Genomic DNA, 57,441 nt, shown 5'->3' on the forward strand with positions numbered 1-57,441 from the left:
CATAGGTCGGCAGGACCCCGACCAGACAGGTGGGGATGGCCATTAACAGGACCGACCAGGCCAAGGCGTCGCGCCGACCGAGGGTGTCGCCCCAGTATCCGAACAAGATGGCTCCAACAGGGCGTGCCAGGAACCCGATCGCAAAGACTCCAAAGGCGGTGATGAGGGAAAGGGAAGGATGTTCCGACGGAAAGAACAAGACGGCAAAGATAGGGGCGAAATATCCGTACAGGGCAAAGTCGTACCATTCGAGGACATTGCCGATTGCGCCGGCGAGGAGAGTCCTGTTGATGATTGGGACGGTGCTTCTGTTCATGCGATGATGGAACTAGGGTGCGGCAGAACCGTACAGTTATACAAGCCTTATCTTGAACCCACCTCGTCCGATTCGACATGACTTCCGTAGAAATAGATTCAGTGAGGTGCGGTCACCGCTTTTGTTTGACGAAGTTGACACCGATTCCCTGCCCAAGTAGCCTGACTCCGCTTTTGTGCTCAGACGACTCTTCAGGGCGGACGGAAGTGAAGAATGGAAAGTCTTCATCAGCTTGAACTTGTCATACTTTTGCTTGCAGTGGTCTTGGCCCTGACGACGATCGCTCAGAAGGTCATGATTCCCTATCCGATCCTTCTCGTCATTGGCGGACTGATCTTGGGAATCATACCGGGGCTTCCCACCCTGGCGTTGAGCCCGGATCTCGTCTTTTTGGTCTTCCTCCCGCCGATCCTCTGGGCTGCTGCTTATTTCACGTCTTGGCGCGAGTTTCGCGACAACCTCAGACCAATCTCATTGTTGGCAGTGGGGCTCGTGCTGGTCACGACAGCGGCAGTCGCAGCGGTTGCGCACGCGATGTTGCCCGGTATCGGATGGGCAGAAGCCGTTGCGTTGGGTGCCATTATCTCTCCACCGGATGCCGTGTCGGCGACAACGATCGGACGACGTTTGCGTGTGCCACGTCGTGTCGTTACGATTTTAGAAGGGGAAAGTATGGTGAACGACGCCACGGCTCTCGTATTGTACCGTGCAGCTGTCAGTGTAGCGGTCGGAGGAAGCTTTACGCTCGGGCAGGCGTTTCTTCAGTTTATCGTAGCCGCCGTGGTCGGTGTCGCCATCGGTATTGCTGTCGGAATGGCAACACGCTGGGCGCTTTGTGCGACAGACGACAGTTTTACACAGATCGCCATCACGTTACTGGCGCCGTATTTCGCCTGGGTGCTGGGCGAATCGACCCATGCCTCTGCGGTGCTCGCATGCGTCGCAGGCAGCTTGCATGTCCGTCACCATTTTAGTGCAGCCGTCGCACCGACCACGCGTCTGCAGGCGCGTGTCGTGTGGAATCTCCTGGTTTTCCTGTTGAACGGGGTTATTTTCATCCTGATCGGTCTGCAGCTTGGTGCATTAAGCAAAGCCGTTGCCCCAGGCCAATTTGGGTCGGTGCTGATCGCCGGTACCTTCATAAGTCTTACCGCGGTTATGGTCCGTCTAGGATGGGTTCCCTTGGCGGCCGTGATTCCTCGGCTGATGAGTCCCTCACTGCGGAAGCGCGACCCTATGCCGCCTTGGTCGAACCTTCTCCTGATCGGCTGGACCGGCATGAGAGGAATTGTCACGCTGGCAGCTGCTCTAGCCTTGCCGGTCGCAACATCGGTCGGAACGCCGTTTCCATTCCGGGCCGAGATCATCTTGATCAGTTTTACGGTCATTTTGGTCACGCTGGTGCTGCAGGGACTCTCCCTCGCCCCACTAATCCGGATGCTGCACCTCGACGAAGACCGTGGCCTCGAGCGAGAGGAAATGCTGGCACGAGAGCAGGCGGCTACGGCGGCCCTAGGCCGATTGGAGACGTTGGCAGCGGAGGAGGGGCTCACGGGAGATCATCTCAGTCGGCTTCGCATGTATTACGGCCGACAGAAGGAACGATTTGCGCAATCCAGTCCTGTCGACTCGGACTGTTCTCTTGAGACCGGTGAAGCCTTCCGCCAGCTACGACATGAGACATTAACGGCGGAACGGTTGGCCTTGATTGCCCTTCGCAATGACGGCACGATCAGTGACGAGGTTCTCCATCGCCTGGAACATGAACTCGATATTGAGGCGCTTCGACACGGGATCGGTGAACGACGCCCGACCAGGTGATGTCGGCTCCGGCGGGCGGGGTATGAAAGAAATGGAAGGACACGTGAACCCTGTAATCCAGGAGGAACGGACAGGCTGTGGAATTGCCAGTGTGGCGACGGGAGTCGGCGTATGTTACCGGCTGGTGCAACGGGTAGCGCATCGATTAGGCATGTTCTCAGAAGATCCGCGACTGTGGTCTCAAACCGGTTACGTGCGTCGATTACTTCGGCACTTCAGTATTCGGGTAGCAGGGGTTGAGGTGCGGTTTGTGTCATGGCAGACCCTGCCGCATCTCGCGCTGCTGGCGATCAAATGGCATACAGTGCACGGGTGCGAGTCCTGGCATTGGGTGGTTTTCTGGCGGGGGGCGAAGGGGGCCGTCGAGCTCGACCCTAACCCCTCGCTTCAAAGCCATCGACGTAGAGACTTCGGTCGCATGCACCCGCGATGGTTCATCCCCCTTACAAAGACCGCGCGCTCACCGGAGACGACTTGCGTGGGGGCCCGGAGGGTGGGGAAGAGGACGCAGTGATAAATAGTGTTCACGGACGGGGCAGAGCGCTCGATCAGACGGTCGCATCGGAATGGATTCCCTCATGATCTAATTGGATTCACGTTCATTGCTTCATTCCTCCTATCTCCTTTAGAAATCTCGGGAAATTCTTATCAACTGCTCGGCGCGTGTTTTGCTTGCTCCTTAGGAACAACGGACGAGCACAGCCGTTCAACCAATCAAGATTCGATGGAGGATTATGATGGGGATACGAATCCTGGTGGCCGACGACGACCCCGATATCGTCATGGGTCTGTCGGAACGACTGCGCTGGTTGGGCCATGAGGTAGTCGTGGCCGGTGATGGGCAGGCCGCAGTGACGGCAGTGGAGTCACACGCGATCGATCTAGTCTTCCTCGATATCGGGATGCCCCGGTTGGGCGGAATCGAGGCCCTCAAGCGAATCAGGAAACGGTGGCCCAACCTGCCGGTGGTTATCCTGACGGCGTACGGCACGATTCGGTTGGCCGTCGAAGCGATGAAGGAAGGCGCCATCGACTTCATCACGAAACCGTTCGAATCGACGCAACTGGATGCGGTCGTGGCTACGGCCCTGGAACGAAGCGAACTCAAGGGAGAGGTCATGCAGCTCTTGGGAGAGATTAGCCACGACGTGAAGAATATGCTGATGCCGCTCGTCACGGGAACGGATCTCCTCGCGGAGGAAATCACCGACCTGTTCAAGGCGCTGCCCGAGATGGAATCCTCCCGCACCCAACAGAGCCACCATGTGTGTGAGGAAGTCATCCGGATGTTGCGCAACTCGTCCCAACGAATTCAGGACCGAATGAAGAGCATCGCCGATTATGTGGCGGTCACCAGCGCACCTCAAAAATTCGAGTCATGTCAAATCGACAAGATCGCCGCGAGCGTCGTCAAATCATTGCATGTGCTGGTGAAACAGAAACAGCTGGCGCTCAGACTCGTAGGGTTGGACACGCTGCCAGCGATCATGGCTGACGAAAATCGGCTCTATTCGGCCCTCTACAATCTCGTGCACAACGCCATTCCCGAAGTACCGGCGGGTGGCTCGATCACGATCCGCGGGTCTCACGATCGGGGCGAACAGTTCATCGCGCTCACCGTCCAAGATACCGGGAAAGGGATGCCGCCGGAGGTGAGAGACAATTTGTTTACGAAGCGGCTCATCAGCCGAAAATCAGGCGGCACGGGATTGGGCACAAAGATCGTAAAAGATGCGGTCGATTCGCACGGCGGACAGATCACGGTCGACAGCCAAGTAGGGAAGGGCACGACCTTTCACATCCGATTGCCGATCCATCAGTCAGTACCCGCTCAGAAACCCGAGTGCTCTGTCCGAGCTGAGAATAGGGCAGGATGGTAACAAGGTTGCCGGAATGTGTGCATGGATGGAGCCCTCTTTTGAGATGCGGAAGCGGAACGGTATCTTAGTGGGACCAGACCCGCTCTGGCTCTTGTTGGAACGGATAGACGTGGAGCATCCAGCCGAAGACTTGTGAGTAGAATTTCCCGTTTGCTGCTTCGCATTCTTCCTTTGTTGCAATCGATCCCTTAAATCCAAATCGTGTCCAATCGGCCGAGGCTGTGATTCCATTTCGGGGAAAACAGAGGTTCACGTGAGCATGCCACTGCCCTATGCTCAGAGGAACACGCTTGTCCAATCGCTCTTCGCTCATTCCCTTTGGCGCCGTATACATCGCGCCTTCGAGCTCATAGCCGTCTGCCGTCTTCTTGTACAGCAGCGACGTTGTTCAGCCGGATTGAAACGGAAGGCAGCTTTGAATCCTCTCCACTTACTGGTGAAATGGTAGTGGGGTTGTTTGACTTCCGGGTGAAATGGCTCGAACCCGTCCTCGATCGCAACGCGATAGTCCTGATATTTGACGAGTGCCTCTCGGAGCGTCCGTACGATGCTCGCCGCACGGGCTTCGTCTCCGCCAGCCAGAGGGCGGCGAGTCGTCCACTTCATAGGAGGCCCCATCCGCTGGTGTGTCTCGGTCATCGCCTCTGTCGCGCCCTGCTCGTGATGATGTTCTTCCGTCATTTCATGCTGATGAGGTCCCTGCATGTCCTCCTCTGCTCCTGATATCTGTATCATGCTGGTGCCGTGCCACAACCAGACGACCGATGCTATGAGGAACCAATATGCCATCCTAGAGCTCAATTCGTTGATACGCAGGCGTGGCCAGATCCTGACTGTCGAGATTCCAATCGATCACCAAGACGGTCGACCGAGTGGACGGCACCGAAAGAAGTCGCCGTCCGTCTTTCACCACCACACTGACGGCTTGGGTAAAATTGAGCGTCGTGTCTCGTCCGGTTCCATTGCCGACAAAAAGAGGCAGGCCTGTCTTGCGAGTGCACCGTTCCCATTCGCCGTTCGGACCATGGAGCCCCGGCGCCCAGGCGGAAGATGAGACGAGGATTCGTGCTCCCTGAGTTCGGAGACTCTCGGCGATCCCGATTAAGAAGGCATACGCGCAGATAAAGAGGCCGACACGATCGAATGGAACGATGGGAACCGGCGTCGCCTGTTTTCCCGGCGTTGACCATGACTCCGATCCGACTTGCAGCCTGTTGATCTTCCGGCGCGTTCCGACGATCGCGCCGGCCGGTCCAATAACAAACAACGAGTTGTACAGGATGTTCATCCGTCGATCCCGCTCGGGACACGACACGAACAGTGCAATCCGACATCGGGCGGCGAGGCGGCACACGCTCATCATCCATGCGTCCGGCTGGGGCACGATCCAGTCCGTACCGATCCGGTGGGCAAAAGTATAACCGCAAACAGCGTGTTCAGGCCTGATGATCCACGTAGCTCCTGCTCCCGCAGCTGTCGTGATGGCCGTTTCAATCAGCCGCCGGTTGTGCGTCAGATCACCCGGAAGGAGTGCGAGATGAAGCAAGGCCACTCGCAACATATGCGTCGACATCGCTCAGCATTCTCCCGTCTGGGTAGCTATCCTGGAAGGATTATAGGAGGAATCGTCCCTGGGGACCGTACCGGTTGGCCCTTCATTTCTTATCCTTGGAGGGGCTTTCAATAGGCTGTTTGGACGGTGCTTTGCCTGTGACTTTCTTAAAGGTGTCCGCGATGGCAGGGCCGATTTTCGGAATTTCCTTCTCTACGTTCTGCTCCGCGCTCTTCAACCCGCGGCCGAGATCGTCAACAGTAATTCCTTTGCTTCCTTCGGTCTTCTGACTCTCGGCTGATGCGGTCCCAGATCCTACCAGGAAACACCAACACAACACTGCAAGACTGCCGACCATGTTTCTTCGACGCATAAGCCTCTCCGCAACTGTTTCCACTATATCATGGGAGTGACTCAGGACGAGGGCATGGTGTCGGAAACGGGTTGATGAAACGGATTCTTCGGATCGGCAACATTGGGGAGAAGCTCACACGAAACGCGGCAATCTATCTTGGACGATCCAAAGGAGTGTGCTATCGTGGCGTCTCACAACGTGGTCGAAGCTGTTTGGTGGAAGGTCGTGGTCCATGTCCTATGATATGCGGGTAATTCCGATCAGCGAGTTTTTGCGCACGGATGTGTCCGGAGAGATTGATCTCCCGGCAACCCGCGCCGTCTTGAAAGAACTGCTGGACATCTGTGCTCGCAGTAACATCTACCACATCCTGATCGACGGCCGAGAAGCACGTTCGCGCTCCAGCACGGTCGATGTGTGGACGCTCGCCAACGATCTGGGCTCTCTCGGTATGAGCCCACAACATCGGATCGCGATACTCAATCGTCCCAAAGACGACTTTGACCGCGGGGCTTTCCTCGAGATATGCGCCACCAACCGCGGGTATCAACTCCGTGCCTTCCGCGACTTCGAGAATGCATTCACCTGGTTGACTTCCGGAGAACCGTCCTGACGTGGTTCGCCACGAAGTCGATTTACCTGATGGTGCGCGTCGGTCCGATGCTCGACCATTTGCTTTCCCGGTACCGACATCTCCCACGCTCATCTTCTAGAACATCTCCAACACAGCACCCACACCTCCGGTTCGCATCGCTATTGCCGTGCGAACGACGTGGCGCAGATCGCTTCAGCGGACATCCTCTGAGACGGAGGCTTCATCACCCGCACAGTCGATGATGTATTGCGGTCGGGCAGGTGGAACCTGATCCATCTGTCGCACGTGGCAAGGCGGGATGTCTTCGCTCAGTCGCTTCAGGAGCCTGAGGACCTTCATGGCCGGAGGAACGTCGCAGATCCACACGTGCATACCGGATTCTAGGTCGTCTCCATGTCGCTGTACGCGAAAACCGGGGTGTTCTATAAAATAAGCGGAAAGAAACCCTGTTATCGCCTGGACGACCCAGGGATGCGCCTGGACATAGCGATAGGTGGTCCGCAATTCAACTACCTGCATACCCTGTTCAACATCCATGGCAATCCAGCTGCACTGCACGGTATGGCGGTCGCACTGTAACAAGTCTCGGATCTATTTGAAACAGGCTCCTGGGCAGATGGCAGTCTCTAGACAAGCAGGCACCGCCTGAGTCAGGATGCGTAACAGAGACTCACATGGCGTTGACCACCTACAACAAGATTTCTCTTCCCTCTTTCATGTACGGCACGGCCTGGAAGAAGGAAGCCACGGCAAAGCTGGTCGTCCTCGCGGTCGAGACAGGCTTCACGGCCATTGACACGGCCAATCAGTTGATCCATTACCAAGAAGCCCTGGTCGGCGAGGCGCTCCAAACCCTTGCCGAACAGGGTATCTCGCGCGAGAAGCTGTTTCTGCAAACGAAATTCACACCGGCCAATGGGCAAGATCATCGTACCCCCTATGACGCCTCGGCTGATCTCACCACGCAAGTCCAGCAGTCTTTTCGGAGTTCATTGGACCATCTGCACACTGAGTATGTGGATTCGTATGTCTTGCACGGTCCGTATTCTCGTCGTGGGTTGGGCACAGAGGATTGGGAGGTCTGGAAAGCCATCGAAGCACTCTACGAATCAGGAAAGACCAGGATCATCGGCATCAGCAATGTATCGGCCGAGCAACTCGGACAACTTTGCGTTCAAGCACGACATAAGCCCATGGTGGTGCAAAACCGGTGTTATGCCGCGTTCGGATGGGATAAAGACGTGCGTGAGATCTGTCGCGCCCATCACATCATCTATCAAGGATTTTCTCTGTTGACCGCCAACCGTGAGGTGTTTGTCGATCCAACTGTGCGAACGATTGCCGGACGGCACGGGACCGGTGTCGCTCAAGTCATTTTTCGATTTGCCATGCAGATCGGGATGCTGCCATTGACCGGGACGACGAACGTGCATCATATGACAGAAGACCTTCAAGCTGCACAGCTCATGCTCACAGACGCCGAGGTTCAGCACATCGAAACGATCGGTCTGTAGTCACGCTTCCTCTACGTTCCAGCATCCGAAGACCGCCACCACGGGCAGACACCAGCCAGTCTATGGAGTAAAGAAAACGCTCGGCTCGTTGACAGGATTCTCCAAACTCAGTAGCCTGGCCCAGATTCCACACCTCGTTGTGCAGGTTCTACCACCGTTCGCAGGAGGAGGAAACTATGCCATCGTTCATGCAGGCCCATGCGACAAAGACGTATGCGCTGATGCGCATTGTCACCGGGTTCTTGTTTCTTTGGCATGGCACACAAAAATTGTTGAGCGTGCCGATGCCCCCACCGCCCCAGATTCCGACGTTTGTCATTGCGATCGCCGGTCCGATTGAGTTGGTAGGTGGGACCCTCGTGATGATCGGGCTCTTTGCCGGCTGGGCAGCCTTTGTTTGCAGCGGGCTGATGGCCTCCGCCTACTGGATGGCTCATGGCACCCACGCTCTCCTGCCCATTCAAAATATGGGCGAACTGGCCGCTCTGTATTGCTTTGTCTTCTTGTATATTTCAGCGCACGGATCGGGGATTTGGAGTGTGGACGCGGTGAGAAAAGCCAATTAGACCCGAGGCAACGAGTGGCACGCGGGGAGCCCGACCAGCGATTCCATCGGTGATGTTCCCATGAACGGACATGTGATTCCAAAGAGCGGCTTCGACTAGTCGGCACGTTTGACGTACACGTCGACAAGCCCTCCCTTTACCGCCAGACCAAGGGACACTCCGCCCTCGAAGGCTTGATGGGTCCAGTTGATGCCGTTGAGGCTTGACCATTCCTGATAAATGTATAGGCTCTGGGTGAGCTGAACCTGGCCGGTCGCTTCTCCCGGTTTGAGAAACAGCGGCCCTTTGACCGTGAAATGAATCGGAATGGGTTTCCCTGCCGGGATATAGAGGACGTAGTTCTTATCCGCCGGCTCTGGTTTTCCAATCTCCACTAGCGGGATACGCTCGAGTAGACCGTCAGGCGGTCCTCCCCATGATGCACAGCCAGTGATGGCAAGTATGCACAATCCAAGTACGAAACGGGATGTGGCGGTCATTCGTCCTCTCCTTTTCATTGATTCGTTATCCCACCTGCCGTTCACCGTCTGCGGGGATCGGGTGCCGATACTACAAATTCAGGGACACGGATGCAATCAAGGCTTCTGACAAGTAGATGAAATTACGAAGGTGATGTAGCGGGGGCGAATACGTAGCGGTCTGACTGTGGCTCCGGGTACATGAGCCCGTGAACGGATCCCCTTACTTTGAGAGGAAGCCCATGTCCAAAAGATCTCTTGTCGGTACCGGACAGGTTGGATCCGAAGTCCGCGCGCTAGAGACTGGGCGACGCAGTGTGGTGGGGAACAGGGCCGAGATGCTCGACGAAATGCTGCAGTATTTGGAGCGCGCTCGGGTTGACACGGATGAACTCCACTCCGAAGCTGTGGTCTTTGATCCATCGGACCGGGGCCAGTTCGACTTCAATGGCACGGGCACGAGGTTCAGTGGCCAGCAACATGGTGAGTTGCAGGTAGTCCCCCTTGGCGACCGACACGTCGCTCGTAATCGCAGCACCACCCAGCGACAGATTGTCGATACGGCCTTCTCCGCGCACCGAGTCGCCGGAGAACGTAACGTTTCCGCTGATAGAAAATCTCTCAAATTTCCGTTGCTCCATATCTGATCGTCAGCATACCAAGATCCTCAGAATCAGCAAGCATATTGCACCTGCCGGTCCCATAAGGCGCCCTTCGTAGGGAGTCACCAACACTGCTTGCACGAAGAGATTCGGAGAGATCGAGAGTGAGAATGCTACGAGGCAGAGGTTTCGATGCCGTTGATGGCACCGATGCGACGGTACTTGTTTTCGCGCTGAGCCAGAAGCTGATCCGTTGACAGTTCTGAGAGAGTGAAGAGGTGATTCGTCAGGGCTTTAGCCACACGTTCAGTCACAGCTTTAGGATCCCGATGGGCTCCGCCGAGGGGTTCGGGAATGAGGTCATCGGCGATACGAAGATCCTTCAGATCTTGAGCAGTCATCTTCAGGGCAGAGGCGGCATCGGGTACCTTCGCCGGATCATCCCACAGAATGGCTGCACATCCCTCCGGTGAAATCACGGAATATACGGAATTTTCCAGCATCAACACCCGGTCCGACACACCTAAGGCCAGCGCCCCGCCGCTACCGCCTTCTCCGATCACCACCGAAATGATCGGGACCGTCAACCGCGACATGACCAACAGATTACGCGCGATCGCTTCGGCTTGGCCTCGTTCTTCGGCGCCGATCCCGGGATAGGCACCGGGCGTATCAATAAACGTGATAATTGGGCGCCCAAACTTCTCGGCCATACGCATCAGCCGAAGCGCTTTTCTATAGCCTTCCGGATTCGGCATTCCGAAGTTTCGCTGCATCCGTTCCTTCAATGTCCGGCCTTTCTGGTGGCCGATGACCATCACGGATCGATCATTGAACCGTGCAAAGCCGCCGACAATGGCCCGGTCATCGCCGAATGAACGATCGCCATGGAACTCGAGAAAATCCCGACACAGATCGCTAATATAGTCCAAGGTGCTGGGCCGCTGGGGATGGCGCGCAAGCTGCGTGCGCTGCCAGGCGGTGAGACGGCCGTACAGTTCATGTTCGATCTGTGCGAGTTTGGTGCGTAGCTTACGGATTTCATCCTGGGGGGCCGGCTTGCCAGATGGAGCCGCTGCGAGCTTTTCGATCTTTTCTTCGATCTCGCGGATCGGCTTCTCGAATTCGAGATAATCGCGCATAGACATCAGTGGGAAATCTTCGGTTAGCTAGGGGACGGGGTGGTCGACATCACACCCCGGCCATAATCATTTAGGATAGCAAAGAGAGGGCCCCTTTGCCTAGCACTTCTTCAACATCAGCCACGAAGTGTTCATTGGCGGTCACACTGACATTGGGAAGCGGGGCGGTGTCGGCCTCCATCGTCTGGTCCATGAGGACCGTCAATGCAACCGAGGTGGCGCCCGGGTGCCGGAGCAATACGTCCCGCAACCGCGGCAATTGATCCTTTGCCTCCGGTCGATCACTCAGACGGATCAGGACGCGTTTGATGGTCTGACTCTGCACATCGGTCAGCGGTTCAATTTTGCTGCCACGGAGTTTGGTGCCCTTGTCACCACGGTCGATCGTACCGGTCAGTCGGACAATCCGCTCCGGCGCAATCAATGCCCCCGCCGCCTTATAGAGGTCGGGAAATGCGATCACTTCAACCGTCCCCTGCAAGTCTTCGAGGGTTAAATAGGCCATCCGGTCGCCCTTCTTGGTGAGCATCGCCCTGACGGTCGTAATGATGCCACAGAGTTTCACCTCCTTGCCATCGGACATCTCAGCCAACCCAACGGTTGATGAAGTCGAAAGCGCTCTAATCGTCGCTTCATACCGGGTAAGCGGATGGGCCGTGATGTAGAAGCCGGTCAATTCACGTTCGTATTTGAGCCGTTGACCTTGGTCCCACTCTGGAATCTCCGGAAGAGTGGGGAGGCCTGCATGAGATTCCCTCTCATGGCCCGGCAGGGCTGCTGCGAAGATGCTGGTTTGCCCGAGATCACGCTCGCGCTGCGCCGCTGCCCCGTCCTCGACCGCGTGGTCGAGGACCGCCATGAATTGAGAACGTTTGGCGCCAGTCGAATCGAAAGCACCGGCTTTGATCAAGCCTTCCAGCATCCGCTTGTTCACCTTTCGGAGATCCACTCGGCGGCAGAAATCGAAGAAGGAGGTGAAGGGCCCTCCCTCGTTTCGAATGGCGATGACGGACTCAACGGCGCCTTCACCGACGTTCTTAATGGCTGCCAGTCCGAACCGGATTGTCCCATCGACGACGGCGAAATTCTTCTGGCTGTCGTTTACGTCGGGCCCCAGAACCTTGATGCCGAGTTCCCGACATTCCGTGAAGTACCCCATAATCTTGTCAGTGTTGCCCATGTCAGTGGTCATGAGCGACGCCATGAACTCGGTCGGATAGTGAGCCTTCAGGTAGGCAGTGTGATAACAGACGACTGCATAGGCGGCAGCATGTGATTTGTTGAAACCATATCCTGCGAACTTCTGGATGAGTTCGTAGAGTTTCTCGGCCTTTTTGTCGGGAATTTTGTTTTTCTTCGCACCCTCCAGAAATTTGACGCGCAGCTTTTCCATCTCCTCCGGCTTCTTTTTTCCCATCGCGCGACGAAGAATATCGGCTTGCCCCAACGAGAAGCCGGCAACCTTGTTCGCGATTGCCATGACCTGCTCCTGATAGACGATGACCCCATAGGTGTCCTTCAGGATCGGTGCAAGCTCCGGCGTTTCGTACACAATGGGAATCTTTCCCTGCTTCCGTTTGATGAAATCGGGGATCAAGTCCATCGGGCCCGGTCGATACAGGGCGATGATTGCGATGATGTCTTCAAAGCGATCCGGCTTCAGGCCGGTGAGGAGATCCCGCATGCCCGAACTCTCGAGCTGGAACAATCCGGTCGTTTTGCCTGAGGCGAGGAGGGCGAACGTTTTGGGATCGTCGAAAGGAAGTCGGTCAACCACCAGCGGTGGTTCGCTCGGTCGGCTATCGTTGACCAGCATTTCGGCACGTCGGATCATCGTGAGCGTCTTGAGTCCCAGGAAATCGAACTTCACCAGGCCGATTTTTTCGACATCACCCATGGAGTACTGCGTCACGATTTCATCATTCGTCCCTTTGTAGAGCGGGACGTGATTGGTCAACGGCTCATCGGAGATGACGATGCCGGCTGCGTGAGTGGACGCATGACGAGCCAAGCCTTCCAGCGATTGTGCGACCGACATCAGCTCTTTGACTTTCGGGTCGGTTTCGACCAGATCGCGAAGTCGAGGCTCCGTGTCGAGGGCCTGCTGTAAGGTGACGTTCAACTGGCTCGGCACCAACTTAGCGACTTTGTCGGCTTCGGCATACGGCATTTCCAAGACGCGGCCCACATCACGGATCGCGGCCTTCGCGCCCAAGGTGCCGAAGGTAATGATCTGTGCGACATGGTCCGACCCGTATTTTTCGACGACATAGTTGATCACTTCCCCGCGCCGGTCCATGCAGAAGTCCATGTCGATATCTGGGAGCGACACGCGTTCCGGGTTCAGGAACCGCTCGAAGAGCAGACTATACACGAGGGGGTCCAGGTCCGTGATGTGCAGCGCGTAGGCGACCAAACTGCCTGCGGCAGAGCCCCGGCCAGGTCCAACGGGAATACCACGTGAGCGAGCGAACCGGATGATGTCCCATACGATGAGGAAATAACCAGCGAACCCCATTGAACAGATGACCATCAGCTCCTCGCGCAAGCGAAGCTCGTAGGTCGTTGGGGGAATCGTGCTGGGACATTCCTTCAATCGCGCATTCAATCCGTCGACGGCGAGATGCTCAAGATAGGACTCGCGGTCTTTAAACCCTTCGGGAATCCTGTACTGAGGAAGGTAGGTTTTGTTCAGTGCCAGCGTGAGATCGCAATGGTTGGCGATTTTGCAGGTATTGGACACCGCGCCGGGAAATTCCTGAAATGCTGAGACGATCTCCTCGGTCGATTTCACATACAACTGATCAGTATCAAATTTCAGCCGATTCGGGTCGCTGATGGTCTTACCGGTTTGAAGGCACAACATCAGGTCGTGCGGGCGGGAGTCCTCCTTTTTAAGATAATGGCAGTCATTTGTGCCGGCCAAGGGGATGCCGAGTTTCTTGTGGAGTTCGATCAATCCGGCGTTGGCGACACGCTGATGTTCGAGGCCGTTGGCTTGGACCTCCAGATAAAAGTGGTCCTTTCCGAAAATCTCCCGAAACTCGCCCGCGACCGCTGTGGCCCCCTCCAGATCCTTCTGGCCGATCAGGTAGGGGATTTCACCGCTCAAACAGCCGGAGAGGGCGATCAGTCCTTCACAGTGCTCCTTGAGAATTTCTTTATCCATCCGTGGTTTATAATAGAATCCCTCAAGGTATGCTTTGCTGACAAGCTTGATGAGATTTTGATAGCCGGTGAGGTTCCGCGCCAACAAAATCAAATGGTAGTAATCATTATGCGCGAGTTGAGTGCTGTCCTTCGTGAACCGGCTGCCGGGGGCCATATAGGCTTCGCAGCCGATGATCGGTTTCACCCCGGCGTCTTTGGCTTTGCGATAGAACTCGATCGCCCCGAACATATTACCGTGATCGGTAATGGCGACAGCTGGTTGGCCAAATGCCTTCACCTGTCGGATCAACGGATCGATCTGATTCGCGCCGTCGAGGAGGCTGAACTGGGTATGCAGGTGAAGATGGACGAATTGCGATACCACCGGGAGATGAACCTCGTGCCGGATTCTAGTCAGTGACGAGCAATCAAGTCAATGTAACCGGAGGAAAACCTATAACCGTTCGCCGTACTTGCGGTAGTGTTCTTTTTTGGCTTCCGTAATCCACTTATCCCGCTTAATCCGATCGGGAGCAGTCTCGAGTTTATCGGCGATCCGTTTCATGTCGGACGCGTCCCATGTTGCAATTTTCCGGAACGTGAAGATTCCCATTTTATTGAGCACACGTTCAAACGTCGGCCCGATTCCTCGGATCCTCTTCAAATCATCCTTTGTGGAGTCCTTTGCCGATTTCGTCTGCCCGATCTGCAACGTGAGTTGATGGCCGACCTGGCGGCTGGGACGGGGTGCCACGCCACCCTCGGTTCGAATCCGTAGTGCGGCGCGCACCTCAACCAGCCGTTTCCGGAGGCGGTTGATCTCTTCTTCTCTTTCCTCCACGGCCTTGGTGCGGCTCGTCAGTTCGGCTCGCAAGGTTTCCAGCTCGCGCAGTTGCTGTTTCAGGGCTCGAATCTGGCGATCTTTTCCGTCAAGAACCTCTTGTTGCTGTGCCAGATTTACCTCAAGGTTTCGGAACCTGGCGAGCTGCTCCTCATACCCCGCACACTCCTTCGCGTGTCGTTCAGCGGTCGTCGCATATCGTTGCCTCCATTCCTCCACTTCATCGGCTTGTGCCTGCAATCGCTGTTGCAGCGGCTCAAGACCGCGAATCGTCTCGTCGCGACGCGCAAGTTCCTGTTCGAGGGTTTGTAGTGCGGCCCGGTGGTGAGTGTCCTTTTCACTGAGTTGGACTTCAAGCCAATGTACTCGTCCCTGTGCCGGCTCGAGTTCTTGGATCCGCACGCGCAGAGGGTCTAACGCGGCAACCTCGGCTTCCAGCTCCGCGATCCGGTGCTGCTGTTGACCCAACTCCTGTGCCATGCGGGCCACCTCTTGCTGAGCTTCCTGATGCGCGACGGTGAGGTGTGTGACCTGATTTGACTGTTCTGTCGCTTCGGCTTCACTGCGGTTTGCCTGTTGGTGCCAGGCGGTCAACTCAGATTCCACGGCTGAGAGGCGTTGGGCTTTCGTGGCCAGTTCCTCTTGCAACGCACTGAGACGCTCATTTCGAATGGACAGGTCTTTTTGTGCAGTCCGGGCGACGGCTTCCGCGGCAGCCACCCTATTTTCTAATGTCTGGATTGCCGACGTTTTCACTTTCACTTCATACTGCAGGGCGTCGAAGGCCTGCTCCTTTTTGCGAAGCATGGTGCTGAGTTCGCCAAACTCCCGCTCGAGAGACAGAGTCGACAGATTGCGGACGAGCCATCCAATGATCCCTCCAATCGCCGCAGCAATGATCAGGCACCCCACCATCTGGCTGATAAGCGCGGTCATAGGTCAGCCCCCCCTTTCACACGCAACTCGATCCGACGGTTATTATGGAGTCCCGCCTTGGTCTTCTCGGAGGACACGGGTTGGGTTGCGCCGTATCCTACGGCGGTAAATCGGTTAGTCAACCCTCGGGTGATGAAATACTGTCGCACCGCTTCGGCTCGGCGACGGCTGAGCTGGATGTTATAGTCGACCGCCCCGTAGCCGTCGGTGTGCCCGGCGATTTCGATGACCGCTTTGGGTTCGCGACGGAGAAGCGGAATCAGCTTCTCTAACGTGGCACGGCCCCGTGGGTTAATTTTGGTGCTATTCGACTCGAAGGCAATGCCAGATTGTTTCAAGACGCGGTCCAACCTGGCCTGAAGCGACGGTGACGAGGACGCGATCGGTGCGACCAAGACATGATTCTCAAGTTCCAAGCCCGACGCGGTGAGCGGGGCAGCCTCGCTCAACAGTGCCGATTTTGCGCGCTCAGTTTCGACCCTACCGCTCAAAACCAGCGAGTGGCCGTCGATAATGACGGAACCATGTTCGTTCATGTGGCCTAAGACAGGGAGAACGGCTGGCACCGCAGTCAACCAGGGTGCGGCACCGACATTAGGATCGATGACCAGCTCGTCGACGATGCGAACATGCCGTTGACCATACAGCTCTTGCGCTCGCGTCAGGATCTGAGCTTTTGCTGCCTCAGTCGGTAGCGACCCACGAAATGTCAACGTTCCTGCCTCCAAGCGGACATAGAGGGTCGCCGCTGCCAACGAACGGCTTGCTGCAGGGGGAGGCAAGTGACGAGGCAGACACACGAAGGCAAGGATCGTGAGCGCCAAGGCGCCTGCGGCAAGGATCGCTCCACGTGCCATTGTGCGACTCTCAGGCAGAACAAACCGGCGAGGACGTGAGGACCCTATCATATTCAGCAAAACCATGCCAGCCGGGATTTTCTGACCCGCCGGTTCTCTCTGACCTCGGTCCAGGAGTTGACGGCATCGAGAATTTTGCGTGGAGAGTTTTTTCTCCATCACCGCTCGGCGGGACCGTCGTAGCCGATTCGCTCTGCCCTATATCCTTACTTGAAGTCCATCGTCTCCTTTGCTATTCTGCGCTCGCTTCGCGCAGCGCTCGTTTTTTTCATTCACGCACCGATGAAGGAGTGCACATGGCCGCCATCCAGCGGGCCCTGATCAGCGTGTCAGATAAGACGGGAGTGGTGGACATGGCCAAAGGGCTGGAGGCCCTTGGAGCCGAGATTTTGTCTACGGGCGGAACGGCGAAAACGCTCCGTGAGGCGAGGATCAAGGTGACAGACGTCGCTGCTTACACGGGATTCCCTGAGATGCTGGATGGCCGGGTGAAGACACTCCATCCCAAAATTCATGGAGGCCTCCTTGGCCGTCGGAGTCTACCTGCACATGTCGATCAGATGAAGCAACATGCCATCGGCCCGATCGACGTCGTGGTCGTCAATCTCTATCCTTTCGAAGCCACGATCGCAAAACCCCACTGTACCTTCGATGAGGCGATTGAGAATATTGATATCGGTGGACCGTCGATGCTCCGATCCGCCGCCAAAAATCACGACGATGTGCTGGTTGTAGTCGATCCAGCGGATTATGCACGAGTGCTTCACGCCATCAAAACCGGGATCGCGACACGTGCGCTTCGTCGAGAACTCGCCATGAAAGTATTTCAACATACTGCTCGGTATGACGGATTGATCGCGGGATATCTGGAAAAACAAGTACAGGGAGAAACGGTGAAATTTCCGAAGATCCTGTCCCTCCAGTACGAATTGGTCGAGCCGCTTCGGTACGGAGAGAATCCGCATCAGCAAGGAGCCTTCTATCGAGAGCTGTATTCAAATGAACCGTCTGTCTCGCGAGGAAAGATTCTACATGGCAAGGCGATGTCTTATAATAATTTTCTCGACGCGAACTCCGCGCTCGAGCTGGCAAAGGAGTTCGACGAGACGGCGGTGGCCATCATCAAACACAACAATCCCTGCGGGGCGGCGCTGGGCGACACGTCCGTCGAGGCCTATGTCAAAGCGCGTGAAACCGATCCGGTGTCCGCCTTCGGCGGAGTCATTGCGTTCAATCGACCGGTCGATTTAGCTGCTGCCAAAGAAATCACCTCGACGTTTGTAGAAGTCGTGATCGCGCCCGGATTCACAGAAGAGGCTCTGGCGGAGCTCAAACGAAAAAAGGATCTGCGATTGCTCGATATCGGCCCACTGACGAAAGGGAGGCAGGAAGGGTACGACCTCATGAAACTCGTGGGTGGCTTGATCGTGCAGGATCGCGACCTGGGAGGTCTGACGGATCTCCGTGCGCTTCATGTCCCGACTGTTCGCAAACCGACCGACGAAGAGTACGCTGCTTGTGCCTTCGCCTGGAAGGTCTGCAAGCATGTGAAGTCGAATGCCATCATCTATGCGAAGCCCGGACAGACCGTAGGGATCGGTGCCGGCCAAATGAGCCGGGTTGATTCCGTCAAGCTCGCGGCAATGAAAGCGCACCTGCCGGTGAAGGGATGCGTGATGGCGTCGGATGCCTTCTTTCCGTTCCGCGACGGACTGGATGCCGCTGCGCAAGCCGGGATTACCGCGGTGATTCAGCCAGGGGGATCAATCCGCGACGCCGAAATCATCAAGGCGGCTGATGAACATGGCCTGGCCATGATCATGACAGGCATGAGACATTTTAGGCATTGATATTCGCTCCAGCTTTATAGTCGACCGTTCGGTATTCCCGCCTCATCGATAAGGTTCACATGTGAAGATTCTTGTTATTGGTAGCGGCGGACGCGAGCATGCCATCGTGTGGAAACTTGCCCAAAGCCCACGAGCGCCCCAACTGTATTGCGCACCGGGCAACGCCGGGATCGAGACGCTGGCCACCTGCGTCCCTCTCAAAGCCGACGACATCGCCGGCCTCAAACGGTTCGTTCAAGAAGAGGGGATCGATCTGACCGTGGTCGGGCCGGAAATGCCGCTCGCACTCGGGATTGCCGACGAATTCCGAAAGGCGAAGTTGAAGATCTTCGCGCCGACGCGCCATGCGGCCCGGATCGAAGCGAGCAAGAGCTTTTCCAAGGATGTCATGGTGACCGCCAAGATTCCGACGGCACGCGCCAAGAGTTTCGACAAGATGGCGGATGCGCTGGCGTACCTGGATCTGCACGAGCTCCCGGTCGTGATCAAGGCTGACGGGCTTGCGCAGGGCAAAGGGGTCATCATCGCGACGACGCGTGAAGAGGCCAAGCAGGCCGTCGCGGATTCGATGGAACGAGCGGTGTTCGGCCAGGCTGGACAACGTGTGTTGATTGAGCAGTTTCTTGATGGGGAAGAACTGACGATCATGGCTTTCACCGATGGCGAGACCGTCGTACCCATGTTGCCTGCACAGGATCACAAACGGGTCGGTGACAGGGACACTGGTTTGAACACTGGCGGCATGGGGTCTTACTGTCCAGCTCCGCTCGGCACTCGTGCCCTCTGCGAGATGGTTACGTGCGAGGTGTTGCGGCCCATCGTGGATGCACTCGCGCGACTGGGCTGTCCGTTTCAAGGTGTCCTGTATGCCGGGCTGATGATCGTGAAGGGCGTTCCCTACGTGTTGGAATTCAACGCGCGGATGGGCGACCCCGAAACGCAGGTCGTGCTGCCTTTATTGAAGACGGACTTGGTTGATGTGATCGAAGCCGTAGTCGATCATCGACTCGATCAACTCACGGTGGACTGGCAGGACGAGTCGGCTGTGTGTGTGGTCATGACATCGAAGGGCTACCCCGGACCCTATCAGCAGGGATTCGTGATTCATGGCTTGCCGAGTGCGGAAGGGGCGACAGGGATGGTGTTTCACGCCGGAACCGCGCGCCGGGGAACTGACATTGTTACAGCCGGCGGGCGGGTGTTGGGCGTAACCGGACGTGGCAAGACCATCGTTGCTGCACAGCAAGAAGCGTATCGCCTTGTGAAAAGCATCACGTTCGATGGCTGCCATTACCGAACCGACATCGCGCATCGAGCCCTTCGCCCAAGAGACGATCGGTATTGACTGGCTTGCATCTCTCCATGGCTGCAATCGTCCGTTATGATCCACCTGAATTCACGGCTCTGTGCGCCCGCGTCCGAACTATCCTTCGACGAGGTGGGATCGTCGCAATCCCCACGGAAACTTCTTACGGGTTAGGTGTCGATCCCTTCGATTCCGCCGCACTCAGCCGCCTTACGAAAGTCAAAGGCCGTGCGGAGCACAAGCCGATCCTTCTCCTCATCGGTGCAGACGACCAACTGTATCCTCTTGTCGAATCAATTCCTCCGGCAGCGACCGCCCTGATGGAGGCATTCTGGCCAGGCCCTCTGACAATTGTATTCCCCGCACGGGCCGACCTGCATACACTTATCACGGCGGGAACAGGGACGGTTGGAGTGCGCTGGACATCGTTGACTGCTCTCGCAGACATTCTTCGAGTGGTGGGGCCGGTTACAGGAACGAGTGCCAACCGATCGGGGGAGAGCGCGGCTCGAACTGCTCAAGAGGTAGAGCAAACCTTTGGTGACGAGATCGATTTAATTATCGACGCCGGATTGACGCCGGGTGGCTTGCCATCGACCGTCATTCAGGTCGAGGGGCGGCCACAGATTGTGCGCGAAGGAACGATCTCGCGCGCCCGTATCCGAGAGGCGTTGTGCGAGAGAGGATTTTTCCTCAACGAAGGGCAGATGTGATATACAACATCGGTGGCGTGGTTTCCCGTATGGGGCGGAAAGGAGGAGAACTATGGGAGATGGTCGGGGGTGGAATAACTGGTTAAGGCTCTGTGCCGTGGCAGGACTAGGCTTGATCGTCGCAGGATGTGATTACTGGCCGCCGGCGTTGCAAGCGCAGATCGAGCAGCTACGGTCGGAGGTGCAAGCGGCGACGGCCGAACGCGCGCAGTTGCAAAATCAAGTGACAGCTTTGACGAAGGTGAAGGATGACCTGCAGGCGCAGGTCGATGATTTGAGTCGGGCAAATCGCGAGAAGACGTCCATGATCAACAGCCTGCAAAGTAGTCTCGCGGCGGCGCAGGAGCGCTTGGCCAAGCAGGCCAAGCCGGCACCGGCAAAAAGTTCGACCGCCAAGGCACAAACCAAATCATCGTCAAAGGTTGCCGCCAAGGCTCCGGCGAAGAAGAAGACAACAACGACACACTAGCGACGAAGCCGGTCACCTCCTACTTCGCGGTAGTTGAGGTCGGGGTCGTGGGTTCTGAAGACGGGGAGGGAGAACTCGACGGACTGGTTGAGGATGATGAGGAGGGTGAAGAGGCCGGCGTTGTTGATGCCGATGAACCTGCTGGAGTCTCTTTCTTCTCAGCAGCTCCCTTTTCAGCTGTCGCCGCTGCCGCAGGCTCACTGCCGGCGGGAGGCTTGAGCTTGTCCGAGTAATCGGTCACATACCACCCGCTGCCTTTGAACATAATCGCCGGCGAAGAAATCAGTCGTGTGGCGGACTTCCCGCACCGTTCACAGGTCGCAATTGGGTCGTCTTTGATACTCTGTTTCCGTTCGAACCGATAGCCACAGCCATCGCACACATATTCATAGATCGGCACGAAATATTCCTCCTCGTGAGTCTGGTACGGAGACGCCCCCCCCGGCATTGACTGACCCTTACGTCAATTTGGCAAAGGCTGCCTCCAAACGATCCATCCCTCGACGGATAATGTCCATTCCCGTGGCATACGACATCCGAAGATGATGGGAGCTTCCAAAGGGCTCGCCTGGGACTACGGCAACCCTGGCGTCGTGAAGCAGGTAGTTGGCCAAATCCGTCGGGGTCTTGACTGTGCCGCCCGGTCCCTGTCGACCGAGTACTCCCTGCACGTTGGGAAATGCATAGAAGGCACCGGTCGGCATCGAGCACCGCACGCCGGGCATCGCATTGAGTCGTTCCACCATCACGCGCCGACGTTGATCGAATTCCGCCACCATCTTTTCCGTGAAAGATCCGCCGAGCCGCAGTGCCGCCACGGCAGCTTTCTGTGAAATCGAACAAGGGTTCGACGTACTCTGACTTTGGATGTTGGCCATAGCGGTGAGCAGGTGTTTAGGACCAGCGGCAAACCCGATGCGCCAGCCCGTCATCGCATAGGCCTTTGACACACCATTGATCACGACGGTGCGAGCGGCCACATCCGGCCCCAATGATGCGATACTCACATGGCGTACCCCGTCGTACAACACCTTCTCATAGATCTCATCGGAAACGATCACAATGTCTCGTCTGATGGCGATGGCGGCAATCCGTTCCAACGTCGCCCGATCGTATGTGGCCCCTGTGGGGTTGCACGGACTATTTACAATGATCGCTTTGGTCCGCGGCGTGATGCAGCGCTCCAGTTCATCGGCATGGATCGTATAGCCTTCTTCCTCTCGCGTCGATAATAGGACAGGGGTCGCGTCGTTCAGGAGCACCTGATCAGAATAGGATACCCAGTAGGGAACGGGGATAATCACTTCGTCGCCGGCTTCGAGCAATGCCTCGGCGAGATTGTAAAGAGAATGTTTCGCTCCGCACGAGACCAAAATCTGCGCTTTCTCGTAGCGTAGCCCTTGTTCAACGAGCAGTTTCTCGGCAATCGCCGCGCGCAACTCGTCGGTTCCGGACGACGGTGTGTATTTGGTGAATCCGGACCGAATGGCTGCCTCTGCAGCCGCTTTGACCGGTTCCGGCGTGTCGAAATCCGGCTCGCCCGAAGAAAAATCGATCACGTCGATGCCCTGGGCGGCCATAGCCTTGGCAGTCGCCGCCATCGCAAGGGTAGGGGAGGGGGCGATACGTCCGGCCCGAGCTGCCAGCTTCATGGTTTGAGACTCCTGATCCGTTTTTGGAGTCGCCGTGCGACTTCTGGATGAAGAAATTCGGTCAGAGAGCCGCCGTGGTTAGCGACATCCTTAATGATAGTCGATGAGAGATAGGAATATTCCTCGCTCGGCATTAAGAAAACTGTTTCGACCTTCTTGGCCAACTTACGGTTAATGAGCGCCATTTGAAACTCGTGCTCGAAATCAGAGATTGCGCGAAGACCTCGAATGATGGCATGCGCGCCCGACCGTTCGACATAATCGACCAGGAGTCCTTCGAACGCCGTTACTTCGACTTGACCCAAGTCCTTCATCACCAGCTTCACCATCTCCAATCGCTCATCCAAGTCGAAGAGGGGATACTTGGACGGATTCGGCGCAACGGCGACCACCACTTTATCAAACACGCGCAGGCTGCGCGTAATGATATCGGTATGGCCGTGGGTGATCGGATCAAAAGTGCCCGGGTAAATGCCGATTTTCATGATGACTCACTGCTGGGTCTCATTCTGGTAGAGAGAGAGCACGGTATCGCCATAGTCATAGCGACGTGTCAGCCTCGCGGGCCCTATTCGTTCAGGAGATTCGTCTAGCGAAGCGTGCTCGACGACGATTACCGCGTCAGGGCTTAGCAGCCCTGCTCGTCCGAGGCCAGCAAGCACGTCGAGCTCCTTTCGCGCGGCATAAGGAGGATCCGCGAACACCACATTATACGGGCCGTCCCATCGATCACGTCGTTGGAGAAAGGCGTCGGCCAGCCCGACCCACACCCGCGCACGTTCCGCGAGATGGCACGCATGAAGATTTTTGCGAAGCAACGCCGCGGTGCTGGGGCTCGCCTCAACAAAGGTCACCGACACCGCGCCCCGACTCAACGCTTCGATCCCGACCGCTCCAGTACCGGCATACAGGTCCAAGAAGCGCCCCCCCGTTACACGCGTCCCAAGTATCGAAAAAAGGGCTTCGCGAACCTTGTCTGAGGTGGGACGGAGAGAAGTCCCTCGCGGTCCACTCAAGCGCCGACCTCGATGGGACCCAGCAATGACTCGCATCGTTTCAGATGAGGGCTGACTCTAGAGCGATTGACTGTAACACAGCGTTTTTGCAGGGGTCAAGCGAAGACACGCGGTTGCCGATCGAGTAAGGCTACACTACGACCCGGTGATCTCTCCGCATGATTAGGGAAATACCAGGAAAGTCGCTTCGGTGCTTTGACGATATCGACGAAGGATGGCTATAATGCCGCGCCGGTGGGCTGTGTGGCTTCTGTCGCAGTTTTGGGATCAGAGCGATGCTCCGATGAGAACCACAGACTATCCCGAGGAGCGTCGCGGTGCGTGTTAGCGCGTTGCGACCGGTTGAGGATCCCGTGCGGCGAGACTCTTCCGCCGGTTGTTGGAAATCGTACGGTCTATGATAGCGCCGCAGTTAATGCACTTCCACGCGTAGAAGATGAGGAAGAAGTCGGAGAAGCGTTCCAGCATCATGAGGCCTTTGCACTTCGGGCATTCCATCGAATCCTCCCTGGTAGTTACGTGCACAGCTGTCGGCGGAACCAAGCAAGACCTGCACCAAATTGTCGCAATACGTAATTTCAACATGTTAGGTGCTACGTATTTGTCAGAAGGCGGTTCCTAGGACTCTGGCCTCTAGTACAAAAACGTTCGAACTGTCGAAATTTGTGCGCGAAAGGCCGTCATGGGTAGCAGCAAACAACGAGTCGGGATTGCCCACTGGCCAGAAGCCGAACGTCCCCGAGAACGATTGCTCGCCCACGGGGCAAGTTCCCTCAGCGATGCTCAACTTCTAGCCATTCTCCTTCGTGTCGGCCGTCAGCGATCCTCGGCGTTGCAGATCGGCCTCGAAGTGCTAGACCGTCTCAATGGGCTTTCAGGACTCGCACATTGCGGGATTGAGGAGCTCTGTGCCATTCCGGGAGTCGGCACAGCCAAAGCAGCGCAGCTGAAAGCGGCGATCGAACTCGGCAAGCGTGTGCTCGCTGCTCCGTTGGCCACGGGGACGAAGATTACGTCGAGTCGCGACCTGTTTCATCACTACCATCCCAGCCTTCGAGATCTCCGTCATGAGATTTTTAAAGTGGTCCTCTTAGACGCCAAACACGCGATTCTCCGGGATGCGACGGTGTCGAAGGGCAGCCTTACGCTGAGCATTGTTCATCCACGGGAAGTGTTCAATCTTGCCGTACGAGAATCCGCTGCCGCCGTCATTTTTCTCCATAACCATCCCAGTGGTGATCCGACGCCCAGCCCAGAAGATCGTACCTTGACGTCCCGGCTCGTGGCCGCAGGGGAAGTACTCGGAATTCGAGTCTTAGATCACCTCATTGTGGGCGACGGCCGCTATGTGAGTTTTGCTGATCAGGGAAGGCTCACGTGTCCTACCACAGGTCCTGAAGTTCAGAAGGAGTGATCTTGATGTAATCCATCTATGCAGTAACTGGACGAGTCTCTTGCCTTCCGGTTAGACGAAGGAGGATCTCATGAATGAGCAACGTGCGGAGTCCCTCAGAAATGTGGCTGTGGTGGCGAGTGCCGGAGCTGGGAAAACCTCGCTTGTTGAAGCCATTCTCTTTACGACGGGGACCATTCCGGTTCTTGGAGCCGTGGCGCAAGGGAACACGGCCTCCGATTTTGAGCCGGAAGAGATTCATCGGCGGACTTCTATTAGTACAAGCCTGCTTCGCTGTTCTTGGCAACAGACCACTCTGAACCTGATCGATCCACCCGGCGCACTCAACCTCCTCGGCGAATCCCTTATGGCATTGCAGGCGGTTGATGCCGTGATCATCGTCGTCGGAACTTCCGGGGTTCGGAGCGAACTCGCGAAAGTGTGGGCTCGCGTCAAAGAATTGCGGCTGCCGTGTCTCATCTTTGCGAACGAGTTCGACAAGGAGAGTGTCTCGCTCGAGGACCTCATAGCCCTGTGCCGCCGTAGCTTCGATTCACCAGTGCTTCCTCTTACATTACCAATTGTCACGGGGGGTCAACTCGTAGGGGTGATTGATCTGCTAGCCCAGGTCCAGGTGCTCTCTCAAACAGAGTCTCCAAAAGCTCAACAGACTCCGATCCCAGAATCGTTGCAACAGGAAGTAGGAGAGACTCGTAAACGGCTCCAGGAAGCGGTCGCGGAAGCCGACGATCGGTTATTGGAACAGTATTGTTCGGCCGGAGAATTATCCCAGGAGGATCTGCTGAACGGGCTCCGGTCTGCGGTCCACGCTGGGCAGCTGCTTCCACTGTTCTGTGGGTCTGCACTCAGAAACATCGGCATTGTCCCGCTGCTCAACGCCGTCGCTGGTCTGTTGCCATCTCCGGTTGAACGGGCAACGCGCGCCCCCTTGGAAGCCGTCAATCCGGAGACTGGTGAAGTGGTACGGCGGCAGGCCGGTGCAGGGGATCCCTTGTCCGCTATCGTATTCAAGACGATTATTGATCCCTTCATCGGGCGACTCTCTTACGTACGGGTCCTTTCAGGCACCTTGCAGGCCGACTCTATTGTATTTAACGCAACCCGTGCGATGAAGGAAAAAGGGGGGCACCTCTATACGCTCGTGGGCAAGAAACACACGGCCATCCCTTTTGCCAAGGCCGGAGAAATCATCGCACTCGGGAAACTGAAAGATACGCAAACCGGGGATACGCTGTGTGAAGAAACGGCTCCCATCTGCTATAGTAGCGTGGCTTTACCCAAGCCCGTCATGTCGTTTGCGATTGAACCAAAGGCCAAGGCGGACGTTGACAAGGTCAGTTTGGGTCTCCACAAGCTGATTGAAGAAGATCCAACGCTTGAATTCCATCGCAATGCCGACACCAAGGAAATGGTCCTCAGTGGGTTAGGTCAACTCCATATCGACATCGCCCTCGAAAAGCTCCATCGCAAGTACGGGGCGGACGTCGTGCTGCACACACCCAAGATTCCCTATCGTGAAACGATTCGGGGGACGGCTCAGGCTCAAGGGAAGTATAAAAAGCAGACGGGTGGCCATGGCCAATATGGCGATTGCTGGCTCGAACTTGCGCCGCTTCCACGCGGAGCTGGCTTTACATTTGCCAATAAAATCGTGGGTGGTGCGATCCCTCGTAACTTCATTCCCGCTGTGGAAAAGGGCGTGATCGAGGCAATGCAGCACGGCACACTTGCAGGCTGTCCCGTCGTTGACCTATCGGTCACCGTCTATGATGGGTCGTACCATGTCGTGGATTCATCGGAGATGTCGTTTAAAATTGCCGCCTCGATGGGCTTTAAGAAAGCGATGGAATCCGCTCATCCGGTGCTGTTGGAACCATTGATGACGCTGGAAGTCGAAGCACCGGCAGATCATATCGGGGCCGTGATCGGGGATTTGAATTCGCGGCGCGGGCGGATCCTCCACGTCGAAGCGAAGGACCATACGGAATTCATTACCGCCCTGGTGCCACTGGCCGAGGTATTGACCTATGCCACCACCCTGAATTCATTGACTGGGGGACGTGGCAGCTATGGAATGGCGTTCACCCGCTATGAGGAAGTCCCCCGAGATCTCGCGACGCGGGTGATTGAGGAGCAGAAGGCCGAAAAACACACAGTCGTCGCACAATGAGTGTCGTTACTCAGACGACTTGAGAACTACATAGAACGCCCGGTTTTCGCGAAGAACTCGGAGTAGGACGGTCTCTCCGCGTCGGATTTTTGAGATCGCTGTTGAGAATTCGCCAACTGTACCGACTTCCGCGCGGTTCACTTCTTTGATAAGGTCTCCCTCGCGCAACCCTTCCGATTGCGCCAGGCTTCCGGGGTCGACTTTGGTGATGAGCACACCTTTGCTTTCCCGAAGTTTAAACTTGTCGGCCAACCCGGCCGTTAAATCCTGCACATCAAGTCCCAGTTTCACTTCCGTTCGCGCTTGCGGGAGCGACGCCACCACCGCAGTATCGCGTCGTTCCGTCAACCCTACCTCCAAAGTCAATCGCGTCTGATCCCGCACAACTTCGACTTTCGTTGTCGCTCCGGGAAGTAAGCCGGCCACGAGCCGGGAGAGACGATTAGGAGTATCGACGGGATTGCCATCGATCTTGGTAATGATATCGCCGGGCTTGATGCCGGCTGACGCAGCGGGATCCTTCTCAAACACTTCGTTGACCAGCACTCCTTCCCCTTCGCGGACACCGAACTTACGTGCCAGCTCCGGCGTGAGCGGCTGAATGCCGACCCCCAGCCATCCACGAACCACGCGTCCCTTCGCCAATAATTGCTGGATCACCTGTTTGGCCATATTGGAGGGGATGGCGAACCCGATGCCTTGCGCAAAGTTGATGATGGCTGTATTGATCCCGATCACCTCGCCGTGGAGGTTAAACAATGGTCCTCCCGAGTTACCCGGATTGATCGAGGCATCGGTTTGAATGAAATTTTCATAGCGTGAAAGATTAATGTTTTCTCGTCCGATTCCGCTGACCACCCCCAAGGTGACTGTCCGGTCCAGGCCGAAGGGGTTGCCCACCGCCAAAACCCATTGGCCGACACGAACTGAACTCGAATCCCCAAACTTGGCATAGACGAGCGGGTGCTCAGGGGTAACCTTGATGACCGCCAAATCGGTATCCGGGTCCTTCCCGATTACTTGTCCGATCAGGGTCGATTTGTCAGACAAGCGCACCTCAATTTCTGTGGCGTCTCCAATCACGTGATTGTTTGTGACGATGTGGCCGTCGGCATCCACAATCAGACCTGACCCGGATCCCGGAGAGTTGGGGATTCGGTCCTGAGGCAATTCTCGAGCGCGTCCAGGACCGCTGAGGGGAAAGAGATTGACGACGGACGGCTTTGCAGACTCAGCGAGCTCGGTGATGACAGTCTGAATTTCCTCCAACATTTGAAGGCCGTTAGGCGAGCGTGTGGGAGCTGATCTGTCCGGCTCAGTGCCAGCCTGACCCACATCCAGCTGCAGGATGAGCACGATAGCAGATAACAGGGAAAGGATATGACGCGCATTGGTCATATACATCTATTTATTTTATACCACGCCCATTCTCGATGTCTGCTGTTGCTAGGTTAGGCGGACCTCACACGGCCAGCAACCTGTGAAGCCGCCTTGGCAAGATCAGCTTGCAGTCCGACCACGATCAAAATGTCATCAGTGCGCAGCACCAGGTCCTCAGATGGATTGATGAAAAAAGGGCCTCGAAAGATCGTCACGATGCGCACTGACTCCGGAAGGTGCAGCTCAACGATTTTTTGTCCGATCGCAGGAGCGCCGGCGGACAAGACAATACGTTCAAGGGCAGCGGATCGGCGGCTGAGGTCTCGCTGAAGCGTGAGTAAATCTTCCTGTATCGTCTCGAGTTTCAGCGCCCGTACCTGGCTATCAACTGTGAGGAGCGCCTGTTTGAGCTGGTGGACGCGGGCACTGGTTTGGGTCAGGAGTCGGTTCAATTCAGTCGCAACGGCCGCTTCATGATCAGGTAGAAATTTCCGAGGCCAGAGGGCGGCGATCTGGCGGCCAAGATCGGCATGCGCCATATCAACCTGGGTGATGGCTGCAGAGGCTTGGCCATGGAGACGAAGGACTTCGACTTTCCGGTTTACGCGTTCGGCAATGGCGAGAATCGTCTCATAGATGGCCTGGCCAGTAATCGAGAGTTCTTTTTGAAGGCGACCAAGAAATTCAAGCAGCATGAGGACCCGCGATTACAATGTCCGATAAGATCTATTATGTAAACCTATTAATCTCTTCTGTGATGTCCTGATCCTTTACTCTCCTCCCGTTGTTAGGTCAATACAGATAATCTCTCTCACGACCGAGCATGTGATAGCACCAAGGCTAGCCGAGTGCGTCCAGCACCACCGACACTCCATTTCGGAAAAGTGCTCCCATGGTAAGAGTCGCTCATGGACGGTCCACTGCTGGACATTCACACTATCCCCATTCACGTGTGCCACGGCGCGCCCCCATCGGTAGGATAAGGACTTCGCCCCTGACGGAATTCTGATCGCCACCCAACGGTGGTCGGACCAAAACACGAGATATCCTCCGTCCTGTTGAGATTGCACCGCGCAGCCGTCTTCCCTCACGAACGTTCTACCCTGTGGAAGCCCGTGGAACGATCCTTGAAGCAGACAGTCGGATCCATCTGAGAATGCCAGAACCAGCCACGCAAGTGTCTCAACCCCCTTCATCTCCATACCTCACACGAGACGGAGTATGCCCTCAGAGGCTCCGCCTCGAGCACCGGCGAGCGTACCTGTTTGAAGCCAAGCACTCAGCCAAAGAATGTAAAGAAATACGAGAAGAACGCCGACTTAACGAGGGTCAGGAAAGTCTCCGTTTTGGTCGGAGACGACGTGCTGCGCAGCATGATAGGAACTACGGACCAATGGACCTGATTCGACGTGCATGAAACCGAGAGCTAGCCCCTCCTCTTTTAACATGGCAAATTCGGAGGGATCATAGAAGCGTACGACGGGCAGGTGGTCTTTGGTCGGCTGGAGGTATTGTCCAATGGTCATGATATCGCAGTCGATGGAACGCAGATCGTGCATAACTTCGCGGGCCTCATCCACTGTTTCGCCCATCCCCAGAATCAGCCCCGATTTCGTCGTCATCCCCAGCTCCTTCGCGTGCCGCAACAGCTCAATAGAACGCCGATACTTTCCTTGAGGGCGAAGTGTCGAAAACAGCCGCGGGACAGTTTCGATGTTATGGTTCAGGATATCTGGCTTCTCGGCGCATACGGATGCGAGCGCCGTGGTGTTCCCTTCAAAATCCGGGATAAGCACTTCGATCGTGCAGGTCGGAATCAACCGTCTGATGTGGGTTATCGTTCCGGCAAAGATGGCGGCCCCGCCATCCGCCAATTCATCCCGGTTCACGGAGGTGATAACCGCATGGCGTAAACCCAATGCCCGAACGGCTTCGGCGACACGGAGCGGTTCTTCATGATCCACAGCCAGCGGACGGCCTGTGGTGACCGAGCAATAGTGACATCGCCTCGTGCAGATGTTCCCAAGAATCAGAAAGGTCGCGGTGCGGGCGTTCCAACATTCCCAGACGTTGGGGCAACGAGCTTCCTCGCAGATGGTATGGAGTTTGAGCTGTTCCATCGTGTGCTTAATGTCGAGATAGTCAGGGCCGGTTTTTGCATGAACTTTGAACCAGGGCGGTAATCGTGGCCGGCCAATGGCTGAATGTCCACGGCTATTCGCGGATTCAGATGGCAAGGAACGAACCCGGTCGATCGGTATGAAGTTCATGGAGTCGTTCCTCGTTGAATAAGCTCTTGAGGGTGCTCCAGACACCACTTGAAGGTCTTCAAGAATTCCGCGCCTTGTAATCCATCTAAGGCTCGGTGATCGCATGACAACGTGACCTTCATGCGTCGGCCAGGTACTATGGTGCCTTTCCGTACGACTGGCACATCTTGGATGGCGCCCACAGCGATTGAGGCTGCCTGGGGCGGAATAAGCACAGCGATAAAGTTTTCCACATCGAACATTCCAAGGTTGGAGATGGAAAATGTGGCGCCAGTGTACTCATCGGGGCGCAACCGTTTCTGTTTGGCCCGTTCGATTAGTGTTCGGGATTCAGTCGAGATGTCGTGGAGTGACTTACAGCCGCAGTCGCGAATAACCGGCGTGATGAGGCCATCTTCCATGCCAACCGCCACACCGATATCGATGCTTGCATGCCGCCTAATCGCGTCACCGGTGTAAGACACGTTGATCTCAGGATGGCGACTGAGGGCCAGAGCCGCAGTTTTGATCAACAGATCGGTAACGGATGGATGGTTCTGACGGCTCTGTTTGCTCTGATCGCGGAATCGCTCAGCCGGATTCATATCGATGTCGATGGTGAGGTAGAAGTGCGGTACCGGTGCCTTGCTTTGACTGGTGGCCCGGGCAATGGCTTTTCGCATCTGGCTCAACGGGTGGTCTGTTCCCGGAGGCATGACCTGCGTCACAGGTACCGCCTTCACGACATCGTCTTCGACAATCCGCCCGCCAGGGCCAGTGCCTGCGATGGTGGAAAGGTCGATCCCTCGTTCGGCGGCAAGAGCCTTCGCACGAGGCGAGGCGATGGGATGAACACCCTCTGCACGGGTCGGCGGAGCCACCACCGGGCCCGCACCGGGCGCCGTGCTTGCTTTTGTGCTGCTTCCTGCGGCCGGCGTAGCGGCGATGGTGTCGGTCAATGCCGCGGTGATGTCTTCATCTGGCTCGCCGATGACGCCGATCAGCGTTCCCGAGGGGACGGTTTCCCCGTTCTGCACCAGGATCTTGCGCAGGACGCCGGATGCGAACGCCTCGAGGTCCATGACGGCTTTGTCGGTTTCGATTTCAGCGAGGACCTCCCCTGCCTGAACCTGGTCGCCTTCGCGTTTCTTCCAGGCCAGCAGGACACCTTCTTCCATCGTATCGCTGAGTTTGGGCATGACGACGCGGCTAGCCATGCGTTTCCTCATGTCGCCGCTGGAAACAGCGGCGCAATTTGTCGAACCACCCACCCGATTGCTCGGCTTTCCGTTCCGGATCCAGATATTCGATCCATGGTTCCTGGGAGCCCAGGTACAGACCGTTTCGTACGCTCAGTTGACTGCGCAGTTGCGAGTAGCCCTGTTCGTGAAGGGTATGGATCAATTCTTCCAATGCGGTCCCCTGCGTATCCCGTACGGCTGTCACGACACGCGTTGTCTCATATCGTAGGATGGCTCGAATACCGCCTTCGGCCAGTTCAAACTCGACTGGTCGGCTGAACCCACGCTCAAGTGCATCGAGGCCGGCGAGTCGGTGCTGGTCCATGTGTTCACTTGGTTTCACAGAGCTCGAAAAACAGCCAACAGGTCGCTCAAGGCGATCGTCTTGGTCTTCAGGATGGCGCGCTGTGCCTGCATCGGCTCCATTGTCGTCGCTCGCTCATGGCCGCCTTTCAAGATCGCGGCTCCGAGGGCGAGCACGTCTTTGCATTCGTTCTCGACTTTACCCTTGACCACCGGATTGACTGCAAGGATGTCCGCCATCGCGGCGCGCGTCTTGGCAAGATGGGCATGCAGTTCTTCATCCGGGAACGCCTTCCGAGATGCTTCATCGAGACATCGATCGAGGTATTGCGCGAGGAAGACATACAGTCGAACCAGTGTGGCTGTGATGTCGATATGGTTGGGAGTCTGAGTGTGCGATGACATGGCTGATCGTGCCTCTCTGGTTACCGCTTACCGCAGACTGATTTTACAGCTGCGACGACGCGCACTTGATCCGGAATGGCCGCATCCTCCAGCGGACGGCAGTAGGGCATCGGCACGTCTTCCCCGGTGACGCGCAGGATGGGCGCATCGAGATAGTCAAACGCCGCCGCGTATACACTCTCGGCAATCTGCGCGCCGAGGCCACAGAACGGCCAGCCTTCTTCGACGATCACCAGGCGCCCAGTTTTCTTCACTGAGGCGGCGATCGTCTGGATATCCAGCGGTCTGAGAGTCCGTGGATCGACGACCTCCGCCTCGATACCCTCGCGACTCAGTTGGTCGGCCGCGTCCAACGCGAGCAAGAGCATCTTCGAGTAGGCAACGATCGTGACGTCGTCCCCTGCGCGTTTCACCTCGGCGACCCCGACGGGAATCGTGTACTCCCCTTCGGCAACCTCGCCCTTCGTTGCATAGAGTAACTGGGCCTCGATGAAGATGACGGGGTTCTCGTCCCGGATCGCGCTCTTAAGCAAGCCTTTGGCATCGTGGGGGGTCGCCGGCGCCATTACTTTCAACCCCGGGACGTGGCAGAACCACGCCTCCAGGCTCTGCGAATGCTGGGCGCCCAATTGGTGAGCAGCACTGCCTGGACCACGGATCACGAGGGGAGCCGTGAGCTGCCCGCCTGACATATAGTGCAGCTTAGCAGCGTTGTTGACGATCTGATCCAGCGCGAGAATGCCAAAATTGAACGTCATGAGTTCGACAATGGGATGTAATCCTGCCATGGCAGCGCCGATGGCCAGGCCCGTGAAGCCAGCTTCCGTGATCGGCGTGTCAATCACCCGCTGCGGGCCGAACTCTTCCATGAAACCCTTGCTCACCTTAAAGGCGCCCTGGTAGTACGCAACCTCTTCGCCAATCAGAAAAATGCGCGAGTCTCGACGCATTTCTTCCCGCATCGCTTGATTGAGCGCGTCCCGGTACGACAGCACCATGGATCACCTATTCCTTCACCAGCACATCGTTGTGCAAGTCCGACGGCGCCGGGAAGGGACTTTCCTCTGCAAACTTGACGGCGGCCATCACCACCTCACTGATATCTCGTTCGAGCTGTTTGAAGTCGGCCTCCGTGCCCAGATTGTGGCGCAGGATTGTCTCCTTCAGCGACAGGAGCGGGTCATGCTTGCGATGCTCTTCCACTTCCTCTTTGGTTCGGTAATGTCCATGCGCCGGGTCGGCCATCGAATGGCCCATGAATCGGTAGGTCATCGCTTCGAGGAAAAATGGTCCTTGTCCCGCGCGAACCTGATCCACCACCTTCCGCATCAGTGAACGGACCGCCAGGACATCCATCCCATCGACACGCTCTGCCGCAATGCCATGGGAACGGGCCATCCCTGCCACATCAGTATAGAGCGCGATTGCCCGTTCAGCCGGCGTGCCCATGCCATAGCGATTGTTCTCGCAGATGAAGATCACGGGAAGTTTCCACAGGGCGGCCAGATTGAGCGCTTCGTGTGCCTGCCCACTCGGCACCGCCCCTTCACCGAAGAAACAGACCGTGACGAGATCGAGCTTTTGATACTTGGTCGCAAAGGCCAGACCCACTCCAAGCGGGATGTGGCCACCCACGATGGCGTAACCGCCCATGAACCGGCGTGGGACGTCTATGAGGTGCATGGAGCCGCCCTTCCCTTTGCATAGGCCGGTCGCCTTGCCGAAGAGTTCGGCCATGACTCGTCCCGGGTCGGAGCCGCGGGCCAGACAGTGTCCGTGGTCGCGGTAGCTGCTGATCACGTAGTCATCCGGCCGGAGCGCGGTAATGGCGCCGACAGCGATCGCCTCTTCTCCAATATAGAGATGCAAGAAGCCGGCAATCTTGGCGAGGGCATACATCTCCGCCGATTTTTCTTCAAACCGGCGGATCAGCAGCATGTCCCGATAGAGCGAGAGCAGGTCGGCTCGGTCCATACATGCATTATGCAGAGGCTTGAGAGCCGACTCAACCCCGATGTTGTCGGATCAATCGTGGGGCTAGAGAAGAACTTTGACGTCGGAGCCCTCGACCTTCACTTCGTACCGTTCCACTTTTGCCGCAGGATTATTCACACATCCGCCGGTGGTCACATCATATTCCCATCCATGCCAGGGACAGGTGACCACGTTCCCTGTGAGGTCGCCTTCACCAAGAGGCCCGCCGCGGTGCACGCAGGTATTGTCAATGACGTGGAACGTACCGTCCACATTGAAGACCGCGAGAGTCTTGCCGCTGGCTTCTGCGACAATGCCGTGACCCGGTTTGACATCTGCCGTGCCGGCCACTCGAACAAACTCCCCCATGGTTCCCCCTCCTTTCGATTATCCGTTAGTTGTTTGTGAAGGGTTTTTTGATCTTCTTGAGCAGGCTCTCGATCGGCGTACTCCCCTGCCCTGCACCACCCACCTCGGCGATGATCTTCTGCGCAATATCACGGAACGCGGCGGCCTGCGGGGAGGCCGGATCGGCCACGACAATAGGATGTCCGGTGTCGCCTCCGTCACGAATTGCCGGATCGATGGGGATCCGTCCGAGGAAGGGCACGGCAAGCTTCTCCGCCGCTCGCTCACCGCCTCCATACGAGAAGATCTCGGTCCGTTCCCCGCAATGGCTGCAGACGAAATAACTCATGTTTTCGATGATGCCGAGGAGCGGGACATTCACCTTTTGAAACATGGCCATGCCCTTCCGGACGTCGTAGAGCGCGACTTCTTGTGGCGTGGTCACCGTGATGGCACCGGCCAGCGGCACCATTTGCGACAAAGAAAGTTGGACGTCTCCGGTGCCAGGTGGTAGATCGATGAGCAGGTAGTCCAGTTCGCCCCACAGGACGTCGCGCAAGAACGCTTGCAGGTATTGATGGACCATCGGTCCACGCCACACGAGCGGAGATTCTTCCGGAACGAGGAAAGCCATGGAGATAAGTTTCACACCATAGTTTTCAACTGGTAGAATCTTGCCGTCTTTCTGCTCGGGACCTTTGGTACTTCCCATCATCATCGGGATGTTCGGGCCGTAGAGATCTGCATCCAACAGTCCGACTTTGACGCCGGCCAGCGCGAGTGCGCAAGCGAGGTTTGCTGCTACAGTCGATTTTCCCACCCCACCTTTGCCGCTGCTTATCGCGATAGCGTGTTTCACGCCGGGAATCAGGTTGTCTTTTCCCTCAGCTGGTTGTGTGCCATGCGCATGTTCGTCGGCCATGGGATCCTCCCTCGTCTCGCATACGGTCCGTACAAGCACGATAAGCGAATTCAAGAAGTATTTCTTTCATCATAAGCGATTGAGGCAGCGAAAGAAAATGGGCCGGTTGGACCAAGGTACCATAGCCCAACTGGGCCAACGGGGCAGCGCCACTCCGATAAAACAAGGCGATCGAGCCGTCGCAGATTCGTGGCGAGGCCAACCGGGGAAAGGGTCAAGATGATCCACTCAGATAAATCGGACTTGTCTCACGTGGGGCCCGTTCAGGACAACACAGGCGTGCTGTGATGATGAGTATGGCACCCCCTCGCCACAGGTACCGATGGAGGCGGGCCGACTCTCCCAGCGCAGACCGGTGTTCAAGCGCGACCTGACTATCCTTCTTTCTGCTGAGCAGCGGGAATCGCTTAATCGGAACATCACAGGGGGAAATGGAAGCACTGTCTGACGCAAACGGAGGAGAGGAATTTTTTAGCAGCAGCATCGCAGTGTATACTAAAAGAAGGTTCGCCATCGCCCTGTCTGAGGATGCCCATGCACCCAGGTGGTCCTTCCCTGGAACCAGAAATCCGTCGCATTGGTGAGCAACTTGCCCGTCTTTCAGCCGGTCAGGCACCGAGCATGTTCAACCTCCGCTGGTGGTCGCAAGCGGCCATCAACTTGGCTATGCATGACAGCGCCTTCAAGACACAGCTGTTTCGCTTCATCGACGTATTACCTTCGGTCGTCGACGATGCGCGAGTCGTGACCCTCGCGCAAGAGTATTTGGGAAATGTGAGTGCGCAAATCTTCGGGGCGCAATGGGGGCTCCATGCGATGGCGGCGACGCAGCTTGGCGCTCGGCTCACCGGAAAAGCGATCAGGACCCAAGTTGAACAGATGGCCAGGAGTTTTATTGCCGGCGGCACAGTCGCTGAAGCGGAACCGGTGTTGGCTGAGCTGTGGACGCAGGGACGGTCCTGGTCCGTCGATCTCCTGGGAGAAGCCACCATCAGTGACCGCGAAGGCGACCGGTATCGGGATCGATGCCTGAAGGCCTTGCACGAACTGACCCAGATTGCCACGGAATGGCCGTCCGTCCCGTTGCTGGAACGGGATCATCTTGGTCTTATCCCGCGCGTTCAGCTTTCGCTCAAGATTTCGGCGCTGTCGCCACATCTGGACCCGATCGACCCCGAGGGCAGCTATCGGTCCGTCGTAGCACGGTTACATCCCATCCTCGACCTGGCGATGAAGCTCCCGGCTTCCCTGATCTTCGACATGGAACAGGCTGAGACGAAGGATCTGCTGATAGAAATTTTTACCAGGCTGTTTTCAGAACCGGCCTATCGGACATGTCCGCACGTGGGGCTTGCGCTTCAGGCGTACCATCGAGAGACACAGCGGGACGTCGATCATCTCCTTACGTGGGTCCGTCATCGGTCGGCTCCGATCACCATGCGCTTGGTGAAAGGCGCTTACTGGGATTCGGATATCATTCGCTACCGGCAACGAGGATGGTCGATTCCCCTCTTCGAGCAAAAAGTCGAGACGGATACCAACTATGAAACGCTCACCCAGACCCTGCTAACCCACACGACGATTATCCGACCCGCTTTCGGTACGCATAACCTCCGGACGCTGGCCCACATCGAGGCTACGGCCAGATCACTCAAGCTGTCTCCGGAAACCTGGGAGTATCAGATGATCTTTGGAATGGCCGAGCCCTTTCAGCAGGCCATCACTCAACTGGGACGCCGCTTGCGACTCTATGCCCCGATCGGAGAACTTCTCCCCGGAATGGCCTACCTCGTCCGACGCTTGCTTGAAAACACGTCGAATGAATCGTTTCTCCGCAAGGAGTATGTGGAATCAGAATCTTTGACGACGTTGCTCGCTCCTCCTTCATCAGGAAGCGCCGCGCCAGCTAAAACAGCCTCCTCACGAGGCGCCGAGAATGTCGGATTTTACAATGAGCCGACCAGCAACTTTGCAGAGGCCGGCCGCCGGGTTGCAATGCAGACCGCCCTCGCGACAGTCCGAGCGCACCTGGGCAAGAAGTGGGCATCTTCAATCGGAAGCGGCCAGCCATCCGGTCCGGTCATCGAGTCTCGCAACCCGAACCGGCCGGATGAGGCAATCGGGCACGTGACAACTGCGCGGCCCGATGAGATCGACCAAGCTGTACGAAGTGCGGTCACAGGCTGGCAGCGTTGGCGCGAGACAGCTGCGGAGGATCGTGTCAACATTCTGCGCGGAGCCGCTTCGCTCATGCGACAGCGCCGCGACGAGCTGGCCGCCTGGGAGATTTTAGAATGCGGTAAACCCTGGCGGGAAGCGGACGCTGATCTGGCAGAGGCCATCGATTTTCTGGAGTTCTATGCCGCGGAATGGCAACGACTCGCCATCCCGGCACGGTTGGGATCCGAGCCGGGGGAACTCAATCACCGTTCGTATCACCCGCGAGGGGTGACGGCGGTCATCGCCCCGTGGAATTTTCCACTGGCCATTCCGACCGGCATGGTCTCGGCAGCTCTCGTGACGGGTAATCCCGTCGTCTTTAAACCCTCTGAGCGGTCCTCCGTCTTGGGGCAGATCCTGACGGACATCCTTCGCCAGGCCGGGGTACCGGATGAAGCGTTGTGCTGTGTGGCCGGTGGGCCGGAGATCGGGCGGCTATTGGTGCAGCACTCTGACGTGGCCACGATCGCATTTACCGGCTCGAAGGACGTGGGCCTGAACATCATGAGAGATGCAAGTGCCGTTGCGCCAGGACAGATTATGATCAAGCGTGTCATAGCCGAAATGGGAGGCAAGAACGCAATCATCGTCGATGAGACGGCAGATCTCGACGAAGCCATCACCGGTATCGTCACCTCCTTTACTGGCTATGCCGGCCAAAAGTGTTCCGCCTGTTCTCGGGCGATTGTGCATGCCTCAATCTATGACCTATTTCTTGATCGGCTGAAAGAAGCAGTCCTGAGCCTCATCATCGGGAACCCCGAAGAACCGGGCACGCAGGTCGGACCGGTGATCGACAGCCGCGCCCAGACGAAAATCACCGAACACATCGCGATGGGAAAACAGGATGCCCGCTTGGTCGTCGAACGGGCTGTACCTGGTCCCGGATGGTATGTGGGGCCGACAGTATTTGCCGATGTCAAGCCGACGCATCGGCTCGCGCAGGAAGAAATCTTCGGACCTGTGCTCGCAGTGATGAAAGCCGAATCGTTTCAGGAGGCCTTGACGCTGGCCAACGCAACGTCCTATGCGCTCACCGGCGGCGTCTATTCACGAAGCCCAGAGAATTTAGCCCTCGCACAGCAGCAGTTCGATGTGGGAAATCTGTATCTCAACCGGCCGATAACCGGTGCACTCGTCGGTCGACAGCCTTTTGGTGGACATCGCTTTTCCGGAGTCGGATCAAAGGCGGGGGGACAGGACTATCTGATGCAATTCACGGTCAGTCGAATCATTAGCGAAAATACGCTGCGCAGGGGCTTCGCGCCAATCGAATGATGTCTCCGCCGGCTTCACCTCGTACGATTCCAACTCTTCCGTAATTTCCGTCACCACTCCACGGTCCTGGACTAAGGAAATCTCCTGACGCTCCGTATATTTGATCAGTCCCACCCCTTTCGCAAACCAGGCTGTCATGACGTCGGTTCCCGTCGCGGTCTTGTCAGCTCCAGACAGATGAATCCGCATCGTCATCTGGGCTTCAACCTTGACCGCCTCCTTGAACGTTCCGGCCGGAACGGTGACGGACTCCACCCCCGCGATCGTCGCATGGCCTCGGGCATCAGCTTTCTCGTTCGTACCGTCCCGATCCATGTCGGTGCCGAAATCTAACCCTGAACGGTCGAACTGTTGGAAGGATGTCCCGACCTTCATCGGAAACCGGATAATTTGATAGGGAATCAGCTGCTTCTCGAGGGGAGTTCCCGGCTCAGACCCGTAATAAACAATTCCCACAATGTCGCGCCGATAGAAGCTATCTGATGGTCCGTGATTCCCAGGGTTGGAATCATGGAAGACTGTAACTTTTAAGCCCTTGATCGATTTTGTTCCAGTCACAGAAGACACGTTACTGAATACCTTCAAGTCGATTGTTTGGAGAGGACCCTCAGAGATTTGGCCACGATATGTCCACCGATTGCCCACTTCGTCGGGAAAATATTCTTCCGAATGGGCGATGATCCCCGTCTCTTCGGCATGGAGTACGGAAAGCGGTGCGACGCCCCCGAAACCAAGCAGGAATCCGGCCATGACGATACAGCGGACGGCAACCGAGTTTACGGGCATACACATCATCCAAAGAGTGGGCTGACGGTATCACAGGCGTCGCTAGGGCGGCAAGTAACGCTCTGAGGATCACCCCACACTCGAAGAGCGTGAGACTTGCCTTGGGAGAACGTCCTGACCATAATGGCAACCCTATGCCCTCACAACGGCAATCAGTTCGGCCTTCAAGCCGACGGGCACCCATGCATCAGCGCGCGTCGGCGGTCCTTGTGACCGGTGCATCTGGAGGAATCGGGCGAGCTATCAGCGTGGCGTTCGCGTCGAGAGGTTGGTATGTCGGCGTACATTATTTTCAGAGCAAGGCGGCGGCCGAAAGCACACGACAGGCCGTCCTGAGAGCGGGAGGGACGGGCGATCTTTACCAAGCCGACATTCGACAGAAAAACGATGTTCAACTGATGATGGATGTATATCGCCGAACTGCAAGGAAACACAATGTATTTGTGTGCAATGCTGGTGTTGGGTCAGGCGAGCTTCTCATCCGCCAAAAGGAAGAAGACTGGACCCAGGTCATGGCAACGAATCTCACCGGGACATTTCATTGCCTCTGCGCCATGGCCGAAGTACTCATCGAGCAAGGCGGGGGAGCCATCATTGTCATCGGTTCATATGCGGGCCTGCATGGGAGCCCCGGCCAAGCTGCCTATGCTACATCGAAGGCGGGGCTCATCGGCTTGATAAAAACCGCTGCTCATGAATGGGGACCCTATAACGTGCGAGTAAATCTTGTGCTACCTGGGTGGCAAAACACGAGCCTCGCTGGAGAGGCCATGCCTGGGCCTGATGGATTGACCGATCACCTACTGGGACGATCCCCTGCCCTTTCGGAAGTGGCCAAGACGGTCGTTCATCTGGCGGAACTGTCTGATGTGTCGGGACAGATCTGGAATTGTGATAGCCGAGAATTGTGATGCGCCGAACTGGTCAATCCACACACACGGGAGTGTTCATTACTGGAACAGACACGGCCGTTGGAAAAACTCTCGTCTCGGCCGTCCTTGCCCTTCAGATGAAGCAGCAAGGCTATACGGTAGGCGTCATGAAGCCGATTGAGACCGGTGTCTCGAAAGCCAGGCTGGCTCAGTCTGATGGAGCACGGTTGCAAGGCATCGTCGAATCCGATGAAGCCCTGGGAGCCATCAGCCCCTTTCGATTCGAGTTGCCGCTCACGCCGCTGGCGGCAGCACAAGCCGAAGGGCGGCAGATCGACCCGGCAGTGATCTACAAAGTCTATCGACTTCTTTCCGATCGGTATGAATGCCTTGTGATGGAAGGAGTCGGCGGGGTGCATGTGCCACTCGCTCCCAAATTCGCGGTAATTGATCTTGTCGCTCACTTGAAGCTTCCGGCGGTGGTTGTGGGTCGATCCCGACTAGGCGGGATCAATCACGCCTTGCTGACCGTCGAAGCCCTTCAGCGCCGGAAAATACCCATCGTGGCACTAGTTCTGAATCAAACCGAGCCGGTGCGATCGAAGATCGATCGTTTGCAGGAACGAACCACAGTCGAGATTCTGCGGAAGAAGGCGGGCGTGCCGGTGATCGGCCCACTCCCTTATCGATCGGAACTGTCACGCCAATTTCGACGGTCGGCTACGCGGCTGGCCCATTCGGCAGCAATAAAGAAACTGGCCAAGGTCGTTAGGAGAGCAATGAAATGAGTTGCGCGACGGCCTTTTTTACATCCGGTGCGGTCAGCACTGCCGAGATAACAGCGATGCCATTGGCGCCCGCCTGCAGGGTGGTCTTAACTTGGTCCGCTTGGATCCCGCCGATGGCAAAGATGGGAAGTGCCGTGAGGGGTCGGATCTGCTGCAACCCTTCCAACCCGACGACCGGATCGTGGTCGTGTTTCGAAGCAGGCTTAAAGATCGGCCCGAACCCGATGTAGTCGGGATTTAGCTTGTCCGCTTGTCGCACCTGCTCGGCATTGTGAGTTGACAAGCCGATGATTTTGGCCGACCCCAACAGCATCCTTGCCTCGATGTAGGGCAGGTCACCCTGGCCTAGATGCACCCCGTCAGCCTCCACCGCCTGTGCCAGATCGCAGCGATCATTGACGATGAACAGTGCCCCCTCTTCCGCCGCGATCTTCCGCAGAATCAAGGCTTCAGCATAGGCTTCCTTCATCGAAGCCATCTTGTTGCGATATTGAAAGATCTTTGCACCAGCCGCTGCCGATTGTGTCAGCACATCGCGCAGGGATCGTCCTGGGCAAACTGAGGGATCAAGAATGATGTACAGTCCCTGGAGTGAGCGTCGATGGTTGTTGGCTGTCATGACCGTGAACCGTCGAGAGAGAGGCGAGCTCTAGGGTCAACTTCGGTGAGAGGCCGATCATCCAGCCAGGAACCGGTCGAGGAATGTCGTTGAGACATGGCCCTTTTGGAAATCAGGATCGTTGAGGATGCGCTTGTGAAGCGGGATCGTCGTCTTAATGCCTTCGATGACGAATTCGTCGAGGGCGCGGCGCATGCGGGCGATCGCTTCCTGCCGGTCGCGGCCGTGAGTGATGACCTTTGCGATCATGGAATCATAGTGCGGGACGACCATCGCATTGGATTCCATCGCGGAATCGACACGGACACCGAACCCGCCCGGAGCATTGTATTTTGTGATCAACCCCGGCGAAGGCGTAAATTTTTCCGGGTCTTCCGCGTTGATGCGGCATTCCAGGCTATGGCCGTTTAAACGGATGTCTTGTTGTTTGATGGAGAGCACCTGTCCATTGGCGAGCTTGATCTGCTCTTTGATGAGGTCGACACCGGTGACCATTTCCGTGATCGGATGTTCCACTTGAATGCGGGTGTTTACCTCCATAAAGAAAAAATTATGGTCTTTGTCGAGCAGAAACTCCACGGTTCCGACGTTCCGGTAATGCACAGCCTTGACTGCTTCGACAGCTACACGGCCGATTTCCTTGCGCAGCTTCTCATCCACGGCAGGAGAAGGTGTTTCTTCGACAAGTTTCTGGTGACGCCGCTGAATGGAGCAGTCCCGCTCACCCAAGTGAATGACATGGCCGCGATGGTCGGCGATAATCTGCACTTCAATATGCCGAGGTTCTAGAAAATACCGCTCAAGGTAGACCCCGTCATGGCCGAACGTCGATTTGGCCTCTGCCTGTGCGGCTTGGAATGCGCGTGCCAAGTCATCAGCTTTGTTGACGACCCGCATCCCGCGTCCTCCTCCGCCAGCAGAGGCCTTAATGATGACGGGGTATCCGATCTTGGTCGCAGCATCCAATGCTTCCTGTTCGCTTTTGAGCTCACCTGGGCTTCCTGGTGTGACAGGCAGCCCTTTCCTCGCGACAATTTCCCTCGCCTTGGCTTTATCACCCATCAGGGCGATGTTCTCGGACGTGGGACCGATGAACTTGATCCCGATGGATTCGCACACTTCAGCGAAGTGAGCGTTCTCGGAGAGAAATCCATAGCCCGGATGGATGGCATCGGCTCCCGTGATTTCTGCGGCGCTCAGCACGTTCGGAATGTTACGGTAACTTAGGGCAGCCTCCGGCGGTCCGATGCAGATGCGTTCGTCCGCCGCTTTGACGTGGAAGGAGCCGGCATCGGCTTCAGAGTGGACTGCCACGGTCTTGATGCCGAGTTCTTTGCAGGCTCGAATGACCCGCAGTGCGATTTCTCCGCGATTAGCGATTAACACTTTCTTGAACACGCCGTGGCTCCGAAATAGCTTATAGGTGGCGGACTATGGTGTGGCTTTCGGATCAATAAGGAAGAGTGCTTGGCCGTATTCGACCGGCTTTGTGCTTTCAGCCAGAATTTTTGTCACTCGCCCATCTACCTCCGATTCAATTTCGTTCATCAGCTTCATGGCTTCTACGATACATAGCACCTGTCCTTTTTTCACGTAATCCCCTTCTTCTACATAAGGGTCGGCATCCGGTGAGGGGGATCGATAGAACGTCCCGACAATGGGTGATGCTATTGTCACCATGCCGGAGGTGTCTTCGACCGGCGTACTCCCTGCGGGGATTGCCTGAGACGCTGACGTGACGGTCCCGGGGCCCACGTCGGCGACAGTGGTCGTCACTGTTTTTATTCCTTGTTCATACCGGACACGAATCCTGACTCCTTCTCGCTCGAGTTCCAACTCGGTCAAATTGTTACGCTTCAAAATGTCGATAAGCTCTTGGACATGCTTGGATTGGTTCCCCAGCAGGGAAGGCGATCCTTTTCCTCCCGCGGTATCAGCAAAACCTTGCGGCAGAATGATCGGCGGCTTGTTTGTCCGCTGTTTGCGAGACTTACCCTTGCTCACCGAACGCGCTCCACGTAGGCTCTCGTGCGGGTATCGATCTTAATCACCGTGCCAACTTCGAGATACAGTGGAACCTTAATTGTAGCGCCAGTCTCCACCACCGCCGGCTTGGTTCCACCCGAGGCCGTGTCACCACGGACACCTGGCTCGGCGTCCACGACTTTGAGTTCGATAAAGATCGGGAGCTCGACTGCGATGGGGCGATGCTCATAAATCAGGATCCTAACGTTCATGTTTTCTTTTAAGAGATCCGCATTCTCTCCCAGCTGGCTTTTCTCGAAGGTGAGCTGTTCGTAGGTCTCCGTATCCATAAACGTATACGAGTTCCCTGTCGCATAGAGGAACTGCATCTCTCGTTCCTCAAGATCCGGCTCGTCGAATCGCTCGCCCGACCGGAACGTACGGTCGAGCACGTTGCCGGAAAGGTAGCTCTTGAGTTTAGTTCGCACGAAGGCTCCACCCTTGCCGGGTTTTACATGTTGAAATTCAACGATATAAAACGGTTCACCGTCGACCATCAGCCGGACACCTCCTCGAAAATCCGTCGTAGAAATCACTCCGTACTCCCTTCTTTCGTGAATAAATCAGCGTGCACCAAATGAGATTATCGTGTGTTGCGTGTGACGCGTCGTGCGGTTGACGTTGCCGCAATCTTTTTTTGCTTGCGCGGCGTGGTGAGGAGGTCATGCAATCCGCGAAGCGCGAGCAAATAGCTAGTCGGTCCCAGTCCTGAAATCTGCCCCATAGCTACGCCTGCGATGTAAGACCGATGGCGGAACTCTTCGCGTTGATGGATGTTTGACAGATGAACCTCGATCGTGGGCAAGTCAACGGCGGCCAAGGCATCTCGAATGGCGATGCTGCTATGGGTATAGCCCGCTGGGTTAATCACGATTCCCTGGTACCCACTCCGGGCCTCCTGAATCCACGAGACGAGTTCTCCTTCACTGTTCGACTGACGAATATCGACTTCAATGGCTAATTCCTCGGCAAGTTTCGAGATCGCGGTATCCACTCCGTCGAGCGAGGTGGCTCCATAGATCGACTGTTCCCGCATCCCAAGGAGGTTCAAGTTAGGCCCGTGCAAAACCAGAATCCGTATCATATCCGCATCACTTCATGCCGATAGTCATTGATAGAGCGATTTCCCACGGTTGTGCGGGAACGACCAGCGGAGGGGCATTGTAACAGCCTACTCCAGGCTGGTCAAACTATTGGAATGTCTTATGAACTCGGTGAACGCACGTGATCGGTTTGGTCGTGGTCGCGCCGCCGTGACTGGATAGAGCGGAGCCAAGTTTCGAGTTGCGATACGATACGTGACGATCCAGGTGTCGAGCATGCGGGCGTCCCAGAAAGAGGACTGCTCGCCTCTTCACTCGACTCTCCGCTGGGACGATGCATTCGCTCGAGAGTCGTCTCCATCAAGGTAGTTGCAGCTGCTAAGGGATCCACGGCTTCCGCTTCGGTTGGCGTTGACTCAATCGATGCAGAAGCAGGAGGTGCGGGAGCCTCGCGCGCTGGTTTCACCGCTGTTAGAGGAACAGTCGGGTGCTTCGCCATCGATTTCTGTGGGACGGGACTTCCTCCAAGTTGTGCCTGGATCGACAAGGCTTCTTCATCCTGAGGATTCACCGTTAGAATGACAGTGCAACATCGCAAGGCAGCGTCAGCAAGTCCCTGCGCAACATAAATCTTGACCAGTGTTCGGTGCGCCCGCAAGTTCTCTGGACTGAGCTTGATGGCTTCTTCAAGGATGGCTTTCGCCTTGGTTGGCTGACCCATTTGGTCATAGGCGCGGCCCAGGGTCACCATCGCCGTAATAAACCCTGGATAATTTTTCAGGCCGTCTTCCAGAACGGCTGCCGCCTCTTGCCACATACCAGCCTTCACATATTCTTCGGCCAGCGGCATGAACACTTTTGACTGGGGATCTTTCACTAATTGGAGAGCCAAGCGATCTATTTCTTGGGTATTTACGGAAGATTGCTTGTTTGGCGCCATCGTCGGCCAGCCTTTCTTACTCGGTCCGAGCTCCGGATTGAGAACCGCGAGGTACGATCAGCGTGCGAGCGAGGGTGAGAATATGGTCGGCAAGCTGGCGTTTAGCCATCAAGGGAAACTCGGTTGTCCGTCCGTGGCGATCGATTACGGTCACGGCGTTCTGATCGCTTCCAAAGCCTGCTCCTTCTCTTGTGACGTCATTGGCCACAATCATATCCAAGCCTTTTGCGGAGAGTTTTTGCGTCGCGTGGGCGATCAGATCCTGCGTCTCAGCAGCAAATCCGATCAACAACTGATTCGCCCGCTGACTCGATAACATGGCAAGAATGTCTCTTGTCGGCTCCAGACGCAGTACCTGATCTCCCTGTCCCTGCTTTTTAAGTTTGTGCACGGAGGCCTCTGCAGGACGATAGTCGGCCACGGCAGCCGCCATGACGACAACAGTCGACCAGGGTAGTCTGTTGCACATCGCTTTTGTCATCTCTTCAGCAGTACGTACCTCCACGATTTCAACACCCGCTGGGACTGGAAGGGCCGTAGGACCTGACACGAGAGTCACCTGGGCTCCTCGGATCCGAGCGGCTTCCGCTAAGGCATAGCCCATTTTCCCGGAGGAACGATTCGAGATAAACCGTACTGGATCGATCGGCTCTTGCGTCGGGCCAGCTGAGACAAGGATCCGATGTCCTTGCCAATCACGTTGCGGAGCAAGTGCAGATTGAATAGCTTCCAGAATGCGCACTTCGTCGGCCAATCGACCCTGACCGAATCGGCCAGAAGCCAAAGGGCCCTCTTCTGGGTCCAAGACAATTACTCCTCGAGTCCGCAGCGTCTCAACGTTCTGTGCCACGGCGCTATGATTCCACATTCCCCCATCCATTGCCGGTGCGATCAGAAGCGGGCATTGCGCGGTCAGCAGCATCGTGGAAAGCAGATCGTCCGCCAACCCTGTCGCCGCCTTGGCCAGGAAATTCGCGGTCGCTGGCGCCACGACAACGAGATCGGCTTCTTCGGGCATCGATAAATGCTTCATCTCGTGTTGGGCTTCAAACAGATCAATTGATGCCGGCTTCCCTGAGAGCACTTCCAAGGTGAGCGGGGCGACGAATTTTGTAGCAGCATGGGTCATCACCACCCGGACATCGGCCCCTTCTTTCACGAGTGCACGCAGCAGCCCAACAGCCTTGTACGCCGCGATGCTGCCGGTGACCCCGAGAATGATCCGTGCGCCGACTAACGTCGGTTGTCCCTGGCCCTCGTCCACCTCTTACTCCTCACTTTCGACTCCGGTCGGTTTCGCCGTGTCGTCGACATAATTACTGAGTTCCTTCTTGATTTCGCGAGCGTCATCGCCGCTCATCATCGCGATCCGTTCCGTTTCCCCTTCTTTGCCGCGCTTGGCCTCCTTCATGGCTTCACGTGCTTCTTTCCCTACGAGATATTTGGTTTCGCCTCGCAGAACCTCGTCGAGGCCGATCGTGGTTTCCTTCGTGAAGCGGGAAGTCCCGTGAGACCGTGATCCCTGCAGGAGATGCTTAGCACGTTGGGCTGCCACCAGCACCAGCCGGTGACGCGAATCGAACTGATCCGTCGTATACTGCGGGAGAAGACTTAACATATCGGCCATGGGTAACTTACTCCTTTATACGGTTAAGGGAGATCTTTACGATCCCCCGGTTTGGGTTCATCTTCCAGAATAAAATTCTTTTCAAGCCAGGCCATGTTCAGCTGCTTGGTTTTCAACCGTTCAGCGAGAAACACGCTTTCGAGCTCCCGCAAGGATTGGGAAAGATCCTCATTTCGAACCACGTACGCATATTCGCGATAGCTCCAGACCTCTTCCTTCACCTTCTGAAGGCGCCGCAGAATTTCCTCGGGGCTATCGGATGCTCTGTTCTGCAAGCGAGACCGAAGTACCTGCATCGACGGCGGAAGAATAAAAATTGACACGGCATCTTCGAACTTCTTCTTCACTTGGATTGCGCCTTGCACGTCGATTTCCAACAGCACATCGATTCCCTGCTCGAGTCGATCGGTCAAGGTCTTGCGAGGCGTGCCGTACAGATTGCCGTATACCCTGGCCCATTCGACGAATTCATTTCGATCGACCATCTGCTGGAACTCATTTTCTCCGATGAAAAAGTACTCACGGCCGTGTTCTTCTCCCGGACGAGGTTTCCTCGTGGTATAGGAAATCGAATGCCAGAGTCCCGGGACGGTCGACGTCAACTGCTTGCAGAGTGTGGTTTTTCCTGTCCCAGAGGGGGCCGAAATAATAAAGAGAATCCCCCGCCGATCAGCGGAATGCCGCGACGTCTCAGGCGCTGACGGGGAAGACTGTGTAGTCATAGCCGGTGTCATTCAATGTTTTGGACTTGTTCGCGAATACGCTCGAGCTCGGTCTTCATCTGGATGACATGGGCGGCGATTTCCGTGTCGTTCGCTTTTGAGCCGATGGTGTTGACTTCCCGACCAATCTCCTGGAGCAAGAAATCGAGTGTTTTCCCAACGGGTTCCGAACGTTCCAGCGTTTGCTGAAACTGTACCATATGTGAGTCTAATCTGACCAATTCTTCCGTAATGTCGGTCCGGTCAGCGAAGATTGCCAATTCCTGGTTGAGCCGAGAAAGATCGGGCACAGTCTCACCCATAAGTTTCTCCACTCGGCTTCTCATTCGATCGAACGCCTCCTGCGCCAGCAATGGAGCTCTCGCCGAGACGCGTAGCTGATGATCCCCAATGACCCGCAGTCTTGCGAGCATGTCTTTAGCCAGAGCCTCCCCTTCCCGCGATCGCATTGCTGTCAGGTCGTCCAACGATTCTCCTACCAAGCGCACAACCAGCTTCCCCAATTTCGGATCCTCTGGTGGCTGATCGGATACGGAGACAACATCACGGAGCCCGGCGATGAGGGCAAGATCGATGGAGCCGCTCAGCTTCAAGGATTTCTTGAGGATGCGGAGGGTATGATGGTACTGCTTTGCCAGCGGTTGGTCAAGACTGACGGTCACGGCTCTCCCCTTCCCTCCTTGCAGAGAAACGGTAAGATCGATTCGACCGCGAGTACACCGTTGTTGCACCGCTTTCTTGAAGGTCTCTTCCAGGTGATTCAATGAGCGGGGCAGCCGACAGGCTATTTCAAGAAAACGGTGGTTGACGGCCCGCATTTCCACCGCCACAGACCCATCCTGCCACGCAGTCTGTCGACGACCAAATCCGGTCATGCTGCGGATCATGGAACTTGCTTCCCCTTCCAATGGCAGAAGGAGGCAATGGAGCATTGACTACAATGAGGTTTGCGCGCCACGCAGACATACCGACCGTGCAGGAGCAGACGTTGCGATGTAGCAGTCCATTCGGATTGCGGAATGAGTTGCTGCAGATCGTGCTCAATATTCACGGGATCATCGGAACTGGTTAAACCAAGCCGATTCGAAACTCGCTTTACATGGGTATCGACAACAATTCCCGGCTTCCCGAAGGCGTTGCCCAGGATGACATTGGCGGTTTTCCTTCCGACGCCCGGCAAGGAGGTGAGGTCTTCCATCGTTGCAGGAACTTGTCCGTGAAATCGTTCGACAACCGCCTGACCACAAGCCACGAGGTGCTTGGCTTTACTTTTGAAAAACCCGGTCGATCGGATCAATGCTTCAAGGTCCGCAAGACGTGCCTGCGCATAGTCAGAAGGCCGGCGATAACGGCGGAAGAGATTCGGCGTCACCTGGTTGACGCGTTGATCCGTGCATTGGGCAGAAAGGATCGTCGCAACCAACAACTCCCACGGCGTGCGATGGTCGAGTTCGACCTTTACCGTCGGGAGGGACCGCCGGAGTGCTTCGAGAATCCGGCCTATGCGAGACTGAATACGAACGGCGGATGCCCTCATCGAGATCACCGGTGGAGCTGGAATGTGCAGCAGTTAGGCGTGAGAAGCAATGGCGCTACCCTCTTCGGACTGCTGGGCAGAGACTGGGGAGATGTTCGACCCCAATCTCTCCAGCGCTTGTTCCAGATAGTGGATGAGCGGGTGAAGGGTCTCCGGTTGAAGGGCTGAGATTCCAATCGCACGATACCGACGGCAGAGAAACTGCGCATGATCGCCCGGGATGCGGTCGCATTTGTTGAAGGCTAGCACCTGAGGAACTTGCTCGAGGTTCAAATCCTGCAGAACCGCTTCGACGGCGACGATTTGGCTCTCGAGGTCGGCAGCGCTGGCGTCGACGACATGGAGGAGTATATCGGCCTCTCGCAACTCTTCCAATGTCGTCCGAAAGGCACCGAGCAGGTCTTTGGGAAGGTCGCGGATAAATCCGACCGTGTCGGTGATGATCACCTCCTGATCATGCGGGAATCGTAAGCGTCGGCTCGTCGTATCCAACGTTTCAAAGACCCGGTCATCTGCCGCGACCTGGCTCTTCGTCAACGCGTTCAGTAAGGTTGACTTGCCAGCGTTCGTGTATCCGACAATCGAAACGACCGGCATCCCGTGCCGAGCACGACGCGCACGCCGCTGGTTCTGATGGCGAGCAAACATCGTCAGGTCGCGCTCAAGGTGGCTGATGCGCTCTCTGATTCGGCGGCGATCAGTTTCTAGCTTTGTCTCTCCCGGACCTCTCGTGCCGATACCGCCTCCAAGTCGAGACAGACTCGATCCATGCCCGGAAAGACGTGGTAGCAAATAGCGAAGTTGGGCGAGTTCCACTTGGACCTTCCCTTCGCGACTGTGTGCGCGCCTTGCGAAAATATCGAGAATCAATTGAGTACGGTCTATGACTTTGACGTCGGTGAATTCTGCAATTGCCCTTGCCTGGGCCGGAGCGAGGTCTTGATCGAAAATCAACAGATCGGCCCCCTTCTGCAGCGCTAGCATGAGAACATCTTTGAGTTTTCCGCTGCCAACGAGAAAGCGCTGATGACCGGCTTGGGTTCGCTGAACAATTCGATCGACTACCGAAATGTCTGCGGACGTTGCCAACTCAGCGAGTTCAGTCAGTCGATCATCTTGAGTCGATCGGCTGTGGGGAGAAGCGCTGATGAGAATGGCGGTTTCCTGGTGACCTGACACATCATGTTGTGTGCTCTGCCGCTGAAACTCCGATTCAAGCTCCAGCATGAAGGATTGGAACTCAATCGGACAATGATGAACCAGCATGGGGCTCAACACCTTGAGGAGTTGCCCCTGGGGGTTGGGAGGCAGTAAATGGGCGAGAGAGAGCGATCCCGGCTCGCCCTCTGGAGTGACCGCCAAGGCACCGATCACGTCAAATCGGAGTAAGGCCAGCATCGTGATGTCTTCTTGGCTCAGGGGTTGGCCGTGGAGCTGAGTTCGAATGAGTCGGAGCCCTCGCAAAGAGCGGGAGCTCGCTCGATATTTGGCCAAAGTCGCAGGGCTAGGACCTGCGTCGGCTCCTACCAACACATCCTGGATGGTTCCGCGACGGGCGATCACCAATCCGATCGGTCGACGCAGATCATGACTCAGCTGAGCGAGAAGTTTGGCAATTTCCGGCGAGAGAACTTGGTCAACGGGGACACGCCGTCGATAGAGGCGATCCAGTGCGGTGAGCTGGGCGCTTCGGAGGCCTGCGACGTGTCCATGAACTTGTGGAATCGGTCAATCCCCTTATTTACTACCTAAGTGGTTAAAGCGTGCACCGCCAGGCATGCGTTGGCTTCCATGTCGAGTGCAGCACGTTTCCCCCTGAGTAAGGCCTGCCGACCTGCGGCAGCAATCATGGCGGCGTTATCCGTACAATAGGACAACGGGGGCAGGCTCAGACGGATGCCACTTGTGCTGGCCCGACGCTGGAGGAGCGAGCGCAACCTCGTATTGGCAGAGACGCCTCCGACAACCGCGAGAGCCGCTACCCCGTATGCCTTGACCGCAGCAAACGCCTTGTCGACGAGCACAGTGACAATAGCCTCCTGGTAACCGGCCGCTAGGTCGGGAGCTTGAGCATCGCGCTGGCTCTGGTCCATCTGTTGAAGTTTATAGAGAAGCGCCGTTTTGAGACCACTGAAACTAAAATCCAAACTCTCCTTCCTCAAATACGAGCGGGGAAACAGAATTGCCGTAGCACTGCCGCTTTGTGCAAGGCGATCAATTGCCGGCCCCCCGGGGTATTCGAGTCCGAGCATTTGAGCGCCCTTGTCGAACGCTTCCCCGGCCGCATCGTCTCTGGTACATCCCAAGAGCGGGCAACCGCCATCAAGCTGCATCAGATACAGGTGTGAATGGCCTCCGGATACGACCAACACCACGCACGGGACCGGAAATGTTGGTTCTTGCAGCCAGGCAGAGGAAATATGCCCTTCCAAGTGACTGACTCCGACCATCGGAACGTTCAAGGCATACGAGAGTGCTTTGGCATAGTTTACTCCGACGATGAGGGATCCCGCGAGTCCCGGTCCTTGAGTCACGGCTAGCCCCGTTAAGTCCGACCATTGGACCCCCGCTTCCCGCATCGCTTGACTGGCGACACCCTCGATGGTCTCGATGTGGGTCCGAGACGAGAGCTCAGGGACTACGCCGCCGAACGGTTGGTGAACGGCGTGTTGGGAACTGATGACATTGGAAACAACCGCTCCATCGGCGTTCAGGACCGCGGCGGATGTTTCGTCACACGACGTCTCCAGCCCAAGTAGCGGCCCCGGTGTCCATACCGCCGTTGGCTCTGAGTTTGATCCAATCATAAACTTGTATGATGTCTCTAAGGAACGCCTCACGCCAATCGGCATCTCATGGGGCAAAAACAGTACGACCCCTGCGGTCCTGACCACAGGGGTCGCATCAAGTATCGATGCCGCGCTGGCGAGAATGATTCACAGGCAGTTATTTACACACCTGCCAGCGTTTCCTGCTCAATGAACGTCGGAGCACCATCGCGCAGGACCACCTTTATTTTCCGGCTGTCCTTGAACCGGCCTTTGATTAGCTCTTCCGACAAAGGATCTCCGATCGCGCGTTGAATAGTTCTGCGCATCGGGCGAGCTCCGTACAGCGGTTCATAGCCTTCTTTAATGAGCCACTGTTTCACTTCGTCGTCGATTTCGATCTCGACACCCTTTTCCAACAGTCGGAGATTCAGCTCTCTGAGCAGGATATCGAGAATGCTGTTAAGGTGTTCCTTGTCAAGCTGGTGGAACACCACAATTTCGTCGATCCGGTTCAAGAACTCCGGGCTGAACGAGCGGCGTAATTCGCCCAAGACCTCTTCCTTCTTGCGGCGATCCTGTTCGATCTCCGTACTCTGGAACCCGAGGGACACGCCCTTCTGGATCAACTTTGTTCCGATGTTTGAGGTCATGATGACTACGGTGTTCTTGAAGTCGACCTTCCGTCCCAAGCTGTCCGTTAGAACCCCGTCATCTAGGACCTGCAACAGAATGTTGAACACATCCGGATGGGCCTTTTCAATTTCGTCAAAGAGGACGACCGAATACGGGCGACGGCGCACCCGTTCCGTCAACTGGCCGCCTTCCTCATACCCGACATAGCCAGGAGGGGCTCCGAAGAGCCGTGAACTGGTGAACTTCTCCTGGTATTCGGACATATCGATCCGAATCAGGGCATCCTCGCTGTTAAAAAGGAATTCGGCCAATGTTCTCGCAAGCTCGGTCTTTCCCACACCGGTCGGGCCAAGGAAAATAAACGAGCCAATCGGCTTTCGTGCCTCCTTCAAACCGGCTCGCGACCGCCGAATGGCACGCGCCACTGCAGAGATGGCTTCGTTTTGGCCGACTACTCGTTTGTGGAGAAATTCCTCCATGCGGAGCAGCTTGTTCGATTCCTCTTCCTCCAGCTTGAAGAGCGGGATGCCGGTCATCTTGGAGACGACATAGGCTACGTCTTCCTTGCCGATCGTCGGCTTCTGCTTCTCCTGATTTTTCTTCCATTCACGTTTGGATTCGTCTAGAAGCTTGCGCAACCGCTCTTCTTCTTCCCTGTGGCGCACGGCTTCCTCGAAATTCTGCATCGAGATCGCCATTTCCTTGTCACGCGAGACTTTCTTCAGTTCCTGTTCCATTGCCTTGAGCTCAGACGGCAGCGCGTAAGTTTGAAGCTTGGCTCGTGACCCCGTCTCGTCGATCAGGTCAATGGCCTTGTCCGGCAAGAACCGATCGGTGATATATCGATCGGATAGTTTGACCGCTTCGACGATGGCGTCCTCCGTAATTTCGACACCATGGTGCTCTTCATACCGATCCCGCAGACCTTGGATGATCCGCACCGTTTCATCGATGCTCGGCGGCTGTACATAAATCGGTTGGAACCGGCGCTTGAGCGCACCGTCCTTCTCGATGTGTTTCCGATACTCATCAAGCGTCGTGGCCCCGATGCATTGGATTTCGCCGCGGGACAACGCCGGCTTGAGCATGTTCGAGGCGTCGATCGACCCCTCCGCTGCCCCGGCACCCACAAGGGTATGAAGTTCGTCGATAAAGATGATGATATTGCCGGCCTGCACAATCTCCTTCATCACGACCTTCAGACGTTCTTCGAATTGCCCTCGATACTTCGTCCCGGCTACTAACGAGCCGAGATCGAGCGCGATCACCCGACGCGACAAGAGATTGTCCGGAACTTCAGACATGACAATCCGCTGGGCCAGTCCTTCCACGATGGCGGTCTTTCCGACACCCGATTCGCCGATCAGCACCGGATTGTTCTTGGAACGACGGCTGAGAATCTGCAGGACGCGTTCGATTTCATCCGCTCGGCCGATGACCGGATCTAATTGGCCTTCCTGGGCGAGCTGAGTCAGATCCCGGCCGAATTCGTCGAGCGCCGGAGTATTGCTTTTCCGGTCCCGTTCCCGGGGAGCCGACTTGCGGAGGAACGTGACCGTTAGCTGGCGCGCCGTTAAAAGATTGGCACCCAAGCTTCTGAGAATCTTGCCGCCGATTCCTTCTTCTTCCCGCAGAAGCCCGAGCAGCAGATGTTCACTCCCGATGTGGTTATGGCCCAACAGGCGTGCTTCTTCAACTCCGTATTCGATGACTTTCTTGACACGGGGGCTGAACGGAATCTCTCCGAACGTCATAGTCGTCCCCCCGCCCGGAAGGTTCCGTTCGATTTCGAGTCTGATCTGCTCGGTCGATAACCCCATCTTCTTCAGAATCATCAGAGCGATTCCGTCGGATTCACGCAAAATGGCCAAGACAAGATGCTCGGTCCCCAGATAGTCATTCTGGTGACGCTCGGCCTCTTCCCGTGCGAGGATGATGATCTTCCGGCCCTTGTCCGTGAATCGTTCGAACATCCTGCCTCCTTTTGATGGGGTCTACGAGCGGAATTACGAGAGCAAACCCTTCGAAAAACTTAGCCTAATTCTAACTAGGCCGCATCCCGGTGTCAAGGATACCGCCGAAATGGACTCCATGGAAAAGTTTCGTATGACGCTGTAGACGTTCGATAAAGCAACACCCGTTCACTTCATTGACTTCAAAAGAAGGCTCCCGATAGAATCTCGCACCTCTCATCCCACAATCCATTTTGATTACGACCAGGCCTCTGCGATGAAAAGCAAGAGCATTGGAATTTTGACTAAGCCCAAATTTCCACAGGTCAAGACCACCCTCCATGCGGTCGTCACATGGCTTCGAGCTCGGAACATCGACGTCATCTTGGATACAACGTCGGCAAGCCTTCTGGGCGAGTCCGGGGGCATTCAGAAAACCCAACTGGCTGGGAAGGCCGGTGTCATTCTTGTCCTAGGCGGTGATGGGACAATGCTCAACGCGGCCAGACTGGCGGCGGAGCAAGGGATTCCGATCCTTGGTGTCAATATGGGTGGGCTCGGGTTCTTAACTGAGGTCCAGTTAGAGCATTTGTATCCCTCGCTGGAGCGAGTCTTCGCCAATGAATACGTCTTGGATGAGCGGCTCATGCTGAGGACGCATGTGCATCGGCATGGAGAAACCGTCGCCCAAGGAGTGGTGCTGAATGATGTGGTGATCAGTAAGGGTACGCTAGCCCGCATGATCGAGTTGAAGGTGGCCATCCAAGGGCAGTTCGTCACGAGTCTTCGCGGGGACGGATTGATCGTGAGCACACCCACCGGATCGACGGCTTATTCTCTGTCCGCGGGGGGACCTATTATTGATCCTGCAGTGCAGTCTTTGATTCTCACACCGATATGTCCGCACACCCTCACCCATCGTCCCTTGATCGTACCCAGCAGCATCGAGATCGATGTCACACTGACCAGCAAAGACGACGGTGCGATGGCGACGCTCGACGGTCAAGTGGGGGTGGCGATCGCAGAAGGGGACACGGTCGCGATTCAAGCATCGGAGCATCGAACAAGGCTGATCCGGTTTCCGGAGACTCACTACTATGAGGTGCTGCGAGAGAAGCTCAACTGGGGAGATCGGTAGGGAGCTGGCTGTCCGTCGTCCTACGACAGGGCTTTCTCGATCAGCCCTAACATTTCTCGATTGCTCACGTGCTTGAAAGCTCCGATGCAATCCGTCGGGCCTTTGTGAGCCTGCTCGGCTGCTTCGAGTACACGCAGGCCTTTGACATTCACCGGGTGGCTGTTTCGATTCTTGAGGATGGTCTGCAGTTTACTGAGTATCCCTTCCGCGCTCGCCCTGCTCAACGGAGCCTTCGTTTTGAGATAACGCGACACGACTTCGGCACACCACTCCCCGTCCCGTTTGGCCACCCCTACGAGTCCTTCGCTTGCCTTGCGAGCCCAGCCGGCGAGGAATATGCCATCAAACACTTTCCCTGAGGTCTCGTCAAACGCTTGAAAGAGTGCATCGTCCGGGTCGTTGGTTGTCTTATGGGGATTGGTTACGAACACGCCGCTCTTATACGGTAGACCGACGGTTTCATCGACCTTGTCGCCCACGGCGAAGACCACGG

58 protein-coding genes (2 of these 58 running past the window's edge) are annotated in these 57,441 nt (G+C 56.4%); 16 read left to right on the forward strand and 42 right to left on the reverse strand.

Annotated elements, in window-relative coordinates; translation table 11 throughout:
• Positions 1 to 316: the beginning of an MFS transporter gene (locus VEI50_15550; protein ID HXX76545.1), read on the reverse strand. Its footprint begins 983 nt before the window's first position; 316 of the gene's 1,299 nt are visible here — the first part of the coding sequence; the start codon lies at positions 314 to 316; the stop codon falls past the left edge of the window.
• 213 nt (positions 317 to 529) lie between these two features.
• Between VEI50_15550 and VEI50_15555 the strand changes: the two genes are divergently transcribed.
• The 3 genes from VEI50_15555 to VEI50_15565 all read left to right on the forward strand — a co-directional run bounded on the left by VEI50_15555 (position 530) and on the right by VEI50_15565 (position 4,017).
• Positions 530 to 2,137 (forward strand): Na+/H+ antiporter, encoded by a 1,608-nt coding sequence (locus VEI50_15555; GenBank protein ID HXX76546.1) that lies wholly within the window; start codon positions 530 to 532, stop codon positions 2,135 to 2,137.
• A 43-nt stretch (positions 2,138 to 2,180) separates the two neighbouring features.
• Entirely contained in the window at positions 2,181 to 2,651 is a 471-nt protein-coding gene (locus tag VEI50_15560) for a hypothetical protein (GenBank protein HXX76547.1), read from the forward strand.
• 220 nt (positions 2,652 to 2,871) lie between these two features.
• Positions 2,872 to 4,017, forward strand: a complete 1,146-nt coding sequence (locus VEI50_15565) for a response regulator (protein HXX76548.1) — start codon at positions 2,872 to 2,874, stop codon at positions 4,015 to 4,017.
• Between the two features lie 309 nt (positions 4,018 to 4,326).
• Here VEI50_15565 and VEI50_15570 read toward each other — a convergent pair whose 3' ends face one another.
• The 3 genes from VEI50_15570 to VEI50_15580 all read right to left on the reverse strand — a co-directional run bounded on the left by VEI50_15570 (position 4,327) and on the right by VEI50_15580 (position 5,942).
• A complete protein-coding gene (locus VEI50_15570; GenBank protein HXX76549.1) occupies positions 4,327 to 4,752 on the reverse strand; it encodes a hypothetical protein in 426 nt (141 codons plus the stop codon).
• 55 nt (positions 4,753 to 4,807) lie between these two features.
• Positions 4,808 to 5,590 carry a carbon-nitrogen hydrolase family protein gene (locus VEI50_15575; GenBank protein HXX76550.1) on the reverse strand — a complete coding sequence of 261 codons (783 nt, stop codon included), beginning with the start codon at positions 5,588 to 5,590 and terminating at the stop codon, positions 4,808 to 4,810.
• Between the two features lie 82 nt (positions 5,591 to 5,672).
• Positions 5,673 to 5,942 (reverse strand): hypothetical protein, encoded by a 270-nt coding sequence (locus tag VEI50_15580; protein ID HXX76551.1) that lies wholly within the window; start codon positions 5,940 to 5,942, stop codon positions 5,673 to 5,675.
• A gap of 214 nt (positions 5,943 to 6,156) precedes the next feature.
• On the opposite strand from VEI50_15580, the gene VEI50_15585 reads away from it, so the two are divergent.
• Positions 6,157 to 6,537, forward strand: coding sequence for a hypothetical protein (locus VEI50_15585; GenBank protein ID HXX76552.1), 381 nt, complete (start codon positions 6,157 to 6,159; stop codon positions 6,535 to 6,537).
• Between the two features lie 174 nt (positions 6,538 to 6,711).
• Here VEI50_15585 and VEI50_15590 read toward each other — a convergent pair whose 3' ends face one another.
• Positions 6,712 to 7,077, reverse strand: coding sequence for a hypothetical protein (locus VEI50_15590; GenBank protein HXX76553.1), 366 nt, complete (start codon positions 7,075 to 7,077; stop codon positions 6,712 to 6,714).
• Between the two features lie 116 nt (positions 7,078 to 7,193).
• Here VEI50_15590 and VEI50_15595 point away from each other — a divergent pair, with 116 nt between their 5' ends.
• Positions 7,194 to 8,033: an aldo/keto reductase gene (locus tag VEI50_15595; GenBank protein ID HXX76554.1), complete on the forward strand. Its 840-nt coding sequence runs from the start codon at positions 7,194 to 7,196 to the stop codon at positions 8,031 to 8,033.
• A gap of 176 nt (positions 8,034 to 8,209) precedes the next feature.
• Entirely contained in the window at positions 8,210 to 8,599 is a 390-nt protein-coding gene (locus tag VEI50_15600) for a DoxX family protein (protein HXX76555.1), read from the forward strand.
• Between the two features lie 95 nt (positions 8,600 to 8,694).
• On the opposite strand, the gene VEI50_15605 is transcribed toward VEI50_15600, so the two are convergent.
• The 6 genes from VEI50_15605 to VEI50_15630 form a co-directional block, all read right to left on the reverse strand.
• Complete coding sequence (locus tag VEI50_15605) at positions 8,695 to 9,078, reverse strand: hypothetical protein (protein HXX76556.1); 384 nt, start codon at positions 9,076 to 9,078, stop codon at positions 8,695 to 8,697.
• 275 nt (positions 9,079 to 9,353) lie between these two features.
• Entirely contained in the window at positions 9,354 to 9,698 is a 345-nt protein-coding gene (locus VEI50_15610) for a PilZ domain-containing protein (GenBank protein ID HXX76557.1), read from the reverse strand.
• A gap of 134 nt (positions 9,699 to 9,832) precedes the next feature.
• On the reverse strand, positions 9,833 to 10,807 hold the full coding sequence (locus tag VEI50_15615) for an acetyl-CoA carboxylase carboxyltransferase subunit alpha (protein ID HXX76558.1): 975 nt from the start codon (positions 10,805 to 10,807) through the stop codon (positions 9,833 to 9,835).
• Between the two features lie 64 nt (positions 10,808 to 10,871).
• A complete protein-coding gene (locus tag VEI50_15620) occupies positions 10,872 to 14,336 on the reverse strand; it encodes a DNA polymerase III subunit alpha (protein HXX76559.1) in 3,465 nt (1,154 codons plus the stop codon).
• Positions 14,337 to 14,405: 69 nt separating this feature from the next.
• Positions 14,406 to 15,728 carry a hypothetical protein gene (locus VEI50_15625; GenBank protein ID HXX76560.1) on the reverse strand — a complete coding sequence of 441 codons (1,323 nt, stop codon included), beginning with the start codon at positions 15,726 to 15,728 and terminating at the stop codon, positions 14,406 to 14,408.
• Positions 15,725 to 16,585 carry an OmpA family protein gene (locus VEI50_15630; protein ID HXX76561.1) on the reverse strand — a complete coding sequence of 287 codons (861 nt, stop codon included), beginning with the start codon at positions 16,583 to 16,585 and terminating at the stop codon, positions 15,725 to 15,727. Before VEI50_15630 ends, VEI50_15625 begins: the two co-directional genes overlap by 4 nt.
• A gap of 296 nt (positions 16,586 to 16,881) precedes the next feature.
• On the opposite strand from VEI50_15630, the gene purH reads away from it, so the two are divergent.
• The 4 genes from purH to VEI50_15650 all read left to right on the forward strand — a co-directional run bounded on the left by purH (position 16,882) and on the right by VEI50_15650 (position 20,923).
• Positions 16,882 to 18,435: a bifunctional phosphoribosylaminoimidazolecarboxamide formyltransferase/IMP cyclohydrolase gene (purH, locus tag VEI50_15635; GenBank protein ID HXX76562.1), complete on the forward strand. Its 1,554-nt coding sequence runs from the start codon at positions 16,882 to 16,884 to the stop codon at positions 18,433 to 18,435.
• A 61-nt stretch (positions 18,436 to 18,496) separates the two neighbouring features.
• Positions 18,497 to 19,780: a phosphoribosylamine--glycine ligase gene (purD, locus tag VEI50_15640; GenBank protein HXX76563.1), complete on the forward strand. Its 1,284-nt coding sequence runs from the start codon at positions 18,497 to 18,499 to the stop codon at positions 19,778 to 19,780.
• A 17-nt stretch (positions 19,781 to 19,797) separates the two neighbouring features.
• Positions 19,798 to 20,454, forward strand: a complete 657-nt coding sequence (locus VEI50_15645) for an L-threonylcarbamoyladenylate synthase (protein ID HXX76564.1) — start codon at positions 19,798 to 19,800, stop codon at positions 20,452 to 20,454.
• A gap of 52 nt (positions 20,455 to 20,506) precedes the next feature.
• Positions 20,507 to 20,923, forward strand: coding sequence for a hypothetical protein (locus VEI50_15650; GenBank protein HXX76565.1), 417 nt, complete (start codon positions 20,507 to 20,509; stop codon positions 20,921 to 20,923).
• A gap of 19 nt (positions 20,924 to 20,942) precedes the next feature.
• Here the strand turns inward: VEI50_15650 and VEI50_15655 are convergent, their stop codons facing one another.
• The 5 genes from VEI50_15655 to VEI50_15675 form a co-directional block, all read right to left on the reverse strand.
• Positions 20,943 to 21,323, reverse strand: a complete 381-nt coding sequence (locus tag VEI50_15655) for an FmdB family zinc ribbon protein (GenBank protein HXX76566.1) — start codon at positions 21,321 to 21,323, stop codon at positions 20,943 to 20,945.
• Positions 21,324 to 21,381: 58 nt separating this feature from the next.
• The gene (locus tag VEI50_15660) at positions 21,382 to 22,575 is read right to left on the reverse strand and encodes a pyridoxal phosphate-dependent aminotransferase (protein HXX76567.1); all 1,194 of its coding nucleotides are present in this window, start codon (positions 22,573 to 22,575) and stop codon (positions 21,382 to 21,384) included.
• Entirely contained in the window at positions 22,572 to 23,060 is a 489-nt protein-coding gene (coaD, locus tag VEI50_15665) for a pantetheine-phosphate adenylyltransferase (protein HXX76568.1), read from the reverse strand. The genes VEI50_15660 and coaD overlap by 4 nt, the downstream gene beginning before the upstream one ends.
• 6 nt (positions 23,061 to 23,066) lie before the next feature.
• The gene (gene rsmD / locus VEI50_15670; protein ID HXX76569.1) at positions 23,067 to 23,627 is read right to left on the reverse strand and encodes a 16S rRNA (guanine(966)-N(2))-methyltransferase RsmD; all 561 of its coding nucleotides are present in this window, start codon (positions 23,625 to 23,627) and stop codon (positions 23,067 to 23,069) included.
• Between the two features lie 288 nt (positions 23,628 to 23,915).
• Positions 23,916 to 24,089, reverse strand: coding sequence for a hypothetical protein (locus tag VEI50_15675; protein HXX76570.1), 174 nt, complete (start codon positions 24,087 to 24,089; stop codon positions 23,916 to 23,918).
• Between the two features lie 184 nt (positions 24,090 to 24,273).
• On the opposite strand from VEI50_15675, the gene radC reads away from it, so the two are divergent.
• Together radC and fusA are read left to right on the forward strand one after the other, a co-directional pair.
• Positions 24,274 to 25,005, forward strand: a complete 732-nt coding sequence (gene radC / locus VEI50_15680) for a DNA repair protein RadC (GenBank protein ID HXX76571.1) — start codon at positions 24,274 to 24,276, stop codon at positions 25,003 to 25,005.
• 70 nt (positions 25,006 to 25,075) lie between these two features.
• The gene (gene fusA / locus VEI50_15685) at positions 25,076 to 27,175 is read left to right on the forward strand and encodes an elongation factor G (protein HXX76572.1); all 2,100 of its coding nucleotides are present in this window, start codon (positions 25,076 to 25,078) and stop codon (positions 27,173 to 27,175) included.
• Positions 27,176 to 27,181: 6 nt separating this feature from the next.
• Here the strand turns inward: fusA and VEI50_15690 are convergent, their stop codons facing one another.
• The 10 genes from VEI50_15690 to VEI50_15735 all read right to left on the reverse strand — a co-directional run bounded on the left by VEI50_15690 (position 27,182) and on the right by VEI50_15735 (position 35,997).
• Positions 27,182 to 28,579, reverse strand: coding sequence for a Do family serine endopeptidase (locus tag VEI50_15690; protein HXX76573.1), 1,398 nt, complete (start codon positions 28,577 to 28,579; stop codon positions 27,182 to 27,184).
• A 47-nt stretch (positions 28,580 to 28,626) separates the two neighbouring features.
• Complete coding sequence (locus VEI50_15695; protein ID HXX76574.1) at positions 28,627 to 29,250, reverse strand: TrkA C-terminal domain-containing protein; 624 nt, start codon at positions 29,248 to 29,250, stop codon at positions 28,627 to 28,629.
• 624 nt (positions 29,251 to 29,874) lie between these two features.
• On the reverse strand, positions 29,875 to 30,825 hold the full coding sequence (gene lipA, locus VEI50_15700) for a lipoyl synthase (protein HXX76575.1): 951 nt from the start codon (positions 30,823 to 30,825) through the stop codon (positions 29,875 to 29,877).
• Positions 30,822 to 32,021 (reverse strand): dihydrolipoamide acetyltransferase family protein, encoded by a 1,200-nt coding sequence (locus VEI50_15705; protein ID HXX76576.1) that lies wholly within the window; start codon positions 32,019 to 32,021, stop codon positions 30,822 to 30,824. Before VEI50_15705 ends, lipA begins: the two co-directional genes overlap by 4 nt.
• Positions 32,014 to 32,370 carry a hypothetical protein gene (locus VEI50_15710; protein ID HXX76577.1) on the reverse strand — a complete coding sequence of 119 codons (357 nt, stop codon included), beginning with the start codon at positions 32,368 to 32,370 and terminating at the stop codon, positions 32,014 to 32,016. Before VEI50_15710 ends, VEI50_15705 begins: the two co-directional genes overlap by 8 nt.
• A 14-nt stretch (positions 32,371 to 32,384) precedes the next feature.
• Positions 32,385 to 32,753, reverse strand: a complete 369-nt coding sequence (locus tag VEI50_15715) for a hypothetical protein (GenBank protein ID HXX76578.1) — start codon at positions 32,751 to 32,753, stop codon at positions 32,385 to 32,387.
• A 20-nt stretch (positions 32,754 to 32,773) separates the two neighbouring features.
• Positions 32,774 to 33,751 (reverse strand): pyruvate dehydrogenase complex E1 component subunit beta, encoded by a 978-nt coding sequence (locus VEI50_15720; GenBank protein HXX76579.1) that lies wholly within the window; start codon positions 33,749 to 33,751, stop codon positions 32,774 to 32,776.
• Between the two features lie 7 nt (positions 33,752 to 33,758).
• Positions 33,759 to 34,727: a pyruvate dehydrogenase (acetyl-transferring) E1 component subunit alpha gene (pdhA, locus tag VEI50_15725; GenBank protein ID HXX76580.1), complete on the reverse strand. Its 969-nt coding sequence runs from the start codon at positions 34,725 to 34,727 to the stop codon at positions 33,759 to 33,761.
• Positions 34,728 to 34,790: 63 nt separating this feature from the next.
• Entirely contained in the window at positions 34,791 to 35,096 is a 306-nt protein-coding gene (locus tag VEI50_15730) for a Rieske 2Fe-2S domain-containing protein (protein ID HXX76581.1), read from the reverse strand.
• A 25-nt stretch (positions 35,097 to 35,121) separates the two neighbouring features.
• A complete protein-coding gene (locus tag VEI50_15735; protein HXX76582.1) occupies positions 35,122 to 35,997 on the reverse strand; it encodes an Mrp/NBP35 family ATP-binding protein in 876 nt (291 codons plus the stop codon).
• 534 nt (positions 35,998 to 36,531) lie between these two features.
• Here VEI50_15735 and VEI50_15740 point away from each other — a divergent pair.
• Positions 36,532 to 39,495 (forward strand): proline dehydrogenase family protein, encoded by a 2,964-nt coding sequence (locus VEI50_15740; protein ID HXX76583.1) that lies wholly within the window; start codon positions 36,532 to 36,534, stop codon positions 39,493 to 39,495.
• Here the strand turns inward: VEI50_15740 and VEI50_15745 are convergent.
• Entirely contained in the window at positions 39,400 to 40,281 is an 882-nt protein-coding gene (locus VEI50_15745; protein HXX76584.1) for a hypothetical protein, read from the reverse strand. The two genes, VEI50_15740 and VEI50_15745, sit on opposite strands and share 96 nt — an antisense overlap.
• 182 nt (positions 40,282 to 40,463) lie before the next feature.
• On the opposite strand from VEI50_15745, the gene VEI50_15750 reads away from it, so the two are divergent.
• The gene (locus tag VEI50_15750; GenBank protein HXX76585.1) at positions 40,464 to 41,192 is read left to right on the forward strand and encodes an SDR family NAD(P)-dependent oxidoreductase; all 729 of its coding nucleotides are present in this window, start codon (positions 40,464 to 40,466) and stop codon (positions 41,190 to 41,192) included.
• Positions 41,192 to 41,941, forward strand: coding sequence for a dethiobiotin synthase (gene bioD, locus VEI50_15755; GenBank protein HXX76586.1), 750 nt, complete (start codon positions 41,192 to 41,194; stop codon positions 41,939 to 41,941). The genes VEI50_15750 and bioD overlap by 1 nt, the downstream gene beginning before the upstream one ends.
• Here bioD and thiE read toward each other — a convergent pair.
• From thiE to VEI50_15825, 14 genes are all read right to left on the reverse strand, one after another.
• Entirely contained in the window at positions 41,922 to 42,560 is a 639-nt protein-coding gene (gene thiE / locus VEI50_15760; GenBank protein HXX76587.1) for a thiamine phosphate synthase, read from the reverse strand. The two genes, bioD and thiE, sit on opposite strands and share 20 nt — an antisense overlap.
• A gap of 57 nt (positions 42,561 to 42,617) precedes the next feature.
• Positions 42,618 to 43,958 carry an acetyl-CoA carboxylase biotin carboxylase subunit gene (gene accC / locus VEI50_15765; protein HXX76588.1) on the reverse strand — a complete coding sequence of 447 codons (1,341 nt, stop codon included), beginning with the start codon at positions 43,956 to 43,958 and terminating at the stop codon, positions 42,618 to 42,620.
• 33 nt (positions 43,959 to 43,991) lie between these two features.
• The gene (gene accB, locus VEI50_15770) at positions 43,992 to 44,564 is read right to left on the reverse strand and encodes an acetyl-CoA carboxylase biotin carboxyl carrier protein (protein HXX76589.1); all 573 of its coding nucleotides are present in this window, start codon (positions 44,562 to 44,564) and stop codon (positions 43,992 to 43,994) included.
• Positions 44,561 to 45,121 carry an elongation factor P gene (gene efp / locus VEI50_15775; GenBank protein ID HXX76590.1) on the reverse strand — a complete coding sequence of 187 codons (561 nt, stop codon included), beginning with the start codon at positions 45,119 to 45,121 and terminating at the stop codon, positions 44,561 to 44,563. The genes accB and efp overlap by 4 nt, the downstream gene beginning before the upstream one ends.
• 47 nt (positions 45,122 to 45,168) lie before the next feature.
• Entirely contained in the window at positions 45,169 to 45,669 is a 501-nt protein-coding gene (gene aroQ, locus VEI50_15780) for a type II 3-dehydroquinate dehydratase (GenBank protein ID HXX76591.1), read from the reverse strand.
• A 119-nt stretch (positions 45,670 to 45,788) separates the two neighbouring features.
• Entirely contained in the window at positions 45,789 to 46,520 is a 732-nt protein-coding gene (locus VEI50_15785) for a tetratricopeptide repeat protein (GenBank protein HXX76592.1), read from the reverse strand.
• A gap of 64 nt (positions 46,521 to 46,584) precedes the next feature.
• On the reverse strand, positions 46,585 to 47,832 hold the full coding sequence (gene coaBC, locus VEI50_15790; protein ID HXX76593.1) for a bifunctional phosphopantothenoylcysteine decarboxylase/phosphopantothenate--cysteine ligase CoaBC: 1,248 nt from the start codon (positions 47,830 to 47,832) through the stop codon (positions 46,585 to 46,587).
• Between the two features lie 3 nt (positions 47,833 to 47,835).
• Positions 47,836 to 48,195: a DNA-directed RNA polymerase subunit omega gene (locus VEI50_15795; GenBank protein HXX76594.1), complete on the reverse strand. Its 360-nt coding sequence runs from the start codon at positions 48,193 to 48,195 to the stop codon at positions 47,836 to 47,838.
• Between the two features lie 23 nt (positions 48,196 to 48,218).
• Entirely contained in the window at positions 48,219 to 48,917 is a 699-nt protein-coding gene (gmk, locus tag VEI50_15800) for a guanylate kinase (GenBank protein ID HXX76595.1), read from the reverse strand.
• An 8-nt stretch (positions 48,918 to 48,925) separates the two neighbouring features.
• Positions 48,926 to 49,804: a YicC/YloC family endoribonuclease gene (locus VEI50_15805; protein HXX76596.1), complete on the reverse strand. Its 879-nt coding sequence runs from the start codon at positions 49,802 to 49,804 to the stop codon at positions 48,926 to 48,928.
• Complete coding sequence (gene nth / locus VEI50_15810; GenBank protein ID HXX76597.1) at positions 49,801 to 50,454, reverse strand: endonuclease III; 654 nt, start codon at positions 50,452 to 50,454, stop codon at positions 49,801 to 49,803. Before nth ends, VEI50_15805 begins: the two co-directional genes overlap by 4 nt.
• Before the next feature lie 33 nt (positions 50,455 to 50,487).
• Positions 50,488 to 52,017: a GTPase HflX gene (gene hflX, locus VEI50_15815; GenBank protein HXX76598.1), complete on the reverse strand. Its 1,530-nt coding sequence runs from the start codon at positions 52,015 to 52,017 to the stop codon at positions 50,488 to 50,490.
• 185 nt (positions 52,018 to 52,202) lie between these two features.
• The gene (tsaD, locus tag VEI50_15820) at positions 52,203 to 53,261 is read right to left on the reverse strand and encodes a tRNA (adenosine(37)-N6)-threonylcarbamoyltransferase complex transferase subunit TsaD (protein HXX76599.1); all 1,059 of its coding nucleotides are present in this window, start codon (positions 53,259 to 53,261) and stop codon (positions 52,203 to 52,205) included.
• A gap of 143 nt (positions 53,262 to 53,404) precedes the next feature.
• A complete protein-coding gene (locus VEI50_15825) occupies positions 53,405 to 55,831 on the reverse strand; it encodes an ATP-dependent Clp protease ATP-binding subunit (protein HXX76600.1) in 2,427 nt (808 codons plus the stop codon).
• A gap of 256 nt (positions 55,832 to 56,087) precedes the next feature.
• On the opposite strand from VEI50_15825, the gene VEI50_15830 reads away from it, so the two are divergent.
• Entirely contained in the window at positions 56,088 to 56,948 is an 861-nt protein-coding gene (locus tag VEI50_15830; GenBank protein ID HXX76601.1) for an NAD(+)/NADH kinase, read from the forward strand.
• Between the two features lie 20 nt (positions 56,949 to 56,968).
• On the opposite strand, the gene VEI50_15835 is transcribed toward VEI50_15830, so the two are convergent.
• A protein-coding gene (locus VEI50_15835) for an FAD-dependent oxidoreductase (protein ID HXX76602.1) crosses the window boundary here: on the reverse strand, positions 56,969 to 57,441 show its 3' portion. The gene runs 898 nt beyond the window's last position; the window shows 473 of its 1,371 coding nt (coding positions 899-1,371); its start codon lies off the right edge, out of view — the gene reads right to left on this strand; the stop codon is at positions 56,969 to 56,971.

Source organism: Nitrospiraceae bacterium (assembly GCA_035623075.1).
In the GTDB taxonomy this organism is placed as follows: Bacteria; Nitrospirota; Nitrospiria; order Nitrospirales; family Nitrospiraceae; genus DASPUC01.

Bases quoted from the DNA above. Each gene is read 5' to 3' on its own strand.
- VEI50_15565 (HXX76548.1), top strand. From the start codon at position 2,872: ATGATGGGGATACGAATCCTGGTGGCCGACGACGACCCCGATATCGTC.
- VEI50_15600 (HXX76555.1), top strand. From the start codon at position 8,210: ATGCCATCGTTCATGCAGGCCCATGCGACAAAGACGTATGCGCTGATG.
- VEI50_15720 (HXX76579.1), bottom strand. From the start codon at position 33,751: ATGGTGCTGTCGTACCGGGACGCGCTCAATCAAGCGATGCGGGAAGAA.
- VEI50_15695 (HXX76574.1), bottom strand. From the start codon at position 29,250: ATGCTGCTTGAATTTCTTGGTCGCCTTCAAAAAGAACTCTCGATTACT.
- VEI50_15650 (HXX76565.1), top strand. From the start codon at position 20,507: ATGGGAGATGGTCGGGGGTGGAATAACTGGTTAAGGCTCTGTGCCGTG.
- VEI50_15730 (HXX76581.1), bottom strand. From the start codon at position 35,096: ATGGGGGAGTTTGTTCGAGTGGCCGGCACGGCAGATGTCAAACCGGGT.
- pdhA (HXX76580.1), bottom strand. From the start codon at position 34,727: ATGGACCGAGCCGACCTGCTCTCGCTCTATCGGGACATGCTGCTGATC.
- VEI50_15740 (HXX76583.1), top strand. From the start codon at position 36,532: ATGCACCCAGGTGGTCCTTCCCTGGAACCAGAAATCCGTCGCATTGGT.
- VEI50_15745 (HXX76584.1), bottom strand. From the start codon at position 40,281: ATGCCCGTAAACTCGGTTGCCGTCCGCTGTATCGTCATGGCCGGATTC.
- VEI50_15675 (HXX76570.1), bottom strand. From the start codon at position 24,089: ATGGAATGCCCGAAGTGCAAAGGCCTCATGATGCTGGAACGCTTCTCC.
- VEI50_15830 (HXX76601.1), top strand. From the start codon at position 56,088: ATGAAAAGCAAGAGCATTGGAATTTTGACTAAGCCCAAATTTCCACAG.
- purH (HXX76562.1), top strand. From the start codon at position 16,882: ATGGCCGCCATCCAGCGGGCCCTGATCAGCGTGTCAGATAAGACGGGA.
- VEI50_15615 (HXX76558.1), bottom strand. From the start codon at position 10,807: ATGTCTATGCGCGATTATCTCGAATTCGAGAAGCCGATCCGCGAGATC.
- VEI50_15750 (HXX76585.1), top strand. From the start codon at position 40,464: ATGCATCAGCGCGCGTCGGCGGTCCTTGTGACCGGTGCATCTGGAGGA.
- radC (HXX76571.1), top strand. From the start codon at position 24,274: ATGGGTAGCAGCAAACAACGAGTCGGGATTGCCCACTGGCCAGAAGCC.
- VEI50_15795 (HXX76594.1), bottom strand. From the start codon at position 48,195: ATGGCCGATATGTTAAGTCTTCTCCCGCAGTATACGACGGATCAGTTC.
- bioD (HXX76586.1), top strand. From the start codon at position 41,192: ATGCGCCGAACTGGTCAATCCACACACACGGGAGTGTTCATTACTGGA.
- coaD (HXX76568.1), bottom strand. From the start codon at position 23,060: ATGAAAATCGGCATTTACCCGGGCACTTTTGATCCGATCACCCACGGC.
- fusA (HXX76572.1), top strand. From the start codon at position 25,076: ATGAATGAGCAACGTGCGGAGTCCCTCAGAAATGTGGCTGTGGTGGCG.
- VEI50_15605 (HXX76556.1), bottom strand. From the start codon at position 9,078: ATGACCGCCACATCCCGTTTCGTACTTGGATTGTGCATACTTGCCATC.
- VEI50_15580 (HXX76551.1), bottom strand. From the start codon at position 5,942: ATGCGTCGAAGAAACATGGTCGGCAGTCTTGCAGTGTTGTGTTGGTGT.
- VEI50_15630 (HXX76561.1), bottom strand. From the start codon at position 16,585: ATGGCACGTGGAGCGATCCTTGCCGCAGGCGCCTTGGCGCTCACGATC.
- aroQ (HXX76591.1), bottom strand. From the start codon at position 45,669: ATGATACGGATTCTGGTTTTGCACGGGCCTAACTTGAACCTCCTTGGG.
- VEI50_15570 (HXX76549.1), bottom strand. From the start codon at position 4,752: ATGATACAGATATCAGGAGCAGAGGAGGACATGCAGGGACCTCATCAG.
- VEI50_15660 (HXX76567.1), bottom strand. From the start codon at position 22,575: ATGAAGCTGGCAGCTCGGGCCGGACGTATCGCCCCCTCCCCTACCCTT.
- VEI50_15805 (HXX76596.1), bottom strand. From the start codon at position 49,804: ATGATCCGCAGCATGACCGGATTTGGTCGTCGACAGACTGCGTGGCAG.
- gmk (HXX76595.1), bottom strand. From the start codon at position 48,917: ATGACTACACAGTCTTCCCCGTCAGCGCCTGAGACGTCGCGGCATTCC.
- VEI50_15575 (HXX76550.1), bottom strand. From the start codon at position 5,590: ATGTCGACGCATATGTTGCGAGTGGCCTTGCTTCATCTCGCACTCCTT.
- VEI50_15825 (HXX76600.1), bottom strand. From the start codon at position 55,831: ATGTTCGAACGATTCACGGACAAGGGCCGGAAGATCATCATCCTCGCA.
- VEI50_15705 (HXX76576.1), bottom strand. From the start codon at position 32,021: ATGGCTAGCCGCGTCGTCATGCCCAAACTCAGCGATACGATGGAAGAA.
- VEI50_15625 (HXX76560.1), bottom strand. From the start codon at position 15,728: ATGACCGCGCTTATCAGCCAGATGGTGGGGTGCCTGATCATTGCTGCG.
- lipA (HXX76575.1), bottom strand. From the start codon at position 30,825: ATGAACTTCATACCGATCGACCGGGTTCGTTCCTTGCCATCTGAATCC.
- nth (HXX76597.1), bottom strand. From the start codon at position 50,454: ATGAGGGCATCCGCCGTTCGTATTCAGTCTCGCATAGGCCGGATTCTC.
- VEI50_15735 (HXX76582.1), bottom strand. From the start codon at position 35,997: ATGGCCGACGAACATGCGCATGGCACACAACCAGCTGAGGGAAAAGAC.
- VEI50_15690 (HXX76573.1), bottom strand. From the start codon at position 28,579: ATGTATATGACCAATGCGCGTCATATCCTTTCCCTGTTATCTGCTATC.
- rsmD (HXX76569.1), bottom strand. From the start codon at position 23,627: ATGCGAGTCATTGCTGGGTCCCATCGAGGTCGGCGCTTGAGTGGACCG.
- VEI50_15710 (HXX76577.1), bottom strand. From the start codon at position 32,370: ATGGACCAGCACCGACTCGCCGGCCTCGATGCACTTGAGCGTGGGTTC.
- VEI50_15645 (HXX76564.1), top strand. From the start codon at position 19,798: ATGGCTGCAATCGTCCGTTATGATCCACCTGAATTCACGGCTCTGTGC.
- thiE (HXX76587.1), bottom strand. From the start codon at position 42,560: ATGACAGCCAACAACCATCGACGCTCACTCCAGGGACTGTACATCATT.
- VEI50_15595 (HXX76554.1), top strand. From the start codon at position 7,194: ATGGCGTTGACCACCTACAACAAGATTTCTCTTCCCTCTTTCATGTAC.
- VEI50_15715 (HXX76578.1), bottom strand. From the start codon at position 32,753: ATGTCATCGCACACTCAGACTCCCAACCATATCGACATCACAGCCACA.
- VEI50_15585 (HXX76552.1), top strand. From the start codon at position 6,157: ATGTCCTATGATATGCGGGTAATTCCGATCAGCGAGTTTTTGCGCACG.
- VEI50_15555 (HXX76546.1), top strand. From the start codon at position 530: ATGGAAAGTCTTCATCAGCTTGAACTTGTCATACTTTTGCTTGCAGTG.
- tsaD (HXX76599.1), bottom strand. From the start codon at position 53,261: ATGATTGGATCAAACTCAGAGCCAACGGCGGTATGGACACCGGGGCCG.
- VEI50_15610 (HXX76557.1), bottom strand. From the start codon at position 9,698: ATGGAGCAACGGAAATTTGAGAGATTTTCTATCAGCGGAAACGTTACG.